A 43,123-nucleotide genomic window follows, 5' to 3' on the forward strand; every position below is an offset into this window, starting at 1 on the left:
GGGCCGATCGCGACTTCGTTCGCCACCGTGCCGCCGAGATCGGGTGGCAGCGCCGGATCGTGATTGCCCGAGATCCAGATCCAGTCGCGCCTCGCCTGCATTGCCGAGAGCGCGTCGCGGTCGGGCTCCGACAGCCGTTGATGCGCCTCGCGATCGTGAAAACTGTCGCCGAGCGCGATCACCATCCGCGGATCATGCCGCGCGACCACGGCAGCGAGCCGGCTCAGCGTCGCCACCGTGTCGTAGGGTGGCAGCAGCACGCCGCGCCTGGCGAAGCTGGAGCCTTTTTCCAGATGCAGGTCGGACACGACGAGCAGACGTTGCTCCTGCCAGAACAGCGCGCCGGACAGGTCGGCAACGAACCTGACGTCGGCAACCATGACCTTCGAGGCGCGCATCTCTTGATCGTCTCCCGAAGATTGCGCCCCCGCCGTCACGTGCCTTCCCGCCTATCCCATCGCCTCTTTGACGAGTTCATCGGCGGCTTCCGCCAGCAACTCGTCGCCCGCTTCGCCATAAACTGACTCGCGACCGATTTCCAGCATCACAGGCACCGCCAGCGGTGAAACATGTTCGAGTTCCCGATGGGTGATTCGCCCCTGGATGCGCGAGAGCATATCACCCAATCGCTTCAGATCGAGCAGGCCAGTAGCCGCGTCAGCGCGCGCGGCACGCAACAGCACATGGTCGGCCTGATGCTTGCGCAAGACGTCGTAGATCAGGTCGGTCGAGAACAGCACCTGGCGGCGGGATTTTTCCTCGCCGGTGAAACGCCGCGCGATCAGGCCCGAGATGATCGCGCAGGTGCGGAAGGTGCGCTTCATCAGCGCGGATTCGGCGAGCCACGCCTCGAGGTCGTCGCCCAGCATGTCCGGATCGAACAGCGCGTTGAGATCGAGCTTGCCGTGGCGGATCATGAACGAGATATCGCCGAGGCCCCACACGGCCAGTGCATACTCATTGGCGACAAAGCCGAGCGGCCGGACCCTTGCGCGCTCCATCCGTCGCGTCAGCAGCATGCCGAGCGTCTGGTGCGCCAGCCGTCCCTCGAAGGGATAGCAGACGAGATAATGCTTGTTGGCGCGCGGAAAGGTTTCAATCAGCAGCTCGCGCACCCCCGGCACGCGAGAAAAATCCTTTTGCAGCGACAGCCAATCGCGCACCTGCTCCGGCAACGCGTTCCACTGTCGTCGATCGTCGAGCAGTTTGCGAACGCGTTCGGCGAGATAGGTCGAGAGCGGAAATTTGCCGCCCATGTAGGACGGCACCTTGGCGTCCTTGTCATTGGCGCGGGAGACGTAGACCACGTCCTCCGCGAGCGCCTCGTAGCGCACGACTTCACCGCCGAATACAAAGGTGTCGCCGATCACGAGGCCTTCAATGAAGGCTTCCTCGATCTCCCCCAGCATCCGCCCGCCGCGGCCGAGCGCGCCAGTCGAGCCGGAACCGCTGCCGCGCGAGCGCACCAGGCGGACTTTCAGCATGGTGTCCTCGACGATGGTGCCGACATTGAGGCGATAGCTCTGCCGCACCTTTGGGTTGGCGACGCGCCAGCGCCCCTGCTTATCCTGCTTGATGCGCGCAAAGCGTTCGTAGGTTTTCAGCGCGTAGCCGCCGGTAGCGACGAAATCGACCACGTCGTCGAAATCGCTGCGCGTCAGCGACGCATAGGGTGCTGAGGTCAGTACTTCCGCGTAGAGCTCATCTGAAAAAAACGGCTCGCCGCAGGCGCAGCCGAGCACGTGCTGCGCCAGCACATCGAGCGCACCGGTGCGCAGTGGCGGGGTATCCTGGGCGTTTTCGGCGATCGCATCGATCGCGACGCGGCACTCCAGAACTTCGAAACGGTTGGCCGGGATCAGGACCGCGCGCGAGGGTTCGTCGAGCCGATGGTTGGCGCGGCCGATCCGCTGCATCAGCCGCGAGGCGCCCTTGGGCGCGCCGACATTGATGACGAGATCGATGTCGCCCCAGTCGATGCCGAGGTCGAGCGAGGAGGTACAGACCACGCCGCGCAGTTTTCCGGCGGCCATCGCATCCTCGACCTTGCGGCGCTGGGCGACGTCGAGCGAGCCGTGATGGAGGGCAATGGCGAGGCCATCATCGTTCATGCGCCAGAACTCCTGGAACAGCATCTCGGCCTGGCTGCGGGTGTTGACGAAGATCAGCGTCGTCTTGTTGCGCTTGATCAGATCGTACATTTCGCCGAGTGCGTGGCGCGCGGTATGGCCGGCCCACGGCAATCGCTCCTGGGTGTCGAGCATTTCGACAATGGGCGCCGCCGCGCCACCAGCCACGACGATATCGGCGGACACCTCCTTGCCGTCGCGCTGCGGCATCAGAAACCGCGCCAGCGATTCCGGCTCGGCCACCGTCGCGGAAAGCCCGATCGCGCGCATCTCGGGCGCCAGCCGCCATAGCCGCGCGAGACCGAGCGACAGCAGATCGCCGCGCTTGGAGGTGACGAGCGCGTGCAACTCGTCGAGCACGATGCGTTTGAGCGAGGAGAACAAAAACGGCGCGTCGTCCGATGATAGCAACAGCGCCAGTTGTTCCGGAGTGGTGAGCAGGATGTCCGGCGGATAGCGCCGCTGCCGCTGCCGCCGCGACACCGGCGTGTCGCCGGTGCGGGTCTCGACCTTGATCGGCAGCCCCATCTCGGCGATCGGCGTCTCCAGATTGCGCGCGATGTCGACGGCAAGCGCCTTCAGCGGCGAGATGTAGAGGGTATGGAGGCCGCCGGTGCGTTTTACGGTGCGGCCGGTGGAAATGAGGTTCCTCTTGTCACCTCCCGCTTTCGGATCGGAGGGAGAAGAAAGCTCCACCAGCGTCGGCAGAAATCCGGCCAGCGTCTTGCCGGCGCCGGTCGGCGCGATCAAGAGCGCCGATCGATCCTCACGAGCCCTGGCCAATAGCGCGAGCTGATGCTCGCGCGGCGACCAGCCGCGCGACACGAACCAGCGGCGGAAGCGCTCGGGCAGCAACGCAGCCGTTTCAAGCGGCGTGAAGGGCAAGGGGGCGGATGACGGCACGGCAAAGAGGTAAGCCGTCGGGGCGGGTTCGTCGAGGGGCCCCAGAAGTCACCTCGCCCCGCTCTTCGCGGGGAGAGGCGCAGGCCTCCTTCGGAGGCCGTTCTTAAGAAAGAGACGCCGAAGCGAAGCTTCGGCTACGGCGCAGCGCCGGGTGAGAGGCTATTTCCGCGAGCTCAGTGCGCGGAAAGAGCCCCTCACCCCTGCCCTCTCCCCGTGAAGAACGGAGAGAGGGAGAAGACCTCCTACTCCGTCACCGGCTTGTCGGAGATATCCCAGTCCTTGCCGTTGAAGATCGAGATGTAGAGCGTCTTCATCGGCGTGTAGTCGTCGGGCGTGTAGCTGTAGGTGATGCCGTCCAGCATGTAGGGCGAATGGAAGCCCGCCAGCGTCGTGGCCTGCTTCAGAACGTTGGCGCGGGTGAGCTCGTCGCCGCAGCGGCGCAGGATCTCCGCCATCGCCACCACCTGGCCGTAACCGGCAAAGGCGATGGTGTTATCGGGGTCGACATTGGGCAAATACTTTTTGCGCAGCTCCTCGAACGCCATCACGTCGGGATCCTTCTCGAAGCGCGGCACGCCGACCTCCTTGGCGTAGCGGATCGCGACGATGCCCGTGCAGTTCTCGAAACCGGCGGCGCTGAGAATCGAGCGGCCCGTCGATCCCGCTGACAGCAGATGCAGCGGCTTCCAGCCGAGTTCGGCCAATTTTCGGATCGACTGTGATGACGCCTTGCCGGTCGAGATATTGTAGAAAACGTCAGCGCCGGATTTCGAGAGATTGATGATCTGCGAATCGATCGTCGGCTCGGTCAGATCGTAAGTCTGCTCCATGATCACCTTGGCGGTGCCGCCGGCATCCGCCAGCACCTTCTTGAAGGGCGCGAGGAAATCACGACCGAAATCGTCGTTCTGGTAGAGGATGCCGATCTTGGCGTTCGGCTTCACGCCCACGACATGCTTGGCGAGAATGCGCGCTTCGGTCGGATAGAGCGGCAGGCCCGCCATGGTCCATTTGAAATTCTTCGGATCGTTCCATTTCGACGCGCCGGTGTTGAGCAATAGCTGCGGCACACCCTTCGAATTGAGATATTTGTGCACGGCGGTCTGCGGCGCGGTGCCGAGCGAGCCGTACAGCGCCAGCACTTCCTCCTGCTCGACCAGCCGCCGCGTCGCCTCAACGCATTTCGGCGCGCTGTAGGCGTCGTCCATGGAGAGGAATTTGACCTTGCGTCCGTTAATGCCGCCCGTCTCGTTCAGCATCTGGAAATAAACCTCGCCGACCCGCCCTAGCACGCCATAGAGCGAGCCGGGACCGGAATGCGGCACGGTCTGCCCGATCTTGATTTCGGTATCGCTGGCGCCCGGATCATACTTTTTCTCGGCCGCCCAAACGAAGGGCGCCGGCATGGCGGAAGCGAGGGCGGAGGCAAGCACGGTGGCGCCGAATTCGCGCCGGGTTTGTTTGTTCTTCATTGTTGTTCTCCCTTATCGGAGTCTTGATCAGCCATTCCGACGCAGGTGGCAATAGCTCACATGTCGCACGCAATGCCGCTATTCGGGCATTGCGTAGCGTCTAGACTCAAGTCTTGGCGGCGACGACGACGAGACCCGGAACCGGCGTATTGTCCTCGTTACGGGCGGAGCGATCTTCGAGCAGGGACAATTTGAGGTCGGCGCTCTCGACCGCGTCGCGCACGTACGCGGCGGCATGGGCGTAACGCAGTCCCTGGCCGATAATGACGCCTTCGCCGTCATGGGTCTCGGCGGTGAAGGCGAGCAGGCCACCCGGCGCAAGCACGCGCGCGGCTTCCATCAGCACCGGCGCGAGATCGGCGACGTACACCATGGCATCAGCGGCAAGAATGAGATCGGCGCTGGCATCCAGCCGTGCGCGCAGACCGTGCAGCATGTCGGCGACCTCAAGCTCGGCGTAGAGGCTGGTGGCGCGCGCCCGTTCGATCATGCGTGGCGACAGATCGACACCGATGAAATGATCGGCGTTCCTGGCGAAAGCCGACGCCGCAAGCCCGGTGCCGCAGCCGAGGTCAATCGCGCGCTTGAAGAACGCCGGCTTGCGCGCGGCCGATCGCACCGACAGCACCGCCTTGAACAGCAGCGCCGGACCGCGATAGCCGAGGTCGCCGACCAGCGAGGATTCGAAGCGCGGCGCATATTGGTCGAACAGGGTTTGCACATAGGCCTGCGACATCCCGGCCAATGGCGCGGCGCCAAGCCGCATCAATCGAAGCCCGGCGCCGTGACGATCGCCGGGATCGCTGGCCCGCGCCTTTTGAAACGCCGAGACGGCCGCCTCATGCTCGCCGAGTTCTTCGCGGATGCCGCCGAGCGTGAACCAGGCAGACGTGAAATCCGGCGCCAGCTCGATCGCCTGCAATAGCAGATCGGCCGCGGCCGGCAGATCGCCCTTCAATTGCAGATCGCGCGCGAATTCGAACCGGCGGTCGGCCATCAGATCGCCGGAAGAGAGAAAAAGGCGGGCGGGCATGGGTTCCGAAATCTGTCATTGCCGGGCTTGCCGACTTCGCTGAAGCTACCCGGCCTGACACTGGAGTGCCCGACGAAGCCTTGGCGTAGCCGGGACCCGGCAATCCATCAAAAGAGAGATTCTTGAGAAGATGGATGCGCGGGTCAAGCCCACGCATGACAGCTAAAAGTCTGGACGAAACGTCCTATATAACCGACATGCGCCCGCACGAGATCCTGTTGCCAGTTGCTGCCGGCCTGTGCTGCAAGCCGGGCGGCTTCCACATAGACCCGGTTCGCCCGGTCGAGCGCGCCGTGATTACCCATGGCCATTCCGACCATGCTCGGCCCGGCCATGGCGCTGTTCTCGCCACGCAGGAAACGCTCGACATGATGCGGCTGCGCTACGGCGACAATTTTGCGCGTTCGACGCAGGCTATCCGCTACGGCGAGGAGATCCGGCTCGGCGACGTCAAAGTCAAATTTCATCCCGCGGGCCATGTGCTGGGCTCGGCGCAGATTGCCGTCTCCTGCAAGGACACCTGCATCGTCGCCTCCGGGGACTACAAGGATGCCACCGACCCGACATGCGCGCCGTTCGAGGTGGTGCCCTGCGACGTCTTCATCACCGAGGCGACGTTCGGCCTGCCGGTGTTCCGCCACGGCGATGCGGCGGACGAGGTGAAGAAACTGCTGGCGTCGGTCGCACTGTTTCCGGAGCGCGCGCATCTGGTCGGCGCCTATTCGCTCGGCAAGGCGCAACGCGTGATCGCGCTGCTCCGCGAGCAAGGCTATGACCCGCCGATCTATCTGCATGGCGCGATGGAAGCGATCACGCACTACTACGAAAGCCGCGGCATTGCGCTCGGCGAGCTCCGCCCTGTGAAGGGCATGAAGAAAGCCGATCTTGCCGGCACCATCACACTGGCGCCACCACAGGCCACCTCCGACATCTGGACCAGACGCTTTCCAGATCCGGTCACGGCATTTGCCTCGGGCTGGATGCGGGTGCGGGCGCGCGCCCGCCAACGCGGAGTCGAACTGCCGCTGGTGATTTCAGACCATGCCGACTGGGACGGGCTGACCGCAACCATCGCGGCCACCGGCGCCGGCGAGGTCTGGGTCACGCATGGTCAGGAAGACGCACTGGTGCATTGGTGCAAGTCGCGCGGGCTCGCCGCGCGGCCGCTCGACCTGGTCGGTTATGGCGATGAGGAGGAGCACGAGGTGGTCGCGGCTGACGAGGCCGAGGCATGAACCGCTTTGCGGAATTGCTTGACCGACTCGCCTATGAGCCGGGCCGCAACAACAAGCTGCGGCTGATCACGGCTTATTTCCGCGACACGTCCGACCCCGACCGCGGCTACGCGCTGGCGGCGCTGACCGGCGCGCTGTCGTTCAAGCACGCCAAGCCGGGACTGATCCGAGACCTGATTATGGATCGCGCCGATCCGGTGCTGTTCGGGTTGTCGTATGATTATGTCGGCGATTTATCCGAGACGGTTGCGCTGATGTGGCCGAAGGGGGAATTGGCCGGCCACAACAACCCGCCGCCCCCCACCCTCTCCGAAGTCGTCACCACCCTTCGTACCCTCGGCAAGACCGATCTCCCAAAACAACTCGCGCGCTGGCTCGATGAACTCGACGAGACCGGCCGATGGGCGCTGTTGAAACTCGTCACCGGCGCGATGCGGATAGGGATTTCGGCGCGGCTGGCCAAGACCGCTGCGGCCGCACTTGGGGATAAGGATCCGCACGAGATTGAGCTGATCTGGCCGGGGCTCGCGCCGCCCTATCTGGAGTTGTTCGCCTGGCTGGAAGGCCGCGGCGACAAGCCGGTCAACCGCGATCCGGCGCCGTTCCGTCCCGTGATGCTGGCGCATGCGATCGAGGATACGGATTTTGCCAGTTTGGATCCTGCCGATTTCATCGCGGAATGGAAATGGGACGGCATCCGCGTGCAGGCGGTCGCCGGCCGCGATGAGCGCGGGCAGATGCAGGCGCGGCTCTATTCACGCACCGGCGAGGACATCACAAAGAGCTTTCCCGATCTGGTGCCGTCGCTGCATCTGCCCGGCGCCATCGATGGCGAGCTGTTGGTGCTCCGCGAAGGCCGCGTGCAGACGTTCAACGTGCTGCAGCAGCGGCTGAACCGAAAGGTCGTCTCGCCAAAACTGATCAAGGATTTTCCGATCCACCTGCGTGCTTATGATTTGCTCGGCGACGACGAGAACGACCTGCGCGAGCTGCCGTTTGCCGAGCGGCGCGCGCATCTGGAGACCTTTGTCAAAAAGCTCGACGACCCGCGCATCGATTTATCGCCGACAGTTGCCTTCGACAGTTGGGAGGCGCTGATGGCCGCGCGCGCCGATCCCGCAAGCGCCGGCGCGGGCGAGGATGCCGAGGCGGTGGAGGGCGTGATGCTGAAGCGGCGCGACGCGCCCTATCTGCCGGGGCGCCCCAAGGGCCAGTGGTGGAAGTGGAAGCGAGATCCGCACATCATCGACGCCGTCTTGATGTATGCCCAGCGCGGACACGGCAAGCGCTCGTCCTATTATTCGGATTACACGTTCGGCGTCTGGACCAAGGGCGAGGATGGCGAGCAACTGGTTCCGGTCGGCAAAGCCTATTTCGGCTTCACCGACGAGGAGCTGCTACAGATCGACCGCTTCGTTCGCCGCAACACCACCGAAAAATTCGGACCCGTCCGCCATGTCGTGCATGAGCCGGAGCAGGGGCTGGTGCTCGAAGTCGCCTTCGAGGGGCTGGCCCGCTCGCCACGGCACAAATCCGGCGTCGCGATGCGGTTTCCCCGCATCAGCCGCCTGCGCTGGGACAAGCCGCCGCGCGAGGCCGACCGGCTCGAGACGCTGGAACGGATGCTGAAGCAGGAAATGACGACAAATTAAGTTTCCCGGAGCGCATGGCGGCCATTGACCGGCACAAGCGGGTTCCCCATGTGCCCCGCCGTGCCGTATAATGCGCGCGACACGCGAGGAGAAACCGATGCCCAACGACGTCAGAGACCTGCCGGCCGGCAATGACGGCCTGTACCGCTTCCTCGGCGGCTCGCCGCTGTCGGTGGCGTTCCGGCTGATCCTGCTGTCGATCCTGGTCGGCGTGGTGCTCGCGGCCATCGGCTTCGATCCCTGGAATATCCTGCACAGCATTCAGACGCTGTTCCGGCGGCTGTGGGATCTCGGCTTCGACACGGTCAACTGGCTGTGGCGCTACTTCCTGCTCGGCGCCGTGCTCGTGATCCCGATCTGGCTGCTGTCGCGGCTGTTCGGCAGCTCGCGCGGGCGATAATCCCTCAACAGGCGGTGAGCGGCCGATGCAATTACGATTTGTCGGCTGCGGCGACGCGCTCGGCTCCGGCGGCAGGTTCAACACCTGCTTCCACGTCACGGGCAGCAGCGTCAACTTCCTGATCGATTGCGGCGCCTCCTCGCTGCCGGCGCTCAAGCGCCTCGGCATCTCACGCGACGCGATCGATCTGATCCTGATCACGCATTTCCACGGCGACCATTTTGGCGGCCTGCCGTTCCTGTTGCTGGATGCGCAGTTCACGCGCCGCACCCGTCCGCTCGTCATCGCCGGCCCGCAGGGGATCGAGACCAAACTGCCCAACTTGATGGAAGCGCTGTTCGAGCATTCATCCAAGACCAAACAGCGCTTCGATCTCTCGGTCGTAGCCCTTGAACCGGAGCAGAGCCGGGCTTTTGGCGAGGTCAAGGTGACGCCCTATCCTGTCGTCCATGGCGAATCCGGCGGACCGTTCCTGGCCTATCGTGTCGAGGCCGAAGGCCGTGTCATCACCTACAGCGCCGACACCGAGTGGACGGAGACGCTGATCCCCGCCGCACGCGGCGCTGACCTGTTCATTGCGGAAGCTTATTATTACGACAAGATCGTCAAGAACCACCTCAGCCTGAAGACGCTGGAAGCGCATCTGGGCGAGATCAACGCCAAGCGGCTGGTGCTGACGCATATGAGCGACGACATGCTCGGACGATTGGGCGAACTGCCCTACACGGCCGCCCATGACGGCATGATCGTCGAGCTCTAGGATGCATTCGCTCAATCCTGCTTCCAGGGTCACCACAGCCCAGGTGTTTGCCATCGCGGGTCCCGCGATGGTCGCCAACCTGACGACGCCGCTGATCGGCATCGTCTCAACCACTGCGATCGGACGGCTCGGGGACGCCACGCTGCTCGGCGGCGTGGCGATGGCATCCGTGCTGTTCGACTGCATGTTCTGGCTGTTCGGTTTCCTGCGCATGAGCACGGTCGCGTTCACCGCGCAGTCGCTGGGATCGGGCGAGTTCGCAGAACTGCGCGCTATCCTGCTGCGCGGGCTGATCGTCGCCGCGCTGATCGGCGGAGCGCTGATTGCGCTGCAGGTGCCGCTCGCGGCGATCTTGCTCGGCGCCATGGGCGGCAGCGAAGGCGTCACGCGCGCGGCAAAAACCTACTTCACCATCCGGATCTGGTCGGCGCCGCTGGCGCTCGGCAATTATGTCGTTCTGGGATGGCTGATCGGGCAGGCCCGCGCCAAATTGGCACTCGGCATGCAGATCACCATCAACCTCATCAACGTGGCGGCGACCGTCGTGCTGGTGCTCGCGCTCGACTTCGGAATTGCCGGCGCTGCCATCGCCGCGCTGATCGCGGAAGCCGCAGGCCTCGCGCTCGGATTGCTGATCGCGCGTCACCTTTCGAAAGAGCAGTTCGCGGCATCCCGCGCGTTGCTATTCGATCGGACCAAGCTGATGCGGATGCTTTCGGTCAATCGTGACATCATGATCCGAACCGCATCGCTGATAGCGGCGTTTCTGTTCTTCACTGCACAGGGCGCGCGTGCCGGCGATACGACGCTCGCCGCGAATGCGGTGCTCAACAATTTTCTGCTATTCGGTGCCTTCTTCCTCGACGGCCTCGCCAACGCCGCCGAGCAACTCTGCGGCCGCGCCTATGGCGCCCGCGACAAGGCGGCCTTTGCAGGCGCCGTGAAGCTCGTTGTGATGTGGGGCTTTGGCTTTGCGCTTGCGGTCGCCGCCAGTTTCCTGCTGTTTGGGCCTGCGTTTATCGACATCATGACGGCTAGCGTGGAGGTGCGGCGCATCGCGCGAGACTATTTGCCCTTTGTGATCTTCGCACCGCTGCTTGGCGTGTTCGCCTTTGCCTTTGACGGCGTCTATATCGGCGCCACCTGGGCGCGCGACATGCGCAATCTGATGGTGGCCTCGCTGGTGATCTTTCTCACCGCGTGGTTCGCACTGCGGTCGTTCGGCAATGCCGGACTATGGGGCGCGCTGTTGGTGCACTACGCCGCGCGTGGCGGGCTCGAGGCGCTGCGGTATCCGGCGCTGTTGAAGAAGTCGTTTGGTTAGCAGCCCGGATGCAGCGAAGCGAAATCCGGGGTCTTCGTGCAAGCGGGTAAAATTGTCCCGGATTGCGCTGCGCTTCATCCGGGCTACGGTTCTACCGCACCGGCCAGTCTTCGGCGGTGATCGTCGCGGCATCCGCGCCGACGATTTCCGATAGCGAGTCGCGCCCCGTGCGCAACAGCGTCGAGGCGAGATCGTTCTTGATGCTATCCACCAACCCCAGCCCCTTGTAAACCAGTGACGAATAGAGCTGGATCAGGCTGGCGCCGGCGCGGATCTTCGTCAGCGCCGCGCCGCCCGAATCGATGCCGCCGACGCCGATCAGCGGAAACGCGCCTTCGGTGCGCACATAGGTCTCCGCCACCATACGGGTCGACAATCGAAACAGCGGCCGGCCGGATAGGCCGCCCTGCTCTTTCGCCCTTGCCTGTTCGCGCAAGCTCGAGGGCCGCGCCAGCGTGGTATTGCCGACGATCATGCCATCGATACCGCGCGAGCGTGCGATGTGCACGACGTCGTCGAGTTCGGTCAGACTGAGATCCGGCGCGATTTTGAGCAGCACCGGCGAATCGCCGGCGTTCTTCCGCACCCGTTCGCGCGCATCGATCACCTTGGCCAGCAGTTCGTCCAGCGCCGCCGATTGCTGCAGATTGCGCAGGCCCGGCGTGTTCGGCGAGGAGACGTTGACGGTGAAATAGCTCGCGACCGGCGCAAAGGTCTCGATCAGCTTGACGTAATCGGCGATGCGATCAGGCGAATCCTTGTTGGCCCCGACATTGACGCCGACGATGCCGCCATGATGGGCGCGCGCTGCCAGGCGTCGCAGCGCGGCTTCAGCGCCGTCATTGTTGAAGCCCATGCGGTTGATCACGGCCTCATCCCGCTCCAGCCGGAACAGCCGCGGCCGCGGATTGCCGCCCTGCGGCTTCGGCGTCACGGTGCCGATCTCGACGAAGCCGAAGCCGAGCCGCAACAGCCCGTCGGGCGCCTCCGCGCTCTTGTCGAAGCCCGCCGCCATCCCGATCGGGTTGGGAAAATTCAGGCCGAAGGCGCGCACCGCCAGCTTGTGGTCATCCGCCCGTGGCCTGACCGGCGGCAACAGCCGCAGGCCATGGATCGCCATGCGATGCGCGTCCTCCGGGTCGAACCAGCGCAGCAGCGGCAGCGAAAAGGCGTCGAAGGCGCGGATCACGGTATAAGCTCCGGAATGTCGTGCGTGCCGTCGGACCGCGCGCGCATGTCGAGGATGGCGATCACTGCGCCGAGATCGAGCTCGCCATAGAGATGCGGGAACAGTTCGTCGTTGCGCGAAGGCTCCCAGCGCAACGCATCGCCCAGCGCGTAGGCGTCGACCGCAACCAGGAATAGGCCGGTCTGGCCGAAATAATGCTTTCGCGCCGTCTCGGCGACCTGGGCGGCGGTTGAGAAATGAATGTATCCATCGCGCAGATCGTCCGCGCTGCCCCGATAGACGCCCTGCCTTTCGGCCTCGCGCCAGGCCGAGGCGGGGGTGATTTTGTAGATCGTAGGCACGGCTGTCCGGGCTTCCCCTACTTGTCGTTGACTCTCTTGGGATTTCCCGGAAATGGCCGGGCTGGCGGCCGACCGTAAAGGCGGCGGGCTGCCAACTCAAGCGCTGCCGCGGCAGGTGTGCGCGAAGATTGCGCAAAGGGGCCGGATCAGGCAATAATTCCTAGACCGCTCCAGGGATTTTCGATGGCCAGGCACGCCAAGGCGCAACGGCTTCTGACCCACAGCCAGATCTGGACCGCGCTCGACCGGCTGGCGGAACGCGCCGGCATGTCACCCTCGGGGCTGGCCAAGCGCGCCGGCCTCGACCCCACCACGTTCAATAAATCCAAGCGCATCACCGCCGACGGGCGCGAGCGCTGGCCTTCGACCGAATCGGTCTCCAAGGCGCTGGCCGCGACCAATTCGTCGATCGACACCTTCGTGCAGTTGATCGGCGACGGCGCGCGCAGCCTGCAATCGGTGCCGCTGCTTGCGCTGGCGCAAGCCGGCAGCGGCGGCCATTTCGACGAGAGCGGCTTTCCCGCCGGCAAGGGCTGGAACGAGGCGAAGCTGCCATCGGCCAGCGACGAGTACGCCTACGCGCTGGAAATCTCGGGCGATTCGATGAGGCCGACCTATCGCGACGGCGACATCATCGTGGTATCGCCGGGCACGCCGATCCGGCGCGGCGATCGCGTGGTGCTCAAGACCTCGGATGGCGAAGTGATGGTCAAGGAATTGAAGCGGCGGACAACGAAGACGCTGGAGCTACAGTCGCTCAATCCGGCGCAGGCCGACCGCACGCTGGATGCCGATGACGTCGCCTGGATCGCGCGCATCGTTTGGGCGAGCCAGTAGGATTGCCGCTGCCGTGACGGACGTGCTGAGCGATCTGCTGCAACATTCTCTCCGCATCGTGCTGTGCGGGACCGCCGCCGGGACGACTTCCGCGGCCGAGCGAGCCTACTACGCGCACAAGCAAAACAAGTTCTGGACGATATTACACGAGACAAAGCTGACGCCGGAGCGCCTGCAGCCGCATCAATATCGGGACCTGCTGCAACATGGGATCGGCCTGACTGATCTCGTGAAAGCGGGCGCGGGGATGGACCGAGCGACGCTGCCAAAATTGACGACGGCGGATCGCGCCCGGCTGCGCAGTGCGATCGCGACATTTCGTCCGCGATTTCTCGCGTTCACCAGCAAGACGGCCGGACAGAAATTCTTCGATACCAAACGAGATTACGGCGAGCAGCGTGAACTGATCGGCGATACCCGTGTGTGGATCTTGCCGTCGACTTCGGGCGCGGCCAATGGAAGCTGGCGGCCGGAAGTCTGGCACCGGTTTGCGAGTGAGGCGAGAGCAGCGGGGTGACGGAGTCGGGCGCGCGGATCTTCCCTTCTCCCCTTGTGGGGGAAGGTGCCTTGCTGAAGGCAAGGCGGATGAGGGGTTCTCTCCGCGGAAGCAGACCCCTCATCCCGCTGCCGCTACGCGCCAGCGATCCACCTTCTCCCACAAGGGGAGAAGGAAGGAAGTCACGTCGCGTAGTCCGGCTCTTTCCGGTCCAGCATCCGCTTCAAGGCATCGAAATGCCGCTGGGCCGGGGTCGGTCCCTTGTAGAGATGATCGTCCTTGTAATCGCGCTTGGTTTTCTCCACCACAGGCGCGGGAAGCTGTTTCAGCCTCTGCCCGGTCCACATCGCATAGATCTGCACCTGGGCGGCCCGCTCGACGTAATAGAGCATGTCATAGGCTTCCGCGACGGTCGCGCCGACGGTGGAGATGCCGTGATTGGCCATGAACAATACGGTCTTGTCGCCAATAACTTTTGCCAGCCGCGCGCCTTCGGCGGGATCGAGGGCCGGGCCAGTATATTCGTCGTCATAGGCAATCGCGCCTGACAGCCCGACCTCGGTCTGTCCGATCTCCTTGATGCGGGGATCCTCGAGCCGCGTCAGCGCGCTGGCGTGCGGCATGTGGGTGTGAAACACCGCCTTTGCCTGCGGGAGCGCCTTATGGATCGGCGCATGGATGCAATAGCAGGAGCGCTCGACCTCGCCCTCGCCGCTTTTGACCTCGCCGTCGTCGATGCCGACTTCCATGAAGCAGGAAGCGGTGACCTCCGACCAATGCGTGCCGAACGGAATCTGGTAGTAGCGGTCGCTCTTGCCCGGCACCACGAAGGTCAGATGGTTGAAGATGCCTTCGGAAAATCCCTGGATGAAGGCCAGCCGGTGCGCGGCCGCGAGATCGACCCGCGCCTGCCATTCCTCGGCGCTGTACTCGCTGAGCGACTTCGGCGAAACCCTGAATTGCATGAGCGTTCTCCCTGATTCCGTGTGGTGCCCGCCCCTCGGCGGAGGCTTTGGACGGCTGTTATTCAGGGCATTGTAGCGCAATCCGGCGCGGCCATCGCTGAAATTGCGGCGGACCTGCCATCCCGGTTTGCGGGGCAGGCAGGCTGTCATTGCCGGGCTTGACCCGGCAATCCACCAATCGAGAGCGTCTTGCGAAGCAAGATGGATGCGCGGGTCAAGCCCGCGCATGACGACTTTGGGTGTGGCGCCCTACGCACTCCTTGCCAGCGCACCGTCGATCATGTTGACCACATTCGTCACGCCATACACCGCGACGAACGAGCCGAAGCGCGGGCCCTTCTCCTGTCCGAGCAACACCTGGTAGAGCATGTTGAACCAGTCGAGCGAAACGCCCGGCCGGCCGTCCTTGCCCTTCTTGACCTGATCCAGGAACGGCTCGCGGCGGCCGATTTCGTAGACCACGTTCTGGATGTCTTCGGCGCTCGACCCCGCCGGCAATTGCGACAGCGCATCGCGCAGATCCTGCAGCGCGGCGCGCTCGATGTCGGTCGGCTCGCGGAACTGCTTCGTCGGCGCCACGAAGTCGCGGTAGTAGTTGATGGCGTAGCCGACCATCGCGTCCAGCTTCGGATGCGACTGCGCCGTCACGCCCGGACGATAGCGGCCGATGAAGCCCCATAGCGTTTCAGCGTTTTCCGCATTCGACGACGACACCAGCGTCAGCAACAACTGGAACGTGACGGGCATGTCGGCCTTCGGCGGCTTGCCGGAATGGATGTGCCAGACCGGATTGGCGAGCTGCTGCTTGGCATCCTGCCGCGTGAATCCATCGAGGAATTGCTGGTAGTCGTCGACATTGCGCGGGATCACGTCGAAATACAGCCGCTTCGCCGCCTTCGGCTCGCGGTACATGAACAGCGACAGCGATTCCGGCGAGGCGTAGCGCAGCCATTCGTCGATGGTAAGCCCGTTGCCCTTCGACTTCGAAATCTTCTGGCCCTTCTCGTCAAGGAACAGTTCGTAATTGAACCCCTCGGGCGGCGTGCCGCCGAGCGCTGAACAGATCTTGCCGGACAGCTTGACCGAATCGATCAGGTCCTTGCCGGCCATTTCATAGTCGACGCCGAGCGCGAACCAGCGCATCGCCCAGTCCGGCTTCCATTGCAGCTTGCAATGGCCGCCGGTGACCGGAACGGTGACGCGCTCCTTCGTCTCGGGATCGTCGTAAGAGACGGTTCCGGCCTTCACGTCATGCTCCGTTATCGGCACGTAAAGCACCATGCCGGTACGCGGACAGATCGGGAGGAACGGCGAATAGCTTGCAGCGCGTTCCTCGCGAAGCGACGGCAACATGATCTTCATCACCGCGTCCAGCCGCTCCAGCATGCGCAGCAGCGCGGCATCGAACTTGCCCGAGGCGTAGTAGTCGGTCGAGCTCGCAAATTCGTAGTCGAAGCCGAACTGGTCGAGGAAGGCGCGCAGCCGTGCATTGTTGTGCTGGCCAAAGCTCGGATGGGTGCCGAAGGGATCGGGCACCTTGGTCAGCGGCTTGCCGAGATGCTGCTCCAAGAGCTCCTTGTTCGGCACGTTGTCCGGCACCTTGCGCAGGCCATCCATGTCGTCGGAGAAGGCGAGCAGCCGCGTCTTGATCTTGTCCTCGGTCAGCACGCGGAAGGCGTGGCGCACCATCGTGGTGCGTGCGACCTCGCCGAAGGTACCGATATGCGGCAGGCCCGACGGACCGTAGCCGGTCTCGAACAGCACCTCGTCCTTCGGACTTTTCTTCAGCCGCGCGACAATGGCCTTGGCCTGCTCGAACGGCCAGGCGTTGGATTGTTCGGCGAGCGCGCGCAAATCGCTCGGGCTAAAGGCAAGGTCGATGGTGGACATTTTAAAGAGGCTCTCCAGGGCCATGAAACCGGCCGGTTATAGCCGTCATTGCGAGCGAAGCGAAGCAATCCATTTCACGGTTTGCTGAGGCATGGATTGCTTCGTCGCTCCGCTCCTCGCAATGACGGGGGCGGAGCCGTCAGAACGGACTGATGGAAAAATACCGCAGCCACAAATCCGTAAAGCGGCCTTTTTCCCAGATCCGGAACAGCGCCCAGTTCAGCGACGTCCGCAGGAGATCATTGCCCTTGCGCACGGCGATGCCGATGCCCTCGCCGAAATAGCGGCTTTCGACAAAGGGTCCGCCCGAGAACGCGCAGCAATCGGCGGAATCGGTGCCATTGATCCAGAACGCCAATGAGATCGCGTCGCCGAAGATAAAATCGACTTCGCTTCGTCTGAGTGCGAGGCGCAGCGCATCGTCATTCGGGTAGGATTTGATCTCCGCGTCGGTGAACATCGCCTTCAGATAGGCCTCGTGCGAGGTGCCGCCGATGACGCCGACCTTCTTGCCTTCGAGATATTCGGGCCGGACCTCCGGCATGACGGCGTCGCGCCGCGACACGAAGCGCGCCGGGGCACGGTAATACGGATCGGTGAAATCGAGCCGGGCGCGCAGGGCCGGCGTCACCGCCATGGAGGCGATGATGGCGTCACCGCGGTTGCTGGTGATGGCGTCGACCAGCGTCTCGAACCGGCGCATCTGGATGGTGCAGGAAATCTTGATTTCGTCGCACAGCGCGCGCGCCAGATCGACATTGAAGCCGGCGGGATTGCCATCGGGGCCGGTGAAGTTGAACGGGGGGTAATCGGTCTCGGTCAGGAAGCGGATCACGGTGAGGCGCGACATGTCCGGCCGGTCCGGGCGCCGCCGCGGGTCCCAGAAACCGGGCACCGCTTGCGGGGCTGCCTCCACCGCCGGGCGGGGCTGGGTTTGGGCGTAAGCCGCGCTGCCGCTGACAGCCGTCAGCGCAGCCGCAATCGACAGCCCGACCAGCCAGACGCTGACGGTTCGATGCAGACTTGCATTGGTTAACGGGACAGTAAGACTTGGCATCTTCGGCAATGGCTTCGCGGAATTTCCGGCCTTATAGACCATCCGGCCGGCGATGCGAGGGCCGTTTTGGCCCTTTCGGCCAGGCATGCCGCTCAGAGATAGCGCTTGAGGTCCTTGGCGGCTTCCTCCGGCGTCCGTTTCAGGTTGAAGGGCGCTACGAAATTGCCGTCGCGGTCCATCAGATAGACCAGCGCGGTGTGGTCCATGGTGTAATCGCCGTCCTTGAGCGGGACTTTCCTTGCATAGACCCGGTAGGACGAGATCACCTTGGCCACCGCCTCGGGCGCGCCGGTCAGCCCCTTCAGATGCGGATCGAAGCTGGAGAGATAGTCCTTCATGGCGGTTGCCGTGTCGCGCTCGGGATCGACGGAGACGAACCAGGCGTTGACGCGGTCAGCGTCCTTGCCCATTGCCTTCAGCACTTCCGAAATCTCAAACAGCGAGGTCGGGCAGACATCCGGACAATGGGTGAAGCCGAAGAAGATCAGCGTCGGCTTGCCCTTCAAGTTCTGCTCGGTGACGGTCTGGCCGGCCTGGTCGGTCAGTTGAAACGGCCCGCCGATCGCAGCCGGCGCCGTGACGGTGCGCAGGCCGCCGAGCGCCCACAGCATAATCACAAGACCGAGCGCGAGGCTGGCGGCGAAGGCAGCGATGATCACCAGCGGGCGGATGGTCCGGTCCATGGGATGAAATTCCTTGTTGCCCGATCAGAAGCAGGCCGAGATGCCAGCGGCGATCATTTCGAAAAACACCGCGGTGCCGTAATGGAACCACAATGCGGCCGCGCCGAGCACGGCCAGCGTGCTGAGGCCGGCAGCACTCCAGACGATCATGGACGCCACCCGGCCCTGCGGCCGGGCCGCCGCCATCATGCCCTGCTGGGTGGAAATCGGCTGAACCATTGGTTTGAGATAGGGCCAGTTCCCCGGGCAGGCAAGCGGAATGGCCGCAGGGGAAATCACGTCATGCGGAGGGAGAATGGCTGCGCACAAGTGAGGGCAGCGCTTCCAAAAACGGTCCGTCATGCCCGGGCATAAGCGCGAAGCGCGTCGACGTCCCTGGCATCCACGTCCTAACAGACCATCAGCAGGAAAGACGTGGATGGCCGGGACAAGCCCGGCCATGACGGAGAAGGGGAAAGAGTCTCAATTCAAACGTGGGATGGCGGGAGCAGTTCGCCCGGCTTAGCGCGCTGCGGGCTTGTTGCTGGAGGCCTGGGCGTCGAGGTAGCAGGGCTTGTACATCGCCTGCAATTGCTTGCCGCGCAGGAAGATCATGCGCTGGGTCAGGCCGCCACGGGCCGCAATCCACTTCCGCACTGGTATCGGATACATCGAATACAACATCTGGGTTGCTTCGGCGTTGGTGACGGCGCGGCCATTGGCGCCGAAATCCCAGGCGGCGTGGAAGCCGAGATTGGCGTGCGAGGTGACGCAAATCCGGTCATGGGGAACCGCGCCGAGCACGATAGTGCAGGCCGAGGCGCACAGGCCATCGATGATGACGGTTTCGCCCGAGGTGCGCAGACCCTGGTACTTGTCGACATAGGTGCCGATCCGGCCGCCGCGATCGTCGGCTATCCGCACCACCGCCTGGCTCGCCCCCACCCCCGCCAGCAGCAGCACCGCGGCAAGCAACCCCGTCACCAGCTTCATATCCCAGCCCCAGTCGAAGAAATGTCGAAACCGAATCTGCTTGTCTTAGTGATGCAAGACAGGATGTAGCGTCGTTGGAGATCGTGATTTTGTCTAGGCAACGAAGGTCGCTCAAAACAAATTCAAATTAAGTGTTGCCGGGCCGCTGCACCCTCCGCGCGAAAAGGTCCCAAACTGGAACAAACGACTCGTTGCGTGGATGGCGACGCGGTCCCGAGGCAAGAAGGCGTTTGCCGTTGACCGCACGCGACGACGCGGGCTTGAATCATAGATGGCACGGGGGAGGAAACGATGACTGAGGTCACAGACGTAATCGTGGTCGGCGCTGGACTGGCGGGGCTGGTCGCGGCAACCGAGATCGCAGACGCCGGCAAGCGCGTCATCGTCGTCGACCAGGAAGGCGAGCAAAGCCTTGGCGGACAAGCCTTTTGGTCGTTCGGCGGATTGTTTCTGGTCGATACTCCCGAACAACGCCGGCTCGGCATCAAGGACTCCCACGATCTCGCACTGCAAGACTGGATGGGGACCGCGGGCTTCGATCGCGACGACGACCATTGGCCGAAGCGATGGGCGGAAGCCTATGTCGCCTTTGCCGCCGGCGAGAAGCGCGATTGGCTGCGCGCGATGGGTCACCGTATTTTTCCGGTGGTCGGCTGGGCCGAGCGCGGCGGCTATGACGCGATGGGCCACGGCAATTCGGTGCCGCGCTTTCACGTCACCTGGGGCACCGGTCCGGGCATCGTCGAGCCGTTCGAGCGCCGTGCGCGCGAAGCGCAACAAAAAGGCCGGCTAACGTTCAAGTTTCGCCACCGCGTCGACACACTCATGATGACGAACGGCGCGGTCGAGGGCGTCAGCGGTTCGGTGCTCGAACCTGACAGTGTCGAGCGCGGCAAAAGCTCATCGCGGAAAGTGATCGGCGATTTTACGCTGCGCGCGCAGGCGGTGGTCGTCGCCTCCGGCGGCATCGGGGGCAATCACGAGCTGGTTCGGCAGAACTGGCCGAAGCGTCTCGGCGAGCCGCCGAAGTTCATGATCTCCGGCGTGCCCGAACATGTCGACGGCCGCATGATCGGCATTACCGAGGCCGCCGGCGCGCGGCTGATCAATCGCGACCGGATGTGGCATTACGTTGAGGGCATCCGAAACTGGAACCCGATCTGGCCGCGCCATGGCATCCGCATCCTGCCCGGCCCGTCCTCGATGTGGTTCGACGCCACGGGCAAGCGCCTGCCCGCGCCGCTGTTTCCCGGCTCCGACACGCTCGGCCAACTGCAATACATCATGTCGACCGGCCACGATTACTCCTGGTTCATCCTGACCCAGAGCATCATCAAGAAGGAGTTCGCGCTCTCCGGCTCCGAGCAGAATCCCGACCTCACGGGAAAAAGCTGGCGCATGACCATCAAGCGCGCCACCAACAAGGGCGCGCCGGCTCCAGTGGAAGCGTTCAAGCAGAACGGCGCCGACTTCATCGTGCGCGACAATCTCGCCGACCTCGTCAGCGCGATGAACGCGCTCGCCGGCAACGACCTGCTGAAGCACGATCAGATCAAGGCGCAGATCGAAGCGCGCGACCGCGAGATCACCAACCCCTACGTGAAGGACGCGCAGGTGATGAACCTGCACAATGCGCGCCGCTACATCGGCGACAAACTGATCCGCACCGCAAAACCGCACAAAATTCTCGACCCCGAACACGGCCCGCTGATCGCGGTGAAGCTAAACATCCTGACGCGCAAGACGCTGGGCGGCTTCGAGACCGATCTCGACTCGCGCGTGTTCGGCACGGACCGCCAGATCATCCCAGGACTTTATGCCGCGGGCGAAGCCGCCGGCTTCGGCGGCGGCGGCGTGCACGGTTATCGTTCGCTGGAGGGCACGTTCCTGGGCGGCTGCCTGTTCTCGGGACGGAATGCGGGACGCGCGGCGGCGAAAGCTGCGGGCTAGGCGACTTATCAATGCAAATAACGCAGTAGCCGTGGGGACGCGAGCGCGCTAAGAAGCCGCCGCCCCCTATCAGGAGAACAATATGACCATCCAGCGCTTCGAAACCGGACCTCGCATGAGCCAGGTCGTCGTCCACGGCAACACCGTCTATCTCGCCGGCGTCGTCGCCGGCACCGCGGCCGGCAAGAGCGTGACCGAGCAGACGCAGGACATTCTGTCCATCATCGACGGCCATCTCGCCAAGGCCGGCACCGACAAGTCGAAGCTGTTGTCAGCCACGATCTACATCACCGACATGAAGACGTTCCCTGAGATGAACGCGGTGTGGGACGGCTGGGTCTCGGCCGGCAACACGCCGGCGCGCGCCACCGTCGAGGCCAAGCTGGCGGCGCCGCAGTACAATGTCGAGATCATGGTGGTCGCGGCGAAGTAAGATCAACTCACCGCCAACCGTCTTGCTGCCCCGGATTGCAGACGCGATCCGGGGCATTTTCATCTGCATCTCACGCGCTGATCCGTGCGCCCACGACATCGCCGATGTCCGCCTGAAGCCAGCGGGCGATCCGGCGCCAGGAATGGCTCAGGGTCTTGCTTCCCATGAACAGGCCGAGGTGACCACACGGCTCGCAGGCCTGTTTCAGCCATGCGGGTCGCGTGCCGAGCAGCCGAGCGGTCGCGAGCGCCTGATCGCGCGGGACCACGATGTCGCTCTCTCCCGCCAGCAGGAAGACCGGCAGGCGCACCTCGGCGAGATCGATCCTGCGGCCGAGCGCGACGAAGCGCCCGCGCGCGATCTGGTTTTGGCGAAACACCCGCTCTGTCACCTCGAGGTAGTACGCCCCTGGCAGATCCAGCGTCGCGCGATCCCAGCGCTCGAAGCGATCCAGCAGCACCCGTGCCTCATCCGATTCGTCACCGACATCCCTTTGCAACGCTGCTTCTACCTCGTGCTGACTGAACGGAATGTTCCAGAACCGGAGCATGTGCTCGCCGCTGACGACGCCGTCGCCCCGCTGCACCATCTGCTCGAACGCCGGCTGTGGAAGCGCGGCCACCATCTTCGAAAGTTCTGACGGCGTAGAAACATCGACCGGGGCGCCGGCGAGCACCAGCCGCCGCACCTTGCTGGGAAAACGGGCAGCATAGACCAGCGACAGCCATCCGCCCTGGCAGAGGCCGACAAGATCGACGGGCACCCCGATTTCGTCGATCGCCACATTGAGCTCGGCAATATAACTGTCGATCGACAGATGGCGCATTTCCGGCGTCGCCGAGCACCAGTCGGCGACATAGACGCGGCTGATGCCGCCCTTGTGCAACGCCTCGACCAGGCTATGGCCCGGCGCAAAGTCAGCAATCTGCGCGCCATGCAGCGCATAAGGCGCGCAGACGAGAACCGGCCGTTGTGTCGCATTCCCATTCAAAAACTGCCGCAACCGCAGCGATGGAAGTTGCAGCGCCACCGTATTTGGCGTGGTCCAGGCGAGCGGCGCTTGCTCGGGCGCACGGGAAGACGCCGGCCTGGGATCGGCGAACCATTGCGCGTAGCTGTCGAGAGCCAGCCTCGTTGCTTGCAGCGGCCACAGCCATACCTGTTGCGCCCAATCGGCGCCCTGCTGCTCCGGCGACTTTGTCTTTTTTGTCACGCCCAAGCTTTGCTCCTGATCAGGAACCAACGAGGTCAAGGTTGTGCTTTTACGCCAGATCCGGCGCCGGCCCTAGCCCAATTGATCATCACCTCGAGATCCTTGACCTCAGAGGTCAAATCCTTGACCTCCGAGGTAATCGATTAGCGCGCGCGAATTTCCAATAGTCGGTCAGCCGGCCCATTCGGCAAATGCGAAGGAGAGCACGATGACCGACATCAACAAGATTGCCCGCGACTACATCGATCTGTGGAACGAACGGACGCCCGGCCGCCGCCGCGAAATGCTGGCCGTGAATTGGACCAGCGACGCCCGATATGTTGACCCCCTAATGTCGGGCGACGGCCATGACGGCGTGGACGCGCTGATATCGGGCGTGCAGCAGCGGTTTCCGGATTTCAGGTTCAGGCTGATCGGCGAGCCCAATGGCTTTGGCGATCACCTCCGCTTTTCCTGGGGGCTGGGTCCGGATGGCGGCGACAGCCCGATCAAGGGAACCGATTTCGCCGTGCTCAGCAACGGCCGCATCCGCAGCATCACCGGGTTCCTGGATCAGGTGCCGGCGGCGTAGGGTGGGTTAGCCGAAGGCGTAACCCACCGATTTCTTTGTCGCGATGGTGGGTTACGGCTTCGCCTAACGCACCCCACGGCCACGCGGCTCCGAAAATATCTCAGGAACCTCTTCAACCCTGCCGCATCCAACCCCAATACCCTGTTATTGGTGGACATCATGCGTCAGGTCCCGATACCGAAGATCGCGCCGCTCGACACCGGCGACACCGAGTTGGTGCGGCGGGCGCTGGCCCGCGACGAGGCGGCGGTGCGCACGATCATGCAGGCGAACAACCGCCGGCTCTACCGGCTCGCCCGCGGCATCCTGCGCAACGACGGCGAGGCCGAAGACGTCGTGCAGGAGGCTTACGTCCGCGCCTTCACCCATCTGGAAAGCTTTCGCGGCGAGTCCAGCCTGTCGACCTGGCTGTCGCGGATCACCATGAACGAGGCGCTCGGCCGGCTGCGCCGCCAGCGGCCCGCCGTCGAGATCGATTCATTGCCGCAGGGCAAGCTCGAAGCGGAGATCATCCAGTTTCCTCTTGCCGCGTCAGACGATCCGGAAAAATCCATGGCCCAGCGTGAAATCCAGCATGTCGTCGAGCACGCCATCGATGAATTGCCGGAAGCGTTCCGCCTCGTCTTCATCACCCGCGTCATCGAGGGAATGAATGTGGAGGAGACCGCCGAAATTCTTTCGCTAAAGCCGGAGACGGTGAAGACCCGTCTGCACCGAGCCCGCGCCATGCTGCGCGACAATGTCGAGCGAAAGATCGGCCCCGTGGTGATGGAAGCGTTTCCCTTTGCCGGTCGGCGCTGCGAGCGCCTGACGGACGCCGTGCTGAAGCGGCTTGGCTTGGCGGAATAATTTCCGGGAACCTCCGCGCGCTCCGACCATCCAACGCCTGTGCAACAACGCGCGGTTCGCCGCGCCACAGGAGTGTCAAACATGTTCATTCGATTGAGCGCGGCGATTGCCGCGTTGAGCCTTCTTGGCAGCGCCGCGCTGGCGCAGGGCGCAAAGCCCACCGATCCCCAGATCGCGCATATCGCCTACACCGCCGGCGTCCTCGACATCAACGCCGCCAAGCAGGCGATCGCGAAAACTGGCAACAAGGACGTCAAGGCGTTCGCGGAAGACATGGTGCGCGACCATGAGGCCGTGAACAAGCAGGCGCTCGACCTCGTCAACAAGCTGAAGGTGACGCCGGAAGACAACGACACCAGCAAGGCGCTGTCGAAGCAGGCGACTGAGAAGCTCGCCGAGCTCAACAAGCTGAAAGGCGCCGAATACGACAAGGCCTACCTCGCCAACGAGGTCGCCTACCACAAGGCCGTCAACGGCGCGCTGGAGACGCAGTTGATTCCGTCAGCCAGCAATGCCGAACTGAAGAGCCTGCTGCAAACCGGCCTGAAGATATTTCAGGGCCACCAGCAGCACGCCGAGCAAGTCGCCGCCAAGCTGAAGTGAGGCGCCCGCCATGCGTCCGGGCCGCTGTCTGCCTTTCGTCGCCGCCCTGCTCCTTGGCGCAACGGTCGTCCCGGCGCATGCGGCGACGATTCAAATCACGATCGACGATCTGGTGTTCGCGCCGACCGAGGTCTCCGCCCGCGTCGGCGACACCATAGAATGGATCAACAAGGACGTGTTCGTGCATACCGCGACCGCACGCAACGGCGATTTCGACGTGACCACGCCGCCGAAGAAGACGGTGACGTCGGTGCTGACGAAGGCCGGCAGCGTGGAGTATTACTGCCGGTACCATCCGAACATGAAGGCGGTGCTGACGATTGCGCCGTAAAGCGGGATGACGATTCTTCGAATCGTCATCCCGCTTTAGCTTTTTGTTTGAGCATGATCTTTCGGAGAACCGCTACACACTTTTCCGGATCATGCTCTGGCGCGGTTCAGGCCGCGCGCACCGAAGAGAGGAATTTTCCAACCTCGCGCTTCAACCGGTCGCTTTCACCGGACAGCGATTTGGCGGCGGTAAGCACCTGCGCCGAGGCGGAGCCGGTCTCGCTGGCGCCGCGCTGCACGTCGGTGATGTTGGCGGAAACCTGCTGCGTGCCGTGCGCGGCCTGCTGCACGTTGCGGGAAATTTCCTGCGTCGCCGCGCCCTGCTCTTCGACGGCGGCGGCGATGGTGGAAGCAATCTCGGACATCCGTCCGATGATGTCGCTGATCTCCTTGATGGCACCGACCGATTCCTGGGTCGCGACCTGGATGCCCGATATCTGCTGGCTGATCTCGCCGGTCGCTTTCGCGGTCTGTTCGGCCAGCGCCTTCACTTCGGACGCGACCACCGCGAAGCCGCGGCCGGCCTCGCCGGCGCGCGCCGCCTCGATGGTGGCGTTCAGCGCCAAGAGGTTGGTCTGGCCGGCAATGGTGTTGATCAACTCCACGACGTCGCCGATGCGGGCGGCCGCCTTGGCGAGCTCGGCGACGCGGTCGTTGGTCTTCTGCGCCTGCTCCACCGCCTCATTGGCGATACGCGCCGAGCCCTGCACCTGACGGCTGATCTCGTTGACGGACGATGCCATCTCTTCGGTGGCGGATGCGACCGATTGCACATTGGTGGAGGCTTCCTCGGACGCCGCCGCCACCATGGTGGTCAGTTCCTCGGAACGCTCCGCGGTTGCCGTCAGCGTGCCGGCGGAGGCTTCCAGTTCGGTCGAGGCGGATGCCACGACCTCGACGATCTCGCCGATCATTGCCTCAAAATCGCTGGTGATCCGGTCGACGCGCTGGCCGCGCTGGATTTTGGCATCGGCTTCCACCGCGGCCGCCGCGTCAGCCGCCTTCTTGGCGATCAGGGCATCCTTGAACACCTGCAGCGAGCCCGCCATGGCACCGATTTCATCGGCACGCGCGATGGTCGGGATCGCGACGTCATGCCGGCCGGCGGCGAGGTCGCCGACCACGCCGGTCAGGTTTGCCAGCGGCGTGATCACACGCCGCCGCAGCATCACGGTGACGCCGGCAAGCACGGCGAGCAACGCCACGACGGCAACGCCCGCCAGCGCCAGCATCGTCAAGGCAGCGTCGCGTGCGGCGCCGGCGCGTTCGGCGGCCTCCATGAGCGCTGCATCGCGCACCGCGAAGAAGGCCTGCACCGCCGGGACGATCGCGCCTGCGAGTTGCTCGGCGTTGATCGCGTATTTGCCCTCGGCGCGCCCGGTCGCCATTTCCTTTTCAAGCCATGGCGCGGCCTTGCCGAAATAGCCCTCGACGGCATCGTTCATCGCTTTGGCAAGGCGCGGCGGACTGCCGATCTGATCGACGCCGGCCTCGATCCGCTCGCGGTCGAGATCGACGCGGCCCTGGGCGCGGTCGGTGATCGATATTTCAGCCGCCGTCAGCGGTCGGCGCGTGCTGATGGCAAGCGACATGGTGGCGGCCCGGCCGCCGGCCGAGATCCGCAGGTCCTGCGCGGTGCGGGCGACATTCAACAGCGCTGTCAGCGACGCATCCGCCATCGCCACCTGGTTTTCCAGCCGGTTCAACAGCGGCTCGAGAATCCCGACAACGGCGGCAATGCCCGGCAGAAATCCCTTGATCGCCGCCGGATCGCGGCCGCTCATCGGCAACGCCAGCGCGCGGTCGCTCACGGCGCGAACCTCGGCGAGCTTGGCGGCAGCCTGGTTCAGGCCCTGGACGATCGCCGCGCCATCGTTGAGCGCACCGACCACCGTTTTTGCTTTGGCGAACGCGGCATCAGCGGCCTGCACCGCTTTCGCAGCCGTCTCCATCTGCGCGGGCGTTGCGGCGGCTTCCTGGAACAGCGGGCCGACATAAGGCGCCCGGAAGCCGGCGACCTGCTGGCCAACCGCCAGCACCGCGCCATAGGCCTCTACGGTCTTGATCGCCTCGCTCTTGCTGGCAAAGGTTCGGTATTGCGGAACGAGAACGCCGGCGCCAAGGACGACCGCCAGGATCGTCACCGAAAGCATCGATAGTGCAAAGAGCCGACCGATCCGCATGTTGGGTTTCCGCTGAGTGAAGGAGCGGTCAACCTAGGCGGAACCCGGCTAAGGCAGCCTTAATGCAGGCTTTAATGCAGGACGGTAGAACTACGGGGCTGCATGCGGCTCCGGCACGTCAGTACCGCCGCAAGATCATCGTCAGCCGCACCGCTACCGCCGCCTGCCACAGCGGATAGAGAAACGAGAACTTGTCGTCGAACCCGAGCGCGTCATCGAGCGCGAGCAGCGCGCCGGCCAACGCACCCGTGATCAGCATCGGCCACCACGCCGCGGGTTGCCGCGGCCCCGCCGGCAACAGCGCCATCCCGAGCGCCATGATGGTCGTGCCGACCAGACCACCGGTCAGGCCGGCGAGGAGATAGCGCATGACCCGGGGAGCATCGCCGGTATTCCCCTCGACAAGAACCGCAGCATCCACCGCACAGACGAAAGCGATCATGGTGACGATGGCGGCGATCAGCGCCGCCCACCATCGATTGGCGCTGAAGCGCCGCACGAGGACGAAGACGAGCACGGCGAACGGCACCGCGACCAACGAAATGCGAAACTGGCCGTTGGGGCCGGTGATTCTGTCGATCAGCAGCGGCGACAGCGGCGTGAGGATGCCGGTGACGATGCCGCCGGCGGCGACCATCAGGAGATTGTTGCGCGAAGTGTCAGCGGAGGTGGCCGCTTCGGTCAACACTCACCTCCATGTCCTGTAATTAAACTTGGCACCATTTCCGGCTCCCCTTTGAAAGGTTGACGCCGCACTATACACATCCATGGGTTGCTGGTGTTATCCAGCTCATCCCCTGCAGAATGTCGTCCCTCCCACCTTATCGCCCTTGACCAGCAAATGAGAGTAGTCCGTCGCCTGTTTCTCGGCCTTGCCACTGTCATGGCCGCGCTTGCCATGGCGCTTCTCTCCCTCGCAATCGTCGCGACCATCAAATTCTACAGCGCCCGCGATCCGGCATTACCCGCGCGCCCTCTTGCGACAAGCTCCGATGCGCCTTTGAGGCTTTCACGTATTGAACGCCAGAGCATCGCAACAGAGTATCCAACCTATTTCAGCCGCGGGAAGGAGCAGACATATCTGACGCTGGCCGAGTGGTACCAGGTCTACAGCTACAATGAATTTGGCGACTTCCTTGCAAGCGGTGGACGACAGACAGACTTTCCGTTTGCGACCGCCATCAGCAATTTCTGGAGCTGCTACTTCCTGTCGCTCGAGCAAAGCAAGGGCCACGAATTCAACTGGCAGTACAATTTTGTTTCCTGGGTCATCGGCATCAATTTGACGGTTGAGTACGGCGTCAAATTCGCCTACGAGAATACGATTGGCCGCATCACCCAGGCCATCGCGGGGAGCGATACCGAAGCCGATCGTTTCATTGCAAAATCCTGGGACAGCTACGCAAAGACGCTGTATCAGACGACGTGGTATCACTATCCCTACTTCGCCGATCTCTCGGGCATCTGGCACGAAACCACACTCCTCAACAGAGCGTTCATCAGGAATGCCGAGCGGAAAGCCGCGTTCTCGGTCTCGTACCTGCTCAAGGGCTCATACGCGCAATTGTGGCTCCTCAGCGCGGAGCAAAAGGACAATCAGACGTTCAGCGTCGTCTACGCCGCCAATCGCGCGCATCTGGACGATGACGGCATCAAGGTCCTGAAGGAATTGAGCGGAAATCGTTTTCTCATCGAAACCGGACGATACGCCGGCTTCAAAGCCGCGCTTGTGAAGCTGATCGAAAGAAACGTGTCGTTCGTCGAGATCATGGGACACGAAACGATCGCGCTCGCGTATCTCTCAGGGAACACCAAGGAACCGATTTCCGATTCGGCATCGGTCAAGATGATCGATCGGCGAGAACTGTTTTACCATCCGGAAGGCTACAGATACCGGGTTACCCTCGAGGCACGTGTCGACGCGTTGAAGGATACGCTTCGCCTGCTCGCTGAAAACGGTTCGAAATTCGAGATGATCTACGATTTCTGAACCCGGTGTGAGTAAAGGCCAAGGGCGACCGATGCCGGGAGGTTGGAGCGGGCGAAGGGAATCGAACCCTCGTATGCAGCTTGGGAAGCTGCCGTTCTACCATTGAACTACGCCCGCGGATCGTACCCCATGATTAGCCGACCGCGCGCCATTCGCCAAGCTGTTCCATTGTTCGTCTGGCCTTACTGTTAACTTCCCCAAAATTCCAGATGCGATTCAACGCGCCGATGCTATCATCCCAGGCTAGGGCTGGGCGGCTTATGGCGGGGCGTGGGTACACCATATTTGACACGGCGATCGGCCGCTGCGGGATTTCGTGGAGCCCGGCGGGCATTATCGGCGTGCAGCTCCCCGAAGTTCGCGAGATCGATACGCGGCGACGGCTCTATCAGCATTATCCCGACGCCCGCGAGCTTCGCCCGCCGGCGAATGTCCAGATCGCGATCGAGGGCATCGCAGCCCTGCTGCGCGGGGCGACGTGCGATCTTGCCGACATCACACTGGATATGACCGGCATTCCCGCCTTCAGCCAGCGCGTCTACGCCTATGCGCGCCAGATCCCGCGCGGCGAGACCCGGACCTATGCGGAAGTAGCTAGCAGCCTTCGCGCCTCCGGCGCGATCTATTCGGTGGCGCAAGCGATCGGCCGCAACCCCTTCATGATCATCGTGCCCTGCCATCGCGTGCTCGAAGCGGGCAATTACGCCGACAAGATCTCAGCCTTTGGCGGGGCGATCTCCAAGCGGCGGCTGCTCTCGATCGAGGGCGCCAGCCCGACCGTCAGCAAGACGCTGTTCGATGTGCTGCTGCCGGTTGCACCGCCCCGCGCGCATCCCTAAATCTGCGGGATGATCGCGACCACGCTCATCGAGCGCAAATCCATCTCCGTGTCGGACTTTCGCTGCACTGCGGGGCCCGGCGATACGCCCTTTGCGGAGCAGCACCGCTGCCACTCGATCTCCTATGTGCGCAAAGGCAGCTTTGGCCTGCACTGCCGCGGCAAGTTCAATGAGCTGGTGGCGGGATCGGTGCTGATCGGCCATCCCGGCGACGAGTATACCTGCACCCATGAGCACGTTTGCGGCGACGAATGCCTGTCATTCTTCCTCAGCCCCGAACTTGTGAACGCGCTCGGCGACAGCCAGACGCCGTGGCAGATCGGCGCCGCGCCGCCGCTGCCGGAGCTCGTGGTGCTCGGCGAGCTGGCTCAATCGGCAGCAGATGGCAGCAGCGACATCGGCCTCGACGAAATCGGCCAGGTGCTCGCAAGCCGCTTCGTCGAGGTGGTGTCAGGCAAGGCGCGCAAATCCGGTCCCGATGCGGCGCATAACCGCCGCCGCGCGGTGGAAACCGCGCTGTGGATCGACGCCAATTCGCACCGTCAGATCAATCTGGAGGACGCGGCCGCGCAGGCCGGGATCAGCCCGTTCCATTTCCTGCGGCTGTTTTCGGAAGTGCTCGGCGTTACCCCGCATCAATATCTGGTGCGCTCGCGGCTGCGCCATGCCGCGCGGCGTCTCGCCGACGACGACAGCCCGGTCACTGACATCGCCTATGACGTCGGCTTTGCCGATCTCTCCAATTTCGTGCGCACCTTCCATCGCGCCGCCGGCGCCTCGCCGCTGAAGTTCCGCCAGGCCTCGCGGGGCCAGCGCAAGATTTTCCAAGAACGGCTGGCCCTCAACTAGCTAGGTTTTCTCCAGGCCGCGCGAACTCGCGGCACTTTTGACTGGAGAATATCATGTACGACCACATCGGATTACGCGTCGGCGATCTCGACGCCAGCGTGCGCTTCTATACGGCGGCGCTGGCGCCGCTCGGCTTCGTGCTTTGCTCGCGCGACGATTCCGGCGCGGGCTTCGGACCGAAGGACGCGCCTGCGCTCTGGCTGCATCTACACAAGGGCCAAGCCGCAACCGGCGCGCATGTCGCGTTCCGCGCCAAGGATCATGCCGCGATCCAGAAATTTCACGCCGAAGGGCTGAAGTCCGGCGGCCGCGACAATGGCGGCGCCGGACTGCGCGCGGATTACAGCCCGACCTATTACGCCGCGTTCCTGATCGATCCGGACGGCAACAATGTCGAGGCGGTTTGTACGTAGTACGCCGCCTCGCTCTTCCCGCGTCATTGCGAGGAGCGAAGCGACGAAGCAATCCATGCCTCAGCAAGTGGTGAGATGGATTGCTTCGCTTCGCTCGCAATGACGGCTGAACGTCTATCCCTTTCAACAAGGACTTTCCCCATGGCCTCCATCCACAAAGAGATCCTCATCGAAGCCAACCCTGACGACGTCTGGGACGCATTGCGCGATTTCGGCGCGCTGCATACGCGGCTCGTTCCGGGCTTCGTGACCGACACCAAACTCGACGGTGACGCGCGCATTGTCACCTTCGCAAACGGTACGGTGGCACGCGAAATCCTGGTCGACTGCGACGAGGCGCGGCGGCGGCTGGTCTATGCCATCGTCAGCGAACGTATCAGGCAGCACAGCGCTTCCGCACAGGTCTTTGCCGAAAGCGACGGCCGCACCCGCTTCGTGTGGATCGCCGACGTCCTGCCGAATGAGTTCGCGCCCTACATGGACGCGCAGATGGATCTGGGCCTCAACGCCATGCAGAAGGCATTGGGACGCAGCGCGGCATGATATCCGCATTTCTCGACGCGCTCGGCGCGGACGGCCCCTCGGCCGACCGCGCCGGCAAAATGGATCTCTACGGCCGCTTCGTCGGCTCCTGGGATCTCGATGTCAGGCAATTTTCCGAAGACGGCACGGAGCGCCGCCGCGCCGGCGAATGGCATTTTGGCTGGGCGCTGGAGGGGCGCGCGATCCAGGATGTGTGGATCGTGCCGCCACGCGGCGAACTGCGGCATGGCGATGCCTCGGCCAATTTCAACTCGTACGGCACCACGCTGCGGGTCTACGATCCCGATATCGACGCCTGGCGGATTCAGTGGACCGACCCGGTGACGCGGAATTTCCTGCAGATGATCGGCCGCGCGGAAGGCCGCGACATCGTGCAGTTGGGCACACGGCCGGACGGCCAACTGGCCCGCTGGAGTTTTGCAGACATCACCGCCGATTCATTCCTGTGGTGCGGCGAAGTCTCGGCGGATGCGGGCACAACATGGCGTGTCATCACCAAGTTCACCGCCCGCCGCAGGAAAGGGTGATCTTTCTCACAGATCAGCTCACGACCCGCTCCTAGCCTCGGCGTGTGCGTCCGAATGGCGCCGCGCCCGCGGCCGCCCGCGCATGAGGAGTCGAGCCATGACTGGAGCTGACAAGGTCGTCTGCCACGCAGCCACGCTGCTGTTGCTGTTCACCCTGACATCGATGCCGGCCAAGGCCCAATTCGCCGGCTTCGGCGGCGGTGGTGGCAACGGCCAGGACATGATGACGCAGATGGCGCCGATGCTGGAAATGATGAAAGCGAAGATGGGCAAGCGCCGCTTCGCCGCGATGATGCAGACCATGGGCCCGATGATGAGCCGCATGATGGAAGGTGGCGGCGGTCTTGGCGGCATCCCGGCCGGCGGCTACATGCCCGAAAACTATGGCGTCGGCACGGGCGGCATGAATTTCGGCGGCATGACTACAGGTGGCTTGGGCGGCGGCGATTTCATCGGCATGCTCGGCAGCAGTGGCGGCGGCGAATTGATGACCATGGTCCCGCAACTGATGCGCATGGCCAATGTCGGCGGCGGCCGTCATGGCCGGCGGCGCGCGCGGCGGTAGTTTCATCCGTCATTGCGAGCCAACGGGCCGCGCGAATGCGCGCCCGATGACAGGCTCCGCGAAGCAATCCATCTTCCACGCACGCGGAAGATGGATTGCTTCGTCGCTTCGCTCGCGATGACGGGTATTACGGCAACGCCGGTCTAACCGCGGGCGCAGGCTGCGGCTTCGGCCCCCAGCGCGTTAACACCACGCTGAGGCACGACAGCACACCGAGCAGCACCATCGACGACGCCGCCAGCACGAAGAAATTTTGCGCAGTGCCGTCATGCGCCAACAACCACCAACCGCCGGCGAGGATAAACAGCAGTCGCGCTGTTTGCGCCAGCACCGGGCCGATCACCTTGGCCGCGCCTTGCGATGAAAAATAGCACGTCGTGGCAAGGCCGAGGAAGGCATACATCGGCGCCGCCGTAGACAAATACTGCCGGCTGGCAGCTCGCACGCTCGCATCATCGGTGAACAGATTTACCCAGATGTCGGGGAATGCAGCGATGAAGCTCGCGACCGCGCCGACCGAGACGAAGGCCACGAGCCCCGCGATCCAACAAATCCTGCGGGCCCGCGCAATGCGCTCTGCCCCGATCGCCATGCCGACCATCGGCACCGTGGCAATGCCGACGGCGAATGCGATCGAGGTCAGCATGAATTCGAGCCGCGCGCCGATGCCGTAGCCGGCGAGGATCTCAGTGCCGAAACTCGCCAGCATGTGGGTGAAGATGCTGATGGTGAGCACCGACTGGAGCGGCGAGAAGCAGGCAATGGCGCCTACCTTCAAAATGTCGATGAACATCGGCCAGCGAATGCGAAGGCCCCGGATCTTCGGAACGACGCGCGCGCGGCCCGAGAACAGATACCATGTCATCACGGAAATGCTGATGAGGTAGGCGATCAGCGAGCCGGCCGCGACGCCGCGCATACCGAATTGCGGGATCGGGCCGAGGCCCAAGCCCAGCGTGCCGCCGAGAATGATCTGGCAAACCGCCGACGAGAGCATCAAGGCCGACGGCAGCTTCATGTTGCCGGTGCCGCGCAAGATGCCCGACATCGTGTTCATCAGCCACGGCACCACGGCGCCGCCGAAGAAGATTTGCGTATAGGCGACCGCCTGCGTCAGGACGTTGCCGCGGCCGCCGAGCAGTTCGAGCAGCGCGGGCCCGAAGATCAGCATGCCCAGCATGAAGACGAGACCGAAGCACAAGCCGATCAATAGCGCGTGCGAAGCAAGGGCGGAGGCACGATCGCGGTCGCCGGCACCGAGCGCACGCGCGATCGCCGATGCCACGCCGCCGCCCATCGCACCGCCGGACATCGTCATCGTCAGGATCACGGTCGGAAACACCAGCGCCATCGCCGCCAGCGATTCCACGCCCAGGCGCCCGATATAGGAGGTCTCGGCGATGACGACGCAGGTGCCTGCGGTGAGCGCGATCACGTTCGGCCAGGCAAGCCACAACAATGTGCGCAGGATCGGCCCGTCGAGCAGCGCGTTCTTCGCCCGCGGCTCCGGCGGCGGCAGCGGACGCTCCTTTTCGTCCACGGGAATTTCGGCGACGCCGAGGTCGGACATTTCTGCTCCCCGCGCGCGGTCTTTGGTGGCCGCGGCGCGCTGTTTCCTAGCATGGCAGAGGACGATTCCGCGTGCACGGGGCGCAATGGGGCCCTGCGGGATTGCAGGCGGGGCCATACGTCCGCCACCTGCGCGGGCCACGCCGCCGGCCAGCCACTTCACAGGGAATTCATGCCGGCTCGACGAACGTTCGAGCCGGCACCGCATTGTCAAGGCAATAATCCCGGGAACCTCGCCATGCGCAAGCATATCCCTTTGGCCATCTGCGTCAGCGCGTTGGCGCTGCCGCTGGCCGCATGCAACGATCCCAAGGAGACAGCGACGGTGGCGCAGACCTATGGTCCTTCGCCGACGCTGCCGGCGCCGGAACATTCATGGATCCCGACCGTCGAGATCGCCTCGGTCAACCGCTGGCCGGACGGCGCCAAGCCGACCGCCGCCAATGGCATGACGGTCACCGCCTTTGCCACCGGGCTCGATCACCCGCGCACCGTCTACACGCTGCCGAATGGCGACGTGCTGGTCGCCGAGAGCAACGCGCCGCCGAAGCAGAGCGGCTTCAGCATCAAGGGCTTCATCTACGGACTGGCGCAGAGCTGGGCGGGCGCGGGCGTGCCGAGTGCCAACCGCATCACGCTGTTGCGCGACGCCGATGGCGACGGCGTGGCCGAGACCCGCAGCGTGTTTCTGAGCAACCTGAATTCGCCGTTCGGCATGGTGCTGGTCGGCGAGGATTTCTATGTCGCCAATGCCGACGCGATCGTGAAATTCACGTACCGCGAGGGGGACACCAAGATCAGTGCGCCCGGCGTCAAGCTGGCGGACCTGCCGGCCGGCCCCCTCAATCATCACTGGACCAAGGACCTGACGGCGAGCGCCGACGGCAGCAAGCTTTATGCAACCGTCGGCTCCAACAGCAATATCGGCGAGAACGGCATGGAGGCCGAGAAGGATCGCGCCGCGGTGCTGGAGGTCGACCGTGCCAGCGGCCAATGGCGTGTGTTCGCGTCGGGCCTGCGCAATCCCAATGGTCCGGCATGGAATCCGACGACGGGCGAGCTCTGGGTCGTCGTCAACGAGCGCGACGAGCTCGGCAACGATCTGGTGCCCGATTACATGACTTCGGTGAAGGACGGCGCGTTCTACGGCTGGCCGTACAGCTATTTTGGCGATCGCGTCGATACCCGCGTCGAACCGCGGCGGCCCGACCTGGTGCAGAAGGCGATGGCGCCCGATTATGCGCTCGGCGCGCATACGGCGTCGCTCGGGCTTGCGTTCAACACCGGCAATCTGTTTCCGCCGGATATGGAGGGCGGCGCCTTCATCGGCCAGCACGGCTCGTGGAATCGCAAGCCGCGCTCAGGCTACAAGGTGATCTTTGTGCCCTTCAAGGACGGCAAGCCATCGGGTCCGCCGCAGGACGTGCTGACCGGCTTCCTCAACGACAACGGCGAAGCGCAGGGCCGTCCCGTCGGCGTGCGGCTCGACAAGCAGGGCGCGCTGCTGGTGGCTGACGATGTCGGCAACACGGTGTGGCGCGTGACGCCGGCGGCGAAATCGGCGGCGCGGTAGCGCTTCGCCGTCATTGCTAGCGAAGCGACGTGTCCGCCCCTGCTTTAGCCAAGGCGGAAGCAATCCCATCGCACGGCGTAACGGATAGATGGATTGCTTCGTCGCCTTCGCTCCTCGCAATGACGGCGAACGGTGAGCTACACCCGGAAATGCTTGCTCAGCTTCAGCCCCTGCGCCTGATAGTTCGAGCCGATGCGCTGGCCGTACATGGCGTCGGGGCGCGACAGCATCTTCTCATAGACCAGGCGGCCGACGATCTGGCCGTGCTCGAGGATGAACGGCACCTCGCGCGAGCGCACTTCGAGCACGGCGCGCGCGCCCTGCCCGCCGGCGCCGGCATAGCCGAAGCCGGGATCGAAGAATCCCGCATAGTGCACGCGGAATTCGCCGACCAGCGGATCGAACGGCACCATTTCGGCGGCGTAATCCGGCGGCACCTGCACGGCCTCCTTGGAGGCCAGGATGTAGAACTCGCCGGGATCGAGGATGAGGCTGCCGTCGGATCGCGCCGGGATCGGCTCCCAGAATTCGTCGACGCCATAGCCGCCGCGACGGTCGACATCGACGACACCGGTGTGGCGCTTGGCGCGGTAGCCGACGAAGCCGCCGGAATTCTTGCCGGACAGATCAACCGAGAGTGCGACGCCATTGGCCAGATCGGCGTCGTCGATGTCGACCAGCCGTTCGGCGTCATGCAGCGCATCGAGTTCGTCGGCATTAAGGATGGCGTCACCGGTGCGGAAGCGCACCTGGCTGAGCCGCGAGCCTTCGCGCAGCAGCACCGGAAACGTCTTCGGGCTGATCTCGGCATAGAGCGGGCCGTGATAGCCGGCGCCGATCATGTCGAAGCGGCGGGTGCCGTCGGCAATCACGCGCGTGAACACGTCGAGCCGCCCCGTCGAGCTCTTCGGATTGGCGGCGGCCACGATCTCGGGCGGCAAGGCGAGACTTTCCAGCAGCGGGACGATGTAGACGCAATTGGTCTCCAATACCGCGCCGTCGGAGAGATTTATTTCATGCAACTTCAATTCGTCGATGCGCTCGGCAACGGTCGCGCCGGGACCGGGCAGGAAGCTCGCCCGCACCCGGTAGGCGATGTCGCCAAGGCGCAGGTCGAGGCTCGCCGGCTGGATCTGGCTTTCGACAAAGGGATAGGCCGGCAGGATCAGGCCCGCATCCGCCATCGCCGCGATCATGCGGTCGGGCAGAATCCCGTTGGCGTCGGGCGGTAGCGTGAACGACACGGCGCGGTCCTCTGAGGTGGCCCTTTCGGATGCCCAAATGTCATCCAAACCTCGCAAATATGGGCTTTTAGGGGTTATCTGATGGCCGCCTTGACTGAAAGGGCGCAAGCGAATATCAGCATGACTTATCCCGTGGTGATTTGAGCCGGCCGGCTTGCAGCCACGTTAAATAAATCGCTAAACAGGCCGGGGACACGTGTGATCCCGGCCTGGGGAAATTTTTCCAGGCCGGTTTTTTGTGACCATTTTCCAGTGGTCACGGCGGAGGTCACATGTCTGAAGTTGGTTCTACCAAGCGCTATCGTCCCGAAACCCGCCTCGTCCATGGCGGCACCCTGCGCTCGCAATTCGGCGAGACGTCGGAAGCGCTGTTTCTCACCCAGGGTTACGTCTACGAGAGCGCCGAGCAATGCGAGGCGCGCTTCAAGGGCGAGGATCCCGGTTTTATCTATTCGCGCTATTCCAATCCCACGATCTCGATGTTCGAGCGCCGCATGATCGAGCTCGAGGGCGCGGAAGCCGCCCGCTCCACCGCCACCGGCATGGCCGCGGTGACGACCGCGATCCTGGCGCCGCTCAGGGCCGGCGATCACGTGGTCGCCTCGAAGGCCCTGTTCGGCTCGTGCCTTTACGTTGTGCAGGACCTCCTGCCGCGCTACGGTATCGAAACGACGCTGGTCGACGGTCTCGATCTCGACCAATGGCAGCGCGCATTGCGGCCTAACACCAAGACCTTCTTCCTGGAGAGTCCGACCAATCCGACGCTCGATGTGCTCGATATTCCCTCGATTGCCGAGATCGCGCACAGGGGCGGCGCCCGGCTGGTCGTCGACAACGTGTTCGCCACCCCGATCTGGCAGAGCCCGCTGTCGCTCGGCGCCGACGTCGTGGTCTACTCCGCGACCAAGCACATCGACGGCCAGGGCCGCTGCCTCGGCGGCATCATTCTCTCGTCCGAAGCCTTCATCGCCGAGCACCTGCACAACTTCATGCGCCAGACCGGGCCGTCGCTGTCGCCGTTCAACGCCTGGGTCCTGCTCAAGGGCCTGGAGACGCTTGGCGTGCGGGTGCGCGCGCAGACCGACAACGCGGCGAAGCTCGCCGAGACGCTGGCAAGCCATCCGAAGATCTCGCGATTGATCTATCCCGGCCGCGCCGATCATCCGCAGGCGGAGCTGGTGAAGAAGCAGATGCGCGGCGGTTCGACGCTGGTCGGCTTCGAGGTGAAGGGCGGCAAGGCGGCCGCCTTCCGCGTCCTCAATGCCTTGAGGCTTGCGAAGATCTCCAACAATCTCGGCGATGCCAAGAGCCTCGTCACCCATCCCGCGACGACGACGCATCAGCGCCTCACGCCCGAGGCGCGCGCCGAACTCGGCATCAGCGAGGGCTTCATTCGCTTCTCGGCAGGCCTCGAGCATGCAGACGATCTGATCGAGGATGTTGCGCAGGCGCTGGAGAAGGCGTAGCGGGCGAATGGCGAATAGCATCTTCACCATTCGCTATTCGCTACTTCCTATTCGCCAACATCACATCGGCCGATAGGCCCGCACATCCGCCGGCACGGCGACGCCGAGCTTGATCTGGCCGACCGACTTGATGATGTCGTCGCCGAGCAGTTGCGCGAAGCAGGCGTAGCCCCAGTCGCTCATGTGCAGGCCGTCGGCGATCACGAAATTCTCGATCGGGATTGCCTGCTTTTCGTGCCAGTCCTTCATCACCGCAAAGCGCGGGAAGACGCCGACCTTGCGCAGCTCGGCGACCTTGTTGAGCAGCGACATCATCTTGCCGGCGCTCTCGGCGTGCTCGTTGACGCGCGGCGAATATTGCGGATCGATCAGCACGACGTCGGCGCCCGCGGCCTGAATGCGCCCGATGCCTTCCTCGACGAGTTTTGCCGTCTCGGCGGGATCAAGATTACGCAACACCGCGTTGGTGCCGACCTGCCAGATCACCAGATCCGGATGCATATCGAGAACGGAGGTCTCCAGCCGCTTCATCATTTCCGGCGCGTCCTCGCCGCCCTTGCCGGCATTGACGACGGCGATGTTCGCGGTCGGATATTGCCGGCGCAATTGCGCGGCGAGCCGGTTGGGATAGTTGAATTCCGGCGAAGTCGCGCCGTAGCCCGCAGTCGACGACGATCCGAACGCCACGATCACCACCGGCTGGCCGGCGACGAGCTTGCTCGCGACGCGCGGCAGCGAGCCCATCGATTTGGAGCCGCCCTTGGGCGGCAGGCACGGAACGCGGTTAAAAATGTCGCTGGCCGATTTCGCGACCTCCTTCACCTTGTCGATCGCCTTGCCGGTAACGCCCTTCTGCGCCGCCGGATTGGCGGCCGCCGACGGCGCGGCCTGTGGCGCGGTGGTTTCGGCCGGCTTCCTCTCAGCCTTGTTTTCAGTTTGGACGCTATCGGACAGCGCCGCCTGCTGGGCGGTCTGTTGCGGGGCCGTCTGGGCATGCATCGGCAAGACCGAGGCAGGCGTCAGCAGCGCCAGGCCCGCGGCGGAGACAGTCAGCAATATCGACAAACGAAAAGGGCAGTGACGACTCATCAACGCTAGTTCCCTAATTCTGCTGCGCCTGGTCGAGGCGGGCCGCATCGAGCACAAACTTCGACAATGCGCGGCCAAGGCAGGCATGAACCCGTTTGGCCATGTCGGTCCCGTGAAAAGTACTGAACAGGTCGAAATCTCCGGCGTCGTTCCAGTGACGCATGATGGCAAAGCGGTCGAACAGGGGAACCCCGTGCTGCTGCGCCACCACGCGCATATTATCTAGGTACGGCGGCGCGGAAATCATGGTTTCCGTCCGCGGGCTGTATTGCAGATTGACCAAAATCACGTCAGTTCCCGCATTTTGCAGCGCAACAACGCCGTCATCGACAGCACCGCGAAAGTCGTCGGGATCGACGGATCGCATAGCATCGACGGTTCCGGTCTGCCAGATGACCAAAGTAGGCCTTTTTGCTTCCACCAGCTTAACAAGGGTGGTGTCTACCTCCTCGGCGGTCTTCCCGCTCTGTAGTTCTACGGAGAGGTTGACCGGGATCGAGGGTAGCTTCTCCTTCAGGGCCGCCTGCAGCTTGGCCGGATAGGCACTGGCCTCGGAGGACAGGATGGTCGACGACCGGCTCCCGACCACCAGGACGGTCAGCGGCCGGGCGTTCTTGACGGCCTCGGCGACCTTCGGAAGCGTGCTCTCGGTGGAGAGAAGATAGCCGGGAACTTCACAGCTCTGCGGGGCGGCATCCTGGGCACGCGCGGAAGCCGTGGCTGCCAGACCCGCCAGCAGCGTCAGGGCCAGCACAGCTCCGGGACGGGGCCTCATACGCTTCCCCCCGCCATATCGGCATTGATGACCGGCTTTTTCGTTTTCGACGCTCCCTTGTCGGCCGAATGCTTGTACCACGAAATCACCCACGCCACGCCCCACATGATGAGGATGCCGGCAAGGCTGATCAGGGCGTGCATGAGGGCACCCCCGCCAACTTCGGCCAGCACGAAATGCCCCGCAAAGGCCAGGAAGACGCCAAGGCAGAATATCTCAAGCGAATGCTGGCCGCAGAGGATCAATGGTCGCAGCCAGCGCGATTTGAGGCCCGACCAACTCCGGGGCAGGAAACGCACGGTGAGCGCCGCCAGCGCCAGGAAATGGGCGAACCGCAGGACGTCCAGGTCGGTCTTGGTGATCGGATACATCCACTGTTCGATCCGCTTCGGCATCAGGAAGCTGAGCTGCGGAATGTGCCAGGTCAGCGTGACGAAGAACGCAAACAGCAGATAGGCAATGCAGATCCACATCGTCACCGGCGACGACAGGATCCGCGACATCCGCGCGGCGCCGCCGAGCGCGCACCAGGCGCCGAACACGAACAGCAACTGCCAGCAGAACGGATTGAATATCCAGAAGCCGCTTGGATAGGCCGTCAGGTACCAGTCGAACTGCCAGGTCAGCGCGTACAAGAGCACCGACATCCCCAACGCGATGTCGGCCCGCCACTTCATCAGCCACAGGATAATCGGCAGGAACAGCATCAGCACGATGTAGAGCGGCAGCACGTCCATGTTGACGGGACGGAATCGCAGCAGCAGCGCCTGGATGATGGTCACATCCGGCTGCTTGAGGAAATCCATGATGCCCATTTCCTCGCTGTAGAGCGGGTTCTCGAAACGGGTGGCGACGTAGGATATTTCGGCGAGGAAGATCGTGAACAGGAAGACATGGGCAACGTAGATCTGCCAGACGCGCCGCATGATGCGCGCGGTCGCCACCACGAAGCCGGCCTCGAGCATCGCGCGGCCGTAGACGAAGGCGGCGGTGTAGCCCGAGATGAAAATGAAGATTTCGGTGGCGTCGGAAAATCCGTAATTGCGGATCGTGAACCAGGTCAGGATGTTGGCCGGCAGATGGTCGATGAAGATCAGCCACAGCGCCATGCCGCGAAACAGATCCAGCCGCAATTCGCGCTCGCCGGCCACCGGCACCGCAATCGCCGGCGCGGCGGCCTTTACCTCGCTAGCCTTTACCTCGCTAGCCTTGGCATCGCTGAGCGGCGTTCCGGCAACAGGATCGGCAATGGACGACATCGGGCACCGTTTGGGCAGTTGAGCTTCTACGCGTGCACTGTCCCGGAAAGATAATATCGGCCAGCAACTTGCACACAAGATACGCAAGCAGGAGATACGGAGCCGGGCAGCGCGCGGTTGCGCTCTAGAATGGAACTATGTTGAAACCGCGATGAGGCAAGCGGCAACCCGGCGGCGCGGAGATTGGTTCCCCCGGCATTCCCGGCTATGATGCGAGACAGGATTTCCGAAAGCTTGTCCGCATGTATCGCGCCGTCACCCGCCAGATCGAAGTTACTGTCGAACCGAACTTCCTTCCCGAACGCTCGTCGGTCGACAAGGGCCAGTATTTCTGGTCCTACACCATCGTCATCACCAACACCGGCGCCGAGACCGTCCAGCTTCGTACCCGGCACTGGATCATCACCGACGCCACCGGCCGCAAGCAGGAAGTCCGCGGCGAAGGCGTGGTCGGCGAGCAGCCTGTTTTGGCGCCGGGCGAACGCTTCGAATACACCTCCGGCGTGCCGCTGCCGACCGCCTCGGGCTTCATGACCGGCCGCTACCAGATGGTCAGCGAAAGCGGCGAGCGGTTCGAGATCGACGTGCCGACGTTCTCGCTCGATAGCCCGGATAACCGGCGGGTTTTGAATTAGAGGCACGGATTTCGTCGCCATCTCGTAGCCCGGCGCTCCATCCACGTCATTGCGAGCGCAGCGAAGCAATGCATCCTTCTGCGTATGAGGTGATAATGGATTGCTTCGCTGCGCTCGCAATGACGTGGATATGGTTTCGCGATCTCGCGACAAGTTTGCCCGAGGTTTGCAACTCGTTCGCCCTCATCGAAATCAGAGCAACTGTGCTGGAAGTAGCCCGGTGATCGGCCGGCCTCAAGGCTGGCGCTGGCGCGCCCCCGCCTACGGCGGCTGCGGCCTTGACCCCGCCCGTTCACCGGTCTGTCGGCTTTGCAAGC

At 63.7% G+C, this 43,123-nt stretch carries 43 protein-coding genes, 1 tRNA gene and 1 riboswitch (1 of these 45 cut by a window edge); of the genes, 23 read left to right on the forward strand and 21 right to left on the reverse strand.

From position 1 onward, the window contains the following. The 4 genes from pdeM to AC0QUY_RS30980 all read right to left on the reverse strand — a co-directional run. A protein-coding gene (gene pdeM / locus AC0QUY_RS30965) for a ligase-associated DNA damage response endonuclease PdeM (RefSeq protein ID WP_475390031.1) crosses the window boundary here: on the reverse strand, positions 1–398 show its 5' portion. Its footprint begins 274 nt before the window's first position; 398 of the gene's 672 nt are visible here — the first part of the coding sequence; its start codon is at positions 396–398; its stop codon lies off the left edge, out of view. A 51-nt stretch (positions 399–449) separates the two neighbouring features. Further along, positions 450–3,032 (reverse strand): ligase-associated DNA damage response DEXH box helicase, encoded by a 2,583-nt coding sequence (locus tag AC0QUY_RS30970; RefSeq protein WP_475390033.1) that lies wholly within the window; start codon positions 3,030–3,032, stop codon positions 450–452. Positions 3,033–3,274: 242 nt separating this feature from the next. Continuing rightward, positions 3,275–4,504 carry an ABC transporter substrate-binding protein gene (locus AC0QUY_RS30975; RefSeq protein ID WP_161850508.1) on the reverse strand — a complete coding sequence of 410 codons (1,230 nt, stop codon included), beginning with the start codon at positions 4,502–4,504 and terminating at the stop codon, positions 3,275–3,277. A 106-nt stretch (positions 4,505–4,610) separates the two neighbouring features. Beyond that, complete coding sequence (locus AC0QUY_RS30980) at positions 4,611–5,537, reverse strand: class I SAM-dependent DNA methyltransferase (RefSeq protein WP_161850509.1); 927 nt, start codon at positions 5,535–5,537, stop codon at positions 4,611–4,613. Between the two features lie 197 nt (positions 5,538–5,734). On the opposite strand from AC0QUY_RS30980, the gene AC0QUY_RS30985 reads away from it, so the two are divergent. The 5 genes from AC0QUY_RS30985 (at position 5,735) to AC0QUY_RS31005 (ending at position 10,908) form a co-directional block, all read left to right on the forward strand. Continuing rightward, positions 5,735–6,772, forward strand: a complete 1,038-nt coding sequence (locus AC0QUY_RS30985; protein WP_475390072.1) for a ligase-associated DNA damage response exonuclease — start codon at positions 5,735–5,737, stop codon at positions 6,770–6,772. Further along, on the forward strand, positions 6,769–8,424 hold the full coding sequence (locus AC0QUY_RS30990) for an ATP-dependent DNA ligase (RefSeq protein ID WP_161850510.1): 1,656 nt from the start codon (positions 6,769–6,771) through the stop codon (positions 8,422–8,424). Before AC0QUY_RS30985 ends, AC0QUY_RS30990 begins: the two co-directional genes overlap by 4 nt. A gap of 97 nt (positions 8,425–8,521) precedes the next feature. After that, positions 8,522–8,824 carry a DUF6460 domain-containing protein gene (locus tag AC0QUY_RS30995; protein WP_161850511.1) on the forward strand — a complete coding sequence of 101 codons (303 nt, stop codon included), beginning with the start codon at positions 8,522–8,524 and terminating at the stop codon, positions 8,822–8,824. A gap of 25 nt (positions 8,825–8,849) precedes the next feature. Beyond that, entirely contained in the window at positions 8,850–9,584 is a 735-nt protein-coding gene (locus tag AC0QUY_RS31000) for an MBL fold metallo-hydrolase (protein ID WP_161850512.1), read from the forward strand. 1 nt (position 9,585) lies between these two features. Then, entirely contained in the window at positions 9,586–10,908 is a 1,323-nt protein-coding gene (locus tag AC0QUY_RS31005) for an MATE family efflux transporter (RefSeq protein WP_475390034.1), read from the forward strand. Between the two features lie 91 nt (positions 10,909–10,999). Here AC0QUY_RS31005 and AC0QUY_RS31010 read toward each other — a convergent pair whose 3' ends face one another. Both AC0QUY_RS31010 and AC0QUY_RS31015 read right to left on the reverse strand, forming a co-directional pair. Continuing rightward, a complete protein-coding gene (locus AC0QUY_RS31010; RefSeq protein ID WP_161850514.1) occupies positions 11,000–12,097 on the reverse strand; it encodes a quinone-dependent dihydroorotate dehydrogenase in 1,098 nt (365 codons plus the stop codon). Next, entirely contained in the window at positions 12,094–12,438 is a 345-nt protein-coding gene (locus tag AC0QUY_RS31015; RefSeq protein WP_161850515.1) for a DUF952 domain-containing protein, read from the reverse strand. The genes AC0QUY_RS31010 and AC0QUY_RS31015 overlap by 4 nt, the downstream gene beginning before the upstream one ends. Before the next feature lie 183 nt (positions 12,439–12,621). On the opposite strand from AC0QUY_RS31015, the gene AC0QUY_RS31020 reads away from it, so the two are divergent. Both AC0QUY_RS31020 and AC0QUY_RS31025 read left to right on the forward strand, forming a co-directional pair. Continuing rightward, entirely contained in the window at positions 12,622–13,275 is a 654-nt protein-coding gene (locus AC0QUY_RS31020; protein ID WP_475390035.1) for a S24 family peptidase, read from the forward strand. Between the two features lie 22 nt (positions 13,276–13,297). Next, positions 13,298–13,792, forward strand: coding sequence for a mismatch-specific DNA-glycosylase (locus AC0QUY_RS31025; RefSeq protein ID WP_475390037.1), 495 nt, complete (start codon positions 13,298–13,300; stop codon positions 13,790–13,792). Between the two features lie 161 nt (positions 13,793–13,953). Here the strand turns inward: AC0QUY_RS31025 and AC0QUY_RS31030 are convergent, their stop codons facing one another. The 6 genes from AC0QUY_RS31030 to AC0QUY_RS31055 form a co-directional block, all read right to left on the reverse strand. After that, a complete protein-coding gene (locus tag AC0QUY_RS31030) occupies positions 13,954–14,736 on the reverse strand; it encodes a class II aldolase/adducin family protein (RefSeq protein WP_475390038.1) in 783 nt (260 codons plus the stop codon). Positions 14,737–14,985: 249 nt separating this feature from the next. After that, complete coding sequence (locus tag AC0QUY_RS31035; protein WP_475390040.1) at positions 14,986–16,626, reverse strand: lysine--tRNA ligase; 1,641 nt, start codon at positions 16,624–16,626, stop codon at positions 14,986–14,988. A gap of 139 nt (positions 16,627–16,765) precedes the next feature. Beyond that, entirely contained in the window at positions 16,766–17,683 is a 918-nt protein-coding gene (locus AC0QUY_RS31040; RefSeq protein ID WP_246738465.1) for a transporter substrate-binding domain-containing protein, read from the reverse strand. 92 nt (positions 17,684–17,775) lie between these two features. Beyond that, positions 17,776–18,366 (reverse strand): SCO family protein, encoded by a 591-nt coding sequence (locus AC0QUY_RS31045; protein ID WP_475390041.1) that lies wholly within the window; start codon positions 18,364–18,366, stop codon positions 17,776–17,778. Between the two features lie 24 nt (positions 18,367–18,390). Further along, positions 18,391–18,585 carry a hypothetical protein gene (locus AC0QUY_RS31050; protein WP_475390042.1) on the reverse strand — a complete coding sequence of 65 codons (195 nt, stop codon included), beginning with the start codon at positions 18,583–18,585 and terminating at the stop codon, positions 18,391–18,393. Positions 18,586–18,867: 282 nt separating this feature from the next. Further along, a complete protein-coding gene (locus tag AC0QUY_RS31055) occupies positions 18,868–19,338 on the reverse strand; it encodes a hypothetical protein (protein WP_161850520.1) in 471 nt (156 codons plus the stop codon). A 291-nt stretch (positions 19,339–19,629) separates the two neighbouring features. On the opposite strand from AC0QUY_RS31055, the gene AC0QUY_RS31060 reads away from it, so the two are divergent. Further along, complete coding sequence (locus AC0QUY_RS31060) at positions 19,630–21,288, forward strand: FAD-binding dehydrogenase (RefSeq protein WP_475390043.1); 1,659 nt, start codon at positions 19,630–19,632, stop codon at positions 21,286–21,288. 82 nt (positions 21,289–21,370) lie between these two features. Then, positions 21,371–21,721 (forward strand): RidA family protein, encoded by a 351-nt coding sequence (locus AC0QUY_RS31065; protein WP_161850522.1) that lies wholly within the window; start codon positions 21,371–21,373, stop codon positions 21,719–21,721. A 70-nt stretch (positions 21,722–21,791) separates the two neighbouring features. Here AC0QUY_RS31065 and AC0QUY_RS31070 read toward each other — a convergent pair whose 3' ends face one another. Next, complete coding sequence (locus tag AC0QUY_RS31070) at positions 21,792–22,751, reverse strand: alpha/beta fold hydrolase (RefSeq protein WP_475390044.1); 960 nt, start codon at positions 22,749–22,751, stop codon at positions 21,792–21,794. Between the two features lie 391 nt (positions 22,752–23,142). Between AC0QUY_RS31070 and AC0QUY_RS31075 the strand changes: the two genes are divergently transcribed. The 4 genes from AC0QUY_RS31075 (at position 23,143) to AC0QUY_RS31090 (ending at position 25,288) form a co-directional block, all read left to right on the forward strand. Next, a complete protein-coding gene (locus tag AC0QUY_RS31075) occupies positions 23,143–23,505 on the forward strand; it encodes a nuclear transport factor 2 family protein (RefSeq protein ID WP_475390045.1) in 363 nt (120 codons plus the stop codon). A 159-nt stretch (positions 23,506–23,664) separates the two neighbouring features. After that, positions 23,665–24,354 carry an RNA polymerase sigma factor gene (locus AC0QUY_RS31080; RefSeq protein WP_475390046.1) on the forward strand — a complete coding sequence of 230 codons (690 nt, stop codon included), beginning with the start codon at positions 23,665–23,667 and terminating at the stop codon, positions 24,352–24,354. Between the two features lie 81 nt (positions 24,355–24,435). Further along, positions 24,436–24,957 (forward strand): DUF4142 domain-containing protein, encoded by a 522-nt coding sequence (locus AC0QUY_RS31085; RefSeq protein ID WP_475390047.1) that lies wholly within the window; start codon positions 24,436–24,438, stop codon positions 24,955–24,957. Positions 24,958–24,967: 10 nt separating this feature from the next. Further along, positions 24,968–25,288: a cupredoxin domain-containing protein gene (locus tag AC0QUY_RS31090; protein ID WP_475390048.1), complete on the forward strand. Its 321-nt coding sequence runs from the start codon at positions 24,968–24,970 to the stop codon at positions 25,286–25,288. A gap of 106 nt (positions 25,289–25,394) precedes the next feature. Here the strand turns inward: AC0QUY_RS31090 and AC0QUY_RS31095 are convergent, their stop codons facing one another. Together AC0QUY_RS31095 and AC0QUY_RS31100 are read right to left on the reverse strand one after the other, a co-directional pair. Further along, complete coding sequence (locus AC0QUY_RS31095) at positions 25,395–27,470, reverse strand: methyl-accepting chemotaxis protein (RefSeq protein ID WP_475390050.1); 2,076 nt, start codon at positions 27,468–27,470, stop codon at positions 25,395–25,397. 118 nt (positions 27,471–27,588) lie between these two features. After that, positions 27,589–28,155, reverse strand: coding sequence for a hypothetical protein (locus AC0QUY_RS31100; protein ID WP_475390052.1), 567 nt, complete (start codon positions 28,153–28,155; stop codon positions 27,589–27,591). Positions 28,156–28,311: 156 nt separating this feature from the next. Here AC0QUY_RS31100 and AC0QUY_RS31105 point away from each other — a divergent pair, with 156 nt between their 5' ends. Further along, entirely contained in the window at positions 28,312–29,460 is a 1,149-nt protein-coding gene (locus AC0QUY_RS31105; protein WP_475390054.1) for a hypothetical protein, read from the forward strand. A 43-nt stretch (positions 29,461–29,503) separates the two neighbouring features. On the opposite strand, the gene AC0QUY_RS31110 is transcribed toward AC0QUY_RS31105, so the two are convergent. Further along, positions 29,504–29,577 (reverse strand) — tRNA-Gly (locus tag AC0QUY_RS31110). 143 nt (positions 29,578–29,720) lie between these two features. Between AC0QUY_RS31110 and AC0QUY_RS31115 the strand changes: the two genes are divergently transcribed. The 6 genes from AC0QUY_RS31115 (at position 29,721) to AC0QUY_RS31140 (ending at position 33,196) form a co-directional block, all read left to right on the forward strand. Continuing rightward, positions 29,721–30,299, forward strand: coding sequence for a methylated-DNA--[protein]-cysteine S-methyltransferase (locus AC0QUY_RS31115; protein ID WP_475390055.1), 579 nt, complete (start codon positions 29,721–29,723; stop codon positions 30,297–30,299). 9 nt (positions 30,300–30,308) lie between these two features. Next, complete coding sequence (locus tag AC0QUY_RS31120; protein WP_475390057.1) at positions 30,309–31,148, forward strand: helix-turn-helix transcriptional regulator; 840 nt, start codon at positions 30,309–30,311, stop codon at positions 31,146–31,148. 53 nt (positions 31,149–31,201) lie between these two features. After that, the gene (locus AC0QUY_RS31125; protein WP_475390058.1) at positions 31,202–31,561 is read left to right on the forward strand and encodes a VOC family protein; all 360 of its coding nucleotides are present in this window, start codon (positions 31,202–31,204) and stop codon (positions 31,559–31,561) included. Between the two features lie 141 nt (positions 31,562–31,702). Beyond that, the gene (locus AC0QUY_RS31130) at positions 31,703–32,104 is read left to right on the forward strand and encodes an SRPBCC family protein (protein WP_475390059.1); all 402 of its coding nucleotides are present in this window, start codon (positions 31,703–31,705) and stop codon (positions 32,102–32,104) included. After that, the gene (locus AC0QUY_RS31135; RefSeq protein WP_475390060.1) at positions 32,101–32,631 is read left to right on the forward strand and encodes a hypothetical protein; all 531 of its coding nucleotides are present in this window, start codon (positions 32,101–32,103) and stop codon (positions 32,629–32,631) included. The genes AC0QUY_RS31130 and AC0QUY_RS31135 overlap by 4 nt, the downstream gene beginning before the upstream one ends. 97 nt (positions 32,632–32,728) lie before the next feature. Further along, positions 32,729–33,196 carry a hypothetical protein gene (locus AC0QUY_RS31140; RefSeq protein WP_475390061.1) on the forward strand — a complete coding sequence of 156 codons (468 nt, stop codon included), beginning with the start codon at positions 32,729–32,731 and terminating at the stop codon, positions 33,194–33,196. Positions 33,197–33,323: 127 nt separating this feature from the next. Here AC0QUY_RS31140 and AC0QUY_RS31145 read toward each other — a convergent pair whose 3' ends face one another. Beyond that, positions 33,324–34,766 (reverse strand): MATE family efflux transporter, encoded by a 1,443-nt coding sequence (locus tag AC0QUY_RS31145; protein ID WP_475390062.1) that lies wholly within the window; start codon positions 34,764–34,766, stop codon positions 33,324–33,326. Positions 34,767–35,003: 237 nt separating this feature from the next. Here AC0QUY_RS31145 and AC0QUY_RS31150 point away from each other — a divergent pair, with 237 nt between their 5' ends. Next, positions 35,004–36,338, forward strand: a complete 1,335-nt coding sequence (locus AC0QUY_RS31150; protein ID WP_475390064.1) for a PQQ-dependent sugar dehydrogenase — start codon at positions 35,004–35,006, stop codon at positions 36,336–36,338. Positions 36,339–36,475: 137 nt separating this feature from the next. Here the strand turns inward: AC0QUY_RS31150 and AC0QUY_RS31155 are convergent, their stop codons facing one another. Continuing rightward, entirely contained in the window at positions 36,476–37,582 is a 1,107-nt protein-coding gene (locus AC0QUY_RS31155; RefSeq protein ID WP_161850538.1) for a 2'-deoxycytidine 5'-triphosphate deaminase, read from the reverse strand. Between the two features lie 122 nt (positions 37,583–37,704). After that, a riboswitch (SAM riboswitch) is annotated at positions 37,705–37,784 on the forward strand. A 70-nt stretch (positions 37,785–37,854) separates the two neighbouring features. Here AC0QUY_RS31155 and AC0QUY_RS31160 point away from each other — a divergent pair. Beyond that, complete coding sequence (locus AC0QUY_RS31160; RefSeq protein ID WP_475390065.1) at positions 37,855–39,048, forward strand: O-succinylhomoserine sulfhydrylase; 1,194 nt, start codon at positions 37,855–37,857, stop codon at positions 39,046–39,048. Positions 39,049–39,108: 60 nt separating this feature from the next. Here AC0QUY_RS31160 and AC0QUY_RS31165 read toward each other — a convergent pair whose 3' ends face one another. From AC0QUY_RS31165 to AC0QUY_RS31175, 3 genes are read right to left on the reverse strand one after another with little or no spacing between them, the layout of a single operon-like run. After that, the gene (locus AC0QUY_RS31165; RefSeq protein WP_475390066.1) at positions 39,109–40,137 is read right to left on the reverse strand and encodes an SGNH/GDSL hydrolase family protein; all 1,029 of its coding nucleotides are present in this window, start codon (positions 40,135–40,137) and stop codon (positions 39,109–39,111) included. A gap of 13 nt (positions 40,138–40,150) precedes the next feature. Further along, a complete protein-coding gene (locus AC0QUY_RS31170; protein ID WP_475390068.1) occupies positions 40,151–40,912 on the reverse strand; it encodes an SGNH/GDSL hydrolase family protein in 762 nt (253 codons plus the stop codon). Continuing rightward, entirely contained in the window at positions 40,909–42,171 is a 1,263-nt protein-coding gene (locus AC0QUY_RS31175; RefSeq protein WP_475390070.1) for an OpgC domain-containing protein, read from the reverse strand. The genes AC0QUY_RS31170 and AC0QUY_RS31175 overlap by 4 nt, the downstream gene beginning before the upstream one ends. 242 nt (positions 42,172–42,413) lie before the next feature. Between AC0QUY_RS31175 and apaG the strand changes: the two genes are divergently transcribed. Then, the gene (gene apaG / locus AC0QUY_RS31180) at positions 42,414–42,806 is read left to right on the forward strand and encodes a Co2+/Mg2+ efflux protein ApaG (protein ID WP_161850543.1); all 393 of its coding nucleotides are present in this window, start codon (positions 42,414–42,416) and stop codon (positions 42,804–42,806) included. Positions 42,807–43,123: the final 317 nt, after the last annotated feature.

It is taken from the genome of Bradyrhizobium sp. WYCCWR15520, from assembly GCF_056174665.1.

Coding starts and splice junctions, on each gene's coding strand:
- AC0QUY_RS30975 (WP_161850508.1), bottom strand. CDS start 4,504: ATGAAGAACAAACAAACCCGGCGCGAATTCGGCGCCACCGTGCTTGCC.
- AC0QUY_RS30980 (WP_161850509.1), bottom strand. CDS start 5,537: ATGCCCGCCCGCCTTTTTCTCTCTTCCGGCGATCTGATGGCCGACCGC.
- AC0QUY_RS30985 (WP_475390072.1), top strand. CDS start 5,735: ATGCGCCCGCACGAGATCCTGTTGCCAGTTGCTGCCGGCCTGTGCTGC.
- AC0QUY_RS30990 (WP_161850510.1), top strand. CDS start 6,769: ATGAACCGCTTTGCGGAATTGCTTGACCGACTCGCCTATGAGCCGGGC.
- AC0QUY_RS30995 (WP_161850511.1), top strand. CDS start 8,522: ATGCCCAACGACGTCAGAGACCTGCCGGCCGGCAATGACGGCCTGTAC.
- AC0QUY_RS31000 (WP_161850512.1), top strand. CDS start 8,850: ATGCAATTACGATTTGTCGGCTGCGGCGACGCGCTCGGCTCCGGCGGC.
- AC0QUY_RS31005 (WP_475390034.1), top strand. CDS start 9,586: ATGCATTCGCTCAATCCTGCTTCCAGGGTCACCACAGCCCAGGTGTTT.
- AC0QUY_RS31020 (WP_475390035.1), top strand. CDS start 12,622: ATGGCCAGGCACGCCAAGGCGCAACGGCTTCTGACCCACAGCCAGATC.
- AC0QUY_RS31030 (WP_475390038.1), bottom strand. CDS start 14,736: ATGCAATTCAGGGTTTCGCCGAAGTCGCTCAGCGAGTACAGCGCCGAG.
- AC0QUY_RS31035 (WP_475390040.1), bottom strand. CDS start 16,626: ATGTCCACCATCGACCTTGCCTTTAGCCCGAGCGATTTGCGCGCGCTC.
- AC0QUY_RS31040 (WP_246738465.1), bottom strand. CDS start 17,683: ATGCCAAGTCTTACTGTCCCGTTAACCAATGCAAGTCTGCATCGAACC.
- AC0QUY_RS31045 (WP_475390041.1), bottom strand. CDS start 18,366: ATGGACCGGACCATCCGCCCGCTGGTGATCATCGCTGCCTTCGCCGCC.
- AC0QUY_RS31050 (WP_475390042.1), bottom strand. CDS start 18,585: ATGGTTCAGCCGATTTCCACCCAGCAGGGCATGATGGCGGCGGCCCGG.
- AC0QUY_RS31055 (WP_161850520.1), bottom strand. CDS start 19,338: ATGAAGCTGGTGACGGGGTTGCTTGCCGCGGTGCTGCTGCTGGCGGGG.
- AC0QUY_RS31060 (WP_475390043.1), top strand. CDS start 19,630: ATGACTGAGGTCACAGACGTAATCGTGGTCGGCGCTGGACTGGCGGGG.
- AC0QUY_RS31065 (WP_161850522.1), top strand. CDS start 21,371: ATGACCATCCAGCGCTTCGAAACCGGACCTCGCATGAGCCAGGTCGTC.
- AC0QUY_RS31075 (WP_475390045.1), top strand. CDS start 23,143: ATGACCGACATCAACAAGATTGCCCGCGACTACATCGATCTGTGGAAC.
- AC0QUY_RS31080 (WP_475390046.1), top strand. CDS start 23,665: ATGCGTCAGGTCCCGATACCGAAGATCGCGCCGCTCGACACCGGCGAC.
- AC0QUY_RS31085 (WP_475390047.1), top strand. CDS start 24,436: ATGTTCATTCGATTGAGCGCGGCGATTGCCGCGTTGAGCCTTCTTGGC.
- AC0QUY_RS31090 (WP_475390048.1), top strand. CDS start 24,968: ATGCGTCCGGGCCGCTGTCTGCCTTTCGTCGCCGCCCTGCTCCTTGGC.
- AC0QUY_RS31095 (WP_475390050.1), bottom strand. CDS start 27,470: ATGCGGATCGGTCGGCTCTTTGCACTATCGATGCTTTCGGTGACGATC.
- AC0QUY_RS31105 (WP_475390054.1), top strand. CDS start 28,312: ATGAGAGTAGTCCGTCGCCTGTTTCTCGGCCTTGCCACTGTCATGGCC.
- AC0QUY_RS31115 (WP_475390055.1), top strand. CDS start 29,721: ATGGCGGGGCGTGGGTACACCATATTTGACACGGCGATCGGCCGCTGC.
- AC0QUY_RS31120 (WP_475390057.1), top strand. CDS start 30,309: ATGATCGCGACCACGCTCATCGAGCGCAAATCCATCTCCGTGTCGGAC.
- AC0QUY_RS31125 (WP_475390058.1), top strand. CDS start 31,202: ATGTACGACCACATCGGATTACGCGTCGGCGATCTCGACGCCAGCGTG.
- AC0QUY_RS31130 (WP_475390059.1), top strand. CDS start 31,703: ATGGCCTCCATCCACAAAGAGATCCTCATCGAAGCCAACCCTGACGAC.
- AC0QUY_RS31135 (WP_475390060.1), top strand. CDS start 32,101: ATGATATCCGCATTTCTCGACGCGCTCGGCGCGGACGGCCCCTCGGCC.
- AC0QUY_RS31140 (WP_475390061.1), top strand. CDS start 32,729: ATGACTGGAGCTGACAAGGTCGTCTGCCACGCAGCCACGCTGCTGTTG.
- AC0QUY_RS31145 (WP_475390062.1), bottom strand. CDS start 34,766: ATGTCCGACCTCGGCGTCGCCGAAATTCCCGTGGACGAAAAGGAGCGT.
- AC0QUY_RS31150 (WP_475390064.1), top strand. CDS start 35,004: ATGCGCAAGCATATCCCTTTGGCCATCTGCGTCAGCGCGTTGGCGCTG.
- AC0QUY_RS31160 (WP_475390065.1), top strand. CDS start 37,855: ATGTCTGAAGTTGGTTCTACCAAGCGCTATCGTCCCGAAACCCGCCTC.
- AC0QUY_RS31165 (WP_475390066.1), bottom strand. CDS start 40,137: ATGAGTCGTCACTGCCCTTTTCGTTTGTCGATATTGCTGACTGTCTCC.
- AC0QUY_RS31170 (WP_475390068.1), bottom strand. CDS start 40,912: ATGAGGCCCCGTCCCGGAGCTGTGCTGGCCCTGACGCTGCTGGCGGGT.
- AC0QUY_RS31175 (WP_475390070.1), bottom strand. CDS start 42,171: ATGTCGTCCATTGCCGATCCTGTTGCCGGAACGCCGCTCAGCGATGCC.
- apaG (WP_161850543.1), top strand. CDS start 42,414: ATGTATCGCGCCGTCACCCGCCAGATCGAAGTTACTGTCGAACCGAAC.